Here is a 56,042-nt window from a genome sequence, read left to right as displayed (position 1 = left end):
GCAGGTCGTTCTCGCCCGCGGCCTGCCCGATCTGCTCGGCTAGCTGCCGCTGGGCCAGCGGGTGGTAGTCGGAGACGTTGCCCTGGGAGTCGGCCAGGGCAACAGCAGCGCCCGGACCGATCGCGGTCGCGGACACCTGCCCCGTGTCCAGCACGGAGCTGAGCAGGCCCAGACGGGCGTCATAGCTCTGGTCGGACACCTCGCTGCTGAGGTCGTCCCAGTCCGGGAGTGCTCCGGAGACCGGTTCGGCCACGTCCCGGCAGTCCCCCCGCTCGCCGGCTGCGCGGCTGCCGCTGGACAGTGCCAGCCAGCCGTCGACCGGGCAGGTGACCGGGTGCGCGCTGCGCACCACCAGAGAACCGATCGCGTCGTCGGCCAGGGACGCCAACGCCGGGGTGTCCTCGCCCAGGTCGGACCAGGACAGCCCGGACACACCGATGACCACCAGCGGGGCACCGGGGTCGGTGCCGACCGCACGTTCGGCCGGTGCTGGCCCACCGGTGGTGGCGGATCGGCCGGTGGCTGGTGCAGCCTCCCCGGCGGTCGTGCTCAGCAGCACGAGCAGCAGGGTGAGCACAGCCACGGTCGCGGCCGGGAGCACGAAGGGCGCGCGGGGGCGGGAGATCGGGGACGCTGGCATCTGCACCAGCGTATGGGGCCGGTCGTGGAGAAGCAGTGTGCTACCCGGTGGTGTTCGGTGACAGGACGACCGAGGACCGCGTCACGCTACCGGGTACGTACCCGCAGCCCGCTGTGCTGGACCCGTGCGGTGAGCTGGGTCGCCTGGCCGATCAGGTCACCGTCCACCTGCACCTGCTCCGGCTGGGAGCAGCTCACGTGCACCTCCCGGCCGCGCCAGAACTCGATCGAGCTCGGGGCGGGCAGCTGGCGGCGGAAACCCAGACCTTGCAGCACCACCTTGCCGAACAACGACGCCCATCCCACCAGCCCACCGCGGGTGTCCAGCGCTGCCACGTCCAGCCAGCCGTCGTCCAGCTCGGCATCCGGCAGCAGCACGATCCCACCGGGTAGCCGCCCGCAGTTGGCGAACAGCAGGCTGCGCACCTTCAGCGGCCGCACCTCCCCTTCGCCGACCCGCATCTTCAGCCGGGTCTTGCGGCCGTGCAGGTGCCGGGCGCCGGCGAGGAAGTAGGCGAACCAGCCCATCCGTGCCTTCAGCTCGTCGTCGGCGCCGGCCACCATCTGCGCATCGAACCCGATGCCGGCCATCACCAGGAACAGGTGCTCCGCAGGTGCGGGTGCAGGGTCGGCGGCCTCAGCAGGACCAGCGGCCCCGCCGTCGTCGACCGGGGTCGTGGCGACCTGCAACCAGCCGAGGTCGATCGGGTGGTCGGTGCCGCCGAGGGCGGTGTGGATGAGCAGCTCGGTGCTCTCCAGCGGTAGGTCCAGGTTCCGGGCGAGCAGGTTCCCGGTGCCCAGCGGCAGCAGCGCCATCGGCACCCGGGTGCCGGCGAGCACCTCGGCCACAGTGCGCACGGTGCCGTCGCCGCCGGCGGCCACGACCACCGACGCCCCGGCCTCGAGGGCTGCCTGCGTCTGCCCGGCCCCTGGGTCCTCCGCGGTGGTCTCGAACCACAGCGGCGCGGGCAGGCCGAGGTCGGCGGCGATCTCCGCAGCCCGGCGGCGCAGCGCCGCACCGTCGGCGACCTTGACCGGGTTCACCACGAACGCTGCCGGGCCGGCCGGGTCGGGCAGCTCGCCCGCATCCTCCTCCCGGGCGGTCAGCGGCGACACCCGCGCCCCGCGTGCGCGAATCTTGCCCAGGATCACGATCCCCACCACCAGCGCTGCCAGTGCGACCACCAGCGCCAGCACGCTCACCGCCTGCTCCCACGTCATGGCGCAAAGGTAGCGGCCGGCCACCTCTCCCGCACCACCCACCAGCCCCGCCCCGCCGCCACCCCAGCCCCGCCGCCTGTGCCGCTGCCCGGTCGTCTGAGGCATCGATGGGACACCGAGGTGCTCTTTTTCTGCCTCCGTGCCCCAAGAGGACCTCAGTGCAGCGGACAAGGGCGGTGACCCGGTGGGGCGAGCACCCAGATACCCTCGGAGGTGTGATTGATCTGAAGAGCCTGCGTGAGGACCCCGACGTCGCCCGCGCGAGCCAGCGTGCCCGCGGCGCCGACCCCGAGCTGGTGGACCAGGTGCTGGCCGCCGACGAGCAGCGCCGCGCCCTGCTCAGCGCGTTCGAGAACCAGCGCGCCGAGCAGAAGCAGGTCTCCAAGTCGGTGGGCAAGGCCTCCCCGGAAGAGCGCCCGGCGGTGCTCGCCCACGCCAAGGCCCTGGCCGAGCAGGTGAAGGCCGCTGAGGCGGACGCGAACGAGGCGCAGGCCGAGCTGGACCGACTGCTGACCCAGCTGCCCAACCTCGTGCTCGACGGTGTACCCGCCGGCGGGGAGGACGACTACGTGGTGCTGCGCACGGTGGGCACCCCCCGGGACTTCACCGCTGAGGGGTTCACCCCGGCCGACCACCTGGACCTGGGCCAGCGGCTGGGCGCCATCGACACCGACCGCGGTGCCAAGGTCTCCGGTGCCCGGTTCTACTACCTCACCGGCATCGGCGCACGCCTCGAGCTCGCCCTGCTGAACGCGGCGATGGACAAGGCGCTCGCCGCCGGCTTCACCCCGGTGATCACCCCCACCCTGGTGAAGCCGGAGATCATGGCCGGCACCGGCTTCCTCGGCGAGCACGCCGAAGAGGTCTACCACCTGCCCACTGACGACCTGTACCTGGTGGGCACCAGCGAGGTGGCCCTGGCCGGCTACCACGCCAAGGAGATCCTCGACCTGTCCGACGGCCCGAAGCGGTACGCCGGCTGGTCCGCCTGCTACCGGCGCGAGGCCGGCTCCTACGGCAAGGACACCCGCGGCATCATCCGGGTGCACCAGTTCCACAAGGTGGAGATGTTCTCCTACGTGCGCCCCGAGGACGCCACCGCCGAGCACGAGCGGCTGCTGGGCTGGGAGGAGGCGATGCTCGCCCTGGTCGACCTGCCCTACCGGGTGATCGACACCGCTGCCGGTGACCTCGGCACCAGCGCCGCCCGCAAGTTCGACTGCGAGGCCTGGCTCCCCACCCAGGAGCGCTACCTGGAGCTCACCTCCACCTCCAACTGCACCACCTTCCAGGCACGCCGGCTGGGCATCCGGGAGCGCACCGAGGCCGGGAACCGGCCCGTCGCCACGCTGAACGGCACCCTGGCCACCACCCGGTGGATCGTCGCGATCCTGGAGAACCACCAGCTCGCCGACGGGTCGGTGCACGTACCCGAAGGGCTGCGCGGCTATCTCGGCGGGCTGGAGACCCTGGAACCGGTGCGCCCATGAGCATCAGCTTCGAGCCGGTCGCGCTCACAGACATCACCGCGGGTCCCACTTCCCTGGTGGCCCTGGACATCGACGGCACGATCCTGCACCACGACGGCACCATGTCCGAGGCGGTGCGCACGGCGGTGCAGGAGGTGGCCGCCACCGGCACGCACGTGGTGCTCTCCACCGGGCGGTCCACGCACGCCTGCCTCCCGGTGCTCGCCGAGCTCGGCCTGGACAGCGGCTGGGCGGTCTGCTCCAACGGGGCTGTGGTCGCCCGGCTGGACCCGACCATCGAGGGCGGGTACGAGTTCACCGACATCGTCACCTTCGACCCCGGACCCACGTTGCGGCTGCTGCGGGAGCACCTGCCGGAGGGCATCTTCGCCGTGGAGGACCTGGGCCGCGGCTACGCGGTCACCAGCGAGTTCCCGGCTGGCGAGCTCAGCGGTGCGGTGCGGGTGATCGACTTCGAGCAGATGTGCGCCGAACCGGCGGTCCGGGTGACCGTCCGGGCACCCGGGCTGGGCTCGGCGGACTTCCACGACCTCGTCAACCGATCTGGTCTGCACGGGGTGAGCTACGCCGTCGGCTGGACCGCCTGGCTGGACATCGCCCCGGACGGGGTGTCCAAGGCCAGTGCGCTGGAGCTGGTGCGCCAGCGTCTGGACGTGCCACCGGAGGCGACCCTGGCCGCCGGTGACGGGCAGAACGACATCGAGATGCTCGGCTGGGCCGGGGTGAGCGTGGCGATGGGCGGTGCGGACGAGGTCACCCGTGCCGCCGCCCGGTGGCACACCGGCCCGGTGGAGGCCGAGGGCCTCGTCCCAGTCCTCGACGCGGTCCTGCGCTCCCGCCGCGAGTAGGGCACACTGCCTGCCGTGAACGCTGCCATCGACGACGTGGCACGGGCCGCCGGGGTATCCACGGCGACCGTCTCCCGTGCGCTGCGCCACCTACCCGGGGTGAGCGAGGCGACCCGTGCCCGAGTGCTGGAGGCTGCTCGCGGGCTCGGCTACGCCCCGAGCGCATCGGCATCCTCGCTGGCCAGCGGCCGCACGCACACCATCGGCGTGCTCACTCCCTGGATCCGGCGCTGGTTCCACGGCAGCGTGACCGAAGGGATCGAGCGCGCGTTGCGGGCCGAGGGGTTCGATGCGCTGCTGTACTCCTTCGAACGTGCCGACGGTGCCGGGCGCAACCGGCTCGACCCGTTCGTGCTGCGCCGCCGCGTGGACGGTGTGCTCGTGGTTGGTATGCCCCTGGACACCGACGAGCAGGAGGTGCTGGACGGGCTCGGGGTGCCGGTGGTGTTCATCGGTACCGGTCCGCCGGGGCGGGTCACCGTGACCATCGATGACGACGGCGCAGCCCGCCTGGCCATGGCGCACCTCCTTGGTCTGGGGCACCGCAGGATCGCCCTGGTCACCGCGACCGGTGAGGACCAGCCGGACTGGGCCCCGCCGGCGCTGCGCCAGCGCGGGTACGAGGCGGCGCTCGCCGAGGCCGGGGTGGCGTTCGACCCCACGCTGGTCATCCCTGGGGACTACGCCCGTGCCGGCGCCCGGGAGCGGATGGCCGAGCTGCTCCGCACCCGCCCGGAGGTCACCGCGGTGTTCGCGATCTCCGACGACATGGCCTTCGGGGTGCTGCAGGCCGCAAGGGACGCCGGCCGTCGGGTGCCGGAGGACCTGAGCGTGATCGGCATCGACGGGCACGACATGTCCGACCTGGTGAACCTGACCACTGTGGGCCAGGATGCGGCTGAGCAGGGCGCTGCGGCAGCCGCACTGATGCTGGAGATGCTGACCGGTGGGCCGGTGGCCGAGGAGGCGGTGTACCCGGTCGAGCTGCTCGTCCGCGGCACCACCGGACCACCACCCCGTTCCTGACCGCCCCCTCTGCTCGCGAACGCCCGGTTTCGCGGCGCGAGCACGCTCGCGCGCCGCGAAACCGGGCGTTCGGCACTCGGTCTTTTGACGACAACGGCGCAAAAGTAGGATCGGCGTCGTCGTAAGTGTGACCAGATTGTTATCTCGAAGCGCATCGATGCTCTTGCCAAGAGCGAACGTAAGCGCTTGCATAGAGGTCTGGCGTCAGTGGCGACCCATCTGACGCTCGCCCGGCGGAGAGTGAGCGAACGCGAACCGCCTGGACCCACCGACAGCTCAGGAGGACGTCCCAGTGATCTCAACAACTATGCGACGCAGCGGCGTCGCGGCAGCGGGCGGGGTGGCCATCGCTCTCGCGCTGACCGCGTGCGCCGGCGACGATCTCGGCGGTGGTGGCAGCGGAGGCGGCGGCGGAGGCGACACCGACGCCGCGTGCGCCGACTACGAGCAGTACGGCACCTTCGACGGCGAGACCGTGACGATGTCCTCCACCATCTCCGACCAGGAAGCCGACCAGCTCGAGGAGTCGTGGGCGGACTTCGAGGACTGCACCGGCATCACCATCGAGCACAACGGCACCAACGAGTTCGAGTCCCAGATCTTCGTGCAGGTGGAGGGCGGCAACGCCCCCGACCTGGCCGACTTCCCCCAGCCAGGTCTGCTGGAGCGGATGCACGAGGGTGGCTATCTGGTGCCTGCCAGCGATGCGGTGATGGGGGAGGCCAGCGCCAACTACACCGAGGACTGGCTCTCCTACGGCAACATCGACGGTGAGCAGTACGGCATCCCGATCATGGGCTCGGTGAAGTCGTTCGTCTGGTACTCCCCGAGCACGTTCGAGGAGAACGGTTACGAGATCCCGGAGACCTGGGACGACATGATGACCCTCACCGACCAGATCGTCACCGACCACGGCAGCGACGCCGTCAAGCCGTGGTGCTTCGGCATCGAGTCCGGTGGTGCCACGGGCTGGCCAGCAACCGACTTCCTGGAAGACATGGTGCTGCGCGAGGCGGGACCGGACGTCTACGACCAGTGGGTGGACCACGAGATCCCGTTCGACGACCCGCAGATCGTCTCCGCGCTGGAGCGGGCCGGCAGCATCTTGCAGAACCCGGACTACGTCAACGGCGGCATCGGTGACCCCCGCTCGATCGCGACCACCGCATGGTCGGACGCCGGTCTGCAGATCCTCGAGGACAACTGCTTCATGTTCCGGGCGGCCTCGTTCTTCGAGGCGCAGCTGCCCGAGGGCACCGACGTGGGCCCGGACGGCGATATCTACGCCTTCTACCTGCCGGCGGACAGTGCCGACGAGCAGCCGCTGCTGGTCGCCGGTGACTACCTGGCTGCGTTCAACGACAACGACGCGACCATGGCCGTGATGCAGTACATGTCCTCCCCGCAGTGGGCGAACTCCCGGGTGTCCATCGGTGGTGTGGTCAGCCCGAACCAGGGGGTGGACCCGGCGAACGCCTCCTCGGACGTGCTGCGACTCACCCTCGAGCTGATGCAGGACGACTCGGCCGTCGCCCGGTTCGACGCCTCGGACATGATGCCTTCGTCTGTGGGTGCCGGCAGCTTCTGGACCGAGATGACCAAGTGGACCGACGGTCAGGTGGACAGCGAGCAGGCGCTCACCAACGTGGAGAACAGCTGGCCGGACAGCTGAGCCGGAGCCAGGTCGGGACGCTGAGACGGCGTCCCGACCTTGGCCGCTGCCGTCCACGATCCTGACCACTCCGGAGGCGCTGATGGGGTTCTTCCTCTATTCCAAGAACGGCCAGCTGGTCCTCGCCGTCCTGGCGTTCGTCGCCCTGATGGCCGTGCTGCTGCTGGTCGCCCGGCTGGTTGACCGGGCCAAGGGCCGGGGCAACACCCCGGTGATGGTCGCCGTCTTCGGCGGACCGGCGTTGTTGCTGCTCGCCGTGGGCCTCATCTACCCGGCGCTGCGCACCTTCTGGATGTCGGTGATGGACAAGCGCAGCGAGAACTTCGTCGGCATCCAGAACTACGCCTACCTGTGGGAGAACCCGGCCGGGCTGGTGGCGCTGCGCAACACGCTGCTGTGGGTGCTGCTGGTGCCGCTGCTGTCCACCGGGATCGGGCTGGTCTACGCGGTGCTGATCGACAAGTCCCGCCTCGAGAAGGTCGCCAAGTCGCTGCTCTTCCTGCCGATGGCGATCTCCTTCGTGGGCGCCGGCATCATCTGGAAGTTCGTCTACGAGTACCGCGGAGCGGCCCAGGACCAGATCGGGCTGCTGAACGCGATCATCACCGGGCTCGGCTTCGAACCGGTGCGGTTCCTGCAGGACGCGCCGATGAACACGATCTTCCTCATCCTGGTGCTGGTCTGGATCCAGGCCGGATTCTCCATGGTGGTGCTCTCTGCAGCGATCAAGGCGGTGCCGGAGGACATCATCGAAGCGGCCCGGCTGGATGGGGTGAACGGCTGGCAGATGTTCTGGCGGATCACCGTGCCGAGCATCCGCCCCTCGTTGGTGGTGGTGCTGACCACGATCTCGATCGCGACGCTGAAGATCTTCGACATCACCAGGACGATGACCGGCGCAGAGTTCAACACCCAGGTGCTGGCGAACGAGATGTACGACTGGTCCTTCACCTTCGGCGACAACGGGGTCGGTTCGGCGATGGCCGTGGTCATCTTCCTGCTGGTGATCCCGCTGGTGGCCTACAACGTGCGACAGATGGCGAAGAACAGGGCGGTGCGCTGATGGCTGCAGAGACGATCGCTGCGACCGAGAAGGCGGTAGCCAGTGCGCCGCCGCGCACCAGCGCCGGCTCGTTCAAGCGCCTGGTATCGAACCGCATCGGCAGCGCGGCGGCGCTGGTGATCGCGGTGCTGTGGACGGTTCCGACGTTCGGGCTGTTCATCTCCTCGTTGCGCCCGGAGTCGGCGATCAAGTCCTCCGGCTGGTGGACGATCCTGTCCGACCCGCAGTTCACCCTGGACAACTACGAGCGCATCCTGGCCGGGGCCACCTCCACGAACCTGGCGGTCTACTTCCAGAACTCTGTGGTGATCGCGATCCCGGCCACCGTGGCGCCGCTGGTGCTGGCGATCATGGCCTCCTACGCGTTCTCCGTGCTGGAGTGGCGCGGCCGGGACTGGGTGTTCGTGGGCGTGTTCACGTTGCAGATCGTGCCGCTGCAGATGGCGCTGATCCCGCTCCTGCGGATCTTCTCCGGCACCGAGATCTCCAACGTCTTCCCGTTCCTGTCGCTGTGGGTGGCGCACACGATCTTCGGTCTGCCGCTGGCGATCTTCCTGTTGCACAACTTCATGTCCGAGGTGCCTCGCGACCTGATCGAGGCGGCCCGCATCGACGGCGCCGGGCACGTGACCGTGTTCGGGAGGGTGATGCTGCCGCTGATGCTGCCGGCGATCGCCAGCTACGCGATCTTCCAGTTCCTCTGGGTCTGGAACGACCTGCTCGTCGGGCTGACCTTCTCCGGCGGGTCGCGCACGGTGCAGCCGCTGACTGCGGCACTGGCGGCGATGACCGGGGACCGCGGACAGGACTGGCACCTGCTCACCGCGGGCGCGTTCATCTCCATCCTGCTGCCGCTGGTGGTGTTCTTCGCGCTGCAGCGCTACTTCGTGCGCGGGCTGCTCGCCGGGTCGGTGAAGGGCTGACCCGACCTCCCGCCCAGCCCCCACCCACACCGCACCCCCTGCCGCTGAAACGATTCAGGTGATACTTGCTGCGCGGGGTCGTGCTCTGCGGTATCGCCCTGGTGCAGGAGGTATCGCCGGGGTCGCTGGCCGGTTACAGGTACTGGCCCGTGCCGTGGTCCCCGCGCTCGCCCTGCTGGCCCGGCATCCCCATCGGTGGCATGGCCTGCTGCGGGGCGGCCCCCGGCGGCAGTGCCCGGCGCATCTGCACCAGCTGGTTCTGGGCAGCCATCTGCTGGGCCACCAGTGCCGTCTGGATGCCGTGGAACAGGCCCTCGAGCCAGCCGACCAGCTGTGCCTGGGCGATCCGCAGCTCCGCGTCGGAGGGGGAGCGGTCGTCGGTGAACGGCAGCGTGATCCGGTGCAGCTCGTCGATGAGGTCCTCGTTCAGCCCGTCCTCGAGCTCGTGCAGCGACCGCTCGTGGATCTCGGCCAGTCGCTCCCGGGCGGCGTCGTCCAGCGGCGCTGAGCGCACCTCGTCGAGCAGCTGCTTGATCATCGTGCCGATCCGCATCACCTTCGCCGGCTCCTCGACCATGGCCGACGGGTCGGAACCCTCGTCGTCGGCGGCGATGCCGAGCCCGGCGGCCGAGGAGACCACGACCTTGGGCCGCGGGGTGTCCGCGCCCTGCTTCTGCTCGCCGTGCTTCGCGTCGGTCTCCGGTTCCTCGCCGCTGCGCTGGCTCTCGTTCTCGCTCGGAGTGCTCATAGTTCCATCATGCCAAGGTGAGGCCAGATGTGCGGCTGGGCTCCGCCGTCACCGGCGAGGAGGCACTAGCCTTCCGGTATGAACTGGTTGACCAACCCGGCCCATGCCCGCTGGCTCGAGCGAGAGGCTGACGCCCTGCTTGCCTTCGCCGCCGGCTCGTACGTGGAGGAAGGCTTCGGCTACCTCGGCTCGGACGGCCTGGTGCTCCCGGAGCAGGGTTCGCACCTGTGGGTCACCGCCCGGATGGTGCACTCTTTCGCCCTGGGCACGCTGCTCGGCCGGCCCGGTTCGGCGACGATGGTCGACCATGGGCTGCGTGCACTGGGCACCAGCTTCCGCGATCCCGCGAACGGCGGCTGGTACGCCCAGGTGGGGCCGCACGGGCCGATCGACGACAGCAAGGCCGCCTACGCGCACGCGTTCGTGATCCTGGCCGCCTCTTCCGCGGCGGCGGCTGGGCGGCCCGGCGGCAAGGAGCTGCTCGAGGAAGCGCTGACCGTCTCCCTGCAGCGGTTCTGGAGCGAGGACGACGGCATGGTGGTGGAGTCCTGGAACGCAGACTTCACCGTGCTGGAGGACTACCGTGGCGTGAACGCGAACATGCACACGGTGGAGGCCTACCTGGCGGCTGCCGACGTCACCGGGGACGACTCCTGGTTGGAGCGCGCCACCCGGATCACCCGGCGCGTGGTGGACGATTTCGCGCGGTCGCACTCCTGGCGCATCCCGGAGCACTTCAACGCCGCCTGGGAGCCGTTGCTGGAGTACAACATGGAGGCCCCGGCGGACCAGTTCCGCCCGGCCGGGGCGACGATCGGGCACTGGTTCGAGTGGGCCCGGTTGGCGCTGCACGTGCGCGCTGCCTGGGCTGCCCGCGGGGTGGCTGCCGAGGACTGGATGCTCGAGGGCGCCCAGGCGCTGTTCGACATGGGGGTGGCCGAGGGCTGGGACACCGACGGCGCGGACGGCTTCGTCTACACCGTGGACTTCTCCGGCACACCGCTGGTCCGCGAGCGGATGCACTGGGTGGTCACCGAGGCGCTCGGGGCTGCGGCGGCGCTGTTCCGGGTGACCGGGGATGCGAACCTGGCCGCCTGGTACCAGCTGTGGTGGGAGTACGCCGCAGTGCACCTGATCGACGAGGAGCACGGCTCCTGGTTCCACGAGCTGGCCGCCGACAACGGCCCGAGCGCCACGGTGTGGGCGGGCAAGCCGGACATCTACCACGCGCTGCAGGCCACGCTCGTCCCGCGGCTGCCGCTCTCCCCGGTGCTCGCCCCGGCGCTCGCTCAGGGTCTGCTGGACTCCTGAGGACCAGCTCGACGGCGGAGCCGCCGGGGCAGCACAGGCTCGCCCTGGGCAGGGCGAGCCTGCCGTAGGGCGGGTGCGCTGCGCCGTCCGTGCGCGTAGTGGTACACCACGGCGCTGACCACCGTCAGGCCGGCGAGCACGGCGTACATGGTCGCGAAGTCGGTGGCGCCGGCGAGCAGGCCGAGCACGATCGGGCCCAGCCCCACGGCCGTGTCGAGCAGCACGAAGTAGGTGGCGATCACCTTGCCGACGTTCTGGATCGGAGCGCTGGCCACGGCGATGGCCTGACCGGCGGAGAGCACCGTGCCCCAACCCAGGCCGAGCAGCCCGGCGGCGAGCAGCAGCATCGCCGGGGTGCGGGCCACCGCCAGCAGCGCCAGGCTGGCGGCCAGGGCCGCGATCGCGGGGTAGAGCACCGGGTTGTCGCCACGGGAGTCCTGGAACCGTCCGATCGGCAGCCGCAGCGCCAGCACCACCACGCCGTAGACGGCGAAGAACACGGCTGCTGCGGCGCTCAGGTCGAGCTCCTCGGCGTAGGAGTTGAGATACGCCAGCACGCCGGAGTAGGCGATGCCGGTGGTCGCCGCGAACAACGAGATCGGCACCGCACGCGGTTCGAGCAGCGCAGCCAGGTGCAGGGACCTGCGGCGGGCGGTGGCACGCTGGGTCGGCGGTTCCGGCTGCTGCCTGCTGCCGAGCACCAGCGCCCCGAGCAGGGCGAGCAGGCCCCCGGCCACGGCGGTGACGAACAGGCCCGGTCCGCCGTGGTCGCTGAGCAGCAGCACGGCGATGAACGGGCCCACAGCGGTGGCCAGCGTGCTGCTCGCACCGAAGTAGCCGGTGCCCTCTGCACGCCTGCTGGCCGGGATCAGCGACTGGGCGATGGCGCTGATCGAGGTGTGCGCCGTGCCGAAGGACATCCCGTGCACCACCCGCACCGCGATCAACGTGCCCAGGCTGTCGGCTGCGAAGTAGGCGACCGCGGCCAGGGTGAACACCACCAGCGCGATCCGCAGCACCCGGCGCCTACCGAACCGGTCCGAGGCGGCACCGGCCACCAGCCGGGCACCCACCGCGCCGATCACGAACGCCGACGAGGCCAGACCGGCTGCGGCGTCACCTGCGTCGAACTCCTGGGCCGCGTACAGCGCCATGATGGTGATCAGCATGTAGAACACGCAGGAGATGCAGAACCCGACGGCCACAGCCACCAGGAATCCTCTGCTCCACAGCTTCTCCCGCACGACGACCGAACCTCTCCGCCGCGCGGGTGGGCACAGGGCGCCGGACGCTCCGATCGTATCGACCGGTCGCCGGCCAGCCCTCGGGCCGTCAGGTCAGGGCAGCAGCAGCACCTTCCCGAACGCCACCCCGTCGGCGAGCAGTCGGTGGGCGGCCATCGCCTCGGTGAGCGGGAGGCGTTCGTGCACCACCGCCTGCACGGTGCCACGGGTGACCAGCGGCCAGGCGCGGCGGCGGACATCGGCCATGATTGCGGCCTTCTCCGGCTGGGGCCGGGCCCGCAGGGCGGTGCCGTGCAGGCTGAGCCAGCGGTAGAGCATCGGCGCGAGGTTCAGCGTGCCCTTCGTGCCCTTCTGCATGCCGATCACCACCAGGTGGCCGTGGGCGGCGAGCACCGAGATGTTCTTCTCCAGGTAGGCGGCGCCGATCGGGTCGAGCACCACATCCACGCCGCGGCCGTCGGTCAGTTCGCGGACCCGTTCGACGAAGTCCTCGCTGCGGTGGTCGATCGCTGCGACCGCGCCGAGGTCCAGGCACCGGGCGGTGCGCTCCGGCCCGCCGGCGGTGGTCAGCACCCGGGCCCCCAGGGTGGTGCAGAGCTGGATCGCGATCGACCCCACCCCCCCGGAGCCGCCGTGCACCAGGATGGTCCGGCCGGTGGCTGGTGGTTCCTCGCCGGCTGCGCCGATGAGTGCTGCCGGACCGTCCAGGTCCGGGACCGCCGCCAGGTTGGACCAGAGCGTACCGAGCGCCTCCGGGAACGCCGCTGCCTCCACCAGGTCCAGCGCCTCGGGCACCGGCAATAGGTTCTCCGCGCGGGCGAGGGCGAGCTCGGCGTAGCCGCCGCCGTCCAGCAGCGCGGTGACCCGGTCTCCGACCGACCAGCCGGAGACCCCCGGCCCGAGGGAACGGATCGTGCCGGAGGCTTCCAGGCCCGGCCAGGTCGCCGCACCCTCCGGCGGCGGGTGCAGACCCTTGAGCTGGAGCAGGTCGGCGCGGTTCACACCAGCGGCGGCGACCTCGATGAGCACCTCCCCAGCACCGGGGACCGGCTCGGGCAGGTCGTCAGGGGTGAGTGTGCCGTCCTCGGTGATCACCATTGCGCGCATCTGTCCAGGATACGAAGTGCACCCCGGACCGCGCCCAGCGGGCTGGCGCCGGCGGCCCTGGTTCGAGTGAGTTTGGGACCGGTGCTGGCGATAGGGAAGAATGACGGCGCACAGGAGGGTTGACAGAGCGGCCGAATGTGGCGGTCTTGAAAACCGTTGTGCGAAAGCACCAAGGGTTCGAATCCCTTACCCTCCGCCACTGGTGGCCTGGGTCCGGGCGCGGTTCCGGACCACGCCGGGTCAAGACTTCAGGTGGTCCGCGCGGAGGTGGACCCGAAGCCGAGCCAGGTGTGCCGGTTGCGCCACCAGCACCAACCGACCTTCGGGGCGTCCCGGCGCTCGCGGCCGTCTCGACCGGTCCCGTTGCTGATCCAGACGGCGGGAGTGCGGGCGTCGTAGCGCCCGTTCGGCTTGCGCAGCCGGGAACCGATGGTCATGAAGCACCGGTTGCGTTCCAGCGCAGCCGGTTGCTGCAGCACCCAGTGCAGCCCTTCGGTGACCAGCAGGGGTGAGCGTCCGGCCCCGGTGAGCTCAGGGAGGGCTTCCTCCGGGCTCCAGCTGGCCAGGTGATCACCACGGTCGAGGTCGTGCACCAGGTAGAGCGGAGCATCCGGGACATCAGGCACCTGTGGCGTGAACTGGTCCACGTCCGGCATGTCCTCGACCACGAAGCCGGGCTTGTCGCTGCGGCGGAGGAACGGGGTGAGGACCGACGCGGGAGCGTGATCGTGATGGATGACCAGCAGCACGTCCTGTCGGTCGTTGCCGGACTGCGCGGCGAAGCTGCGCAGGGTCGTGGGTGAGAGGCCGGCGGATGCGGCGACGCCGAGGACGACCAGGTTCTCGGCCTGCGCCTGGAGCGGTGGTAGGTCGAGCGGGGACACGGTGGACGGAGTGCGGGGCACAGTTCTCCCGAGGTGGACGATGACCGGGTTAAACTTACAAGGACAGTAAGTTTGCTGTCACGGTATTTATTCCGGAGGGAGCGCAGATGCCAGAGGGGCGAAGGCCGGGGCTGCGGGAGGCCAAGAAGCAGGCGACCCGGCAGCAGATCTCCGACGAGGCGACGCGGCTGTTCCTCGAGCAGGGGTTCGAGCGGACAACGATCGCCGAGATCGCTGCTGCAGCCGGTGTGGCCGCGAAGACGGTGACGAACTACTTCCCGTACAAGGAAGATCTCGCGTTCGACCGGCAGGAGGAGTTCGTGGGCTCGCTGGCTGCGGCTGTGGCCTCCCGGTCCAACGGCGAGACGCCGTTGGCTGCGCTACGGTCCGCCTTCGACGCTGCGATCCAGAACCAGGATCCGGTCCTGGGCTTCTCGGGCCCAGACTTTGCACGGATGATCGTAGAGAGCTCGACACTGACGGCCCAGCTCCGTCGCCTGCACGACCAGCGCGAGCTGGTACTGGCGGAGGCCCTGGCAGAGGCAGGCGGTGGCGACCGAGCAGAGATCGAGGTGCGAACCGCTGCCGCGATGCTCAGCGCCGTGCACCGGGTGCTGTTCCACCGGATCCAGGAGCTCACCCTCGACGGCGTGAGCGGGGACGAGACCGCCCGGATCGTAGGCGCGGAGGCCGAGCAGGCGTTCGGCATGCTTGAACCGGTCCTGGGACAGGTCGCCGTCGCGCCATGACCGGTGCTGCTTGCCCGATCGCCGGCGGTCGAGGCCAGTGGTTCGCATCTGCTCGATCGGGCCGCTATCCTAGAGGCCGTCTAGGAGACGTCGCATAGTCTGGTCTAGTGCGCATCCCTGCTAAGGATGTGAAGGGGCAACCCTTCCGTGGGTTCAAATCCCACCGTCTCCGCCACCAGCCCCGGTTCCGCTCGGAACCGGGGTTTTTCGTTGAAGTCATGCTGTTCGTGAACGGTCTGATCATGCGCCGTCAGGGGGAAGCCGGGGGCTCTCGAGATCGAAGCGGTGCGGGATGACGTCGCCGCCCTGCCGGTAGGGCACGAATCCCATGGCCGAGTAATAGGCCAGAGCGGGCGCGTTGTCAGCTGCGATGCTCGCGTCGATGTGTCGTAGCCCGGCGGCCTTCGCTGCTGACAGCGAGCGGGCAATGAGGCGGCGTCCTATCCCTTGCCGCCCGGCGCTGGGATGGATGTGCGTGCCGATGACGCCCCACCCTTCGGGCACCTCGTATGGGTAGTCGGGCCGTGGACGTATGAGCGACTGGAAACCCAGCACCTGGCCCTCCTCCTCGGCGACGGTGCACGCGACCCGGTAGGTCGCATCGAGGTAACGCTCAAGGACCAGCGCGTCGTCGACGGGGCTGGCTCGAAGCCCGGCCCGGTAGATCGCATTCTGCACCTCGACCATGGCCGGAGCGTCAGTCTGGCGGGCGGGTCGAAGCTCGATCACGCACCGAGCCTCTCACACGACCCGCTGCCGGTGACCGGTGAAGATGGACGGGGCAGCATGGACGTAGGTGTCGCTCGTCAGCGTGTCCAGCATGAATGCTGCGACGTCCGCGCGGGTCACCTGCGGCACGACGCCGGCCGCGGTGATGTCTTCACCGCTCCGGTACCCTCTCGCCGGGCCGTTGGACAACCGGGGTGGCCGCACGATGGTCCAGTCGAGACCGCTTTCGATGAGGAGCTTCTCCTTGGCTTCGTGGTCTGCCACGACTTTGCGGAGCAGCACGGGCGCGATTACCCAGCGGCCGAGCCAGCTCAGGTGCGCGCGCGAGGCGTGCACGCCGGCGAAGGAGAGGTAGACCAGTCGTTGGACACCCAGCCGCTCCATTGCAGAGACGAGCACTCCGACGCCCTCCACCAGCGCAGGGTCGCGTCGCAGCGGGGTCGCGGCGCCGAGTGCGCAGAGCACGGCGTCGCTGCCGGAGAGGGCCTCCTCGAGCCGGTCGACCTCGGTCATGCTCCCACCGATCACGCGGTCGGCTGTCTCCGGCGCAGCAGAGGGTCGTCGGGCGAACGCTGTGACGTGGTGGCCCCGCTGGCTGGCTCCGGACGTCAGCAGGCGGCCCGTGACCCCCGTCGCCCCGAGGACCGCCACGCGAAGCTGATCATTAGAGCCGCCTGCCGGTCTGTGCTCACCCATGCCTTCATGGTGGCGCCGGAGTGGTGCGTTGTCGCCTGGATAATTGCGCCACCGGGCCCCTCACGAGTGCCTCAGCGCTGCCGAGCGCTACGCATCGCCCCGTCATCCACGCAGGAACCCCGGAGCAGTTCTGCTTCCTCGCGACTGACCTACGCTGACGACATGACCAGCTCGCCTGATGTGCCTGCCACGATGCGGGCTGCCTTCCTCGACGGGCCCCAGCACCTGGAGCTGCGCGAGACCGAGACCCCGATGCCCGGCCCCTTCGACGTACTCGTGCGCACCGCCTCGGTCGGGCTGTGCGGTTCGGACGTGCACTTCTGGGAGCACGGCCGGGTCGGTGACCTGGTGGTGCGGGAGCCGCTGATCCTGGGCCACGAGGTGGCCGGAGTGATCGCCGCGGTCGGGGAGGGGGTCGATCCCAGCCGGATCGGCACCCGGGTGGCCGTCGATCCCCAACGCCCCTGCCGACGCTGCGCCTTCTGTCTGGGCGGCCAGTACAACCTGTGCCGGGACGTCGAGTTCCCCTCGGCGCCGCCGGTGCACGGTGCTTTCGCCGAGTACATCGCCGCACCCGCCGACTTCGCCTTCCCGATCCCGCCAGGCATCTCCGACGACGAGGCCGCCCTGCTCGAACCGCTCGGCGTGGGCATCGCCGCCGTGCGAAAAGCCGCAGTCACCGCCGGTTCCTCGGTGCTGGTCGCCGGCGCCGGCCCGATCGGTGTGCTCACCGCGGCCGCGGCCAGCGCCTTCGGTGCCACCACTGTGGTGGTGACCGACCCGCTGCCTACCCGGCGGGAGGCCGCTCTCGCGCACGGAGCCACTACGGCCCTAGATCCCGCGGTCGAGCAACCCGACAAGGAGGCGTTCGACGCGTTCATCGACGCCTCGGGGGTGCAGGCGGCGATCGATGGGGGACTGCGGGCGCTGCGCGCCGGAGGTACCGCCGTGATGGTCGGCATGGCCAGCGAGCGCATCGACCTCGACCTGTTCCTGCTGCAGAGCCGCGAGCTCCACCTCGAGGGCCTGTTCCGCTACACCAACACCTGGCCCACCGCGATCGACCTGGTCGCCACCGGTCGCGTCCGCCTCGATTCCTTGGTCAGCGCGGTCACCGACCTGGAACACCTCGACGAGGCGATGCGCCGCAACGGGGCCGCCGACGTGATGAAGATCGTCGTCCACCCCTGAAGCTCGCCGGTGTGCCGGGCCGCAGCTGACGGCCCATCAGCCGGCCCTCGGGAATGACGCGATCGCGGTCAGCTTGGTCGGGGCTGATGTGGGAACTGCCATCCGGTCACGACCGCACGCACCGCGCTGGCGAACTGCTCGTGGAAGGAAGGAGCCCAACCACGCTGCACGAGCAGGCCCAGGTGCGGTAGCTCAGTCAGGTCTGTGGCCTCTTGCAGGTCGCCCGCGTCCTCGCTGCCACCCGCCGGCGGAGTGTGCTCGCCCAACGCCGAGGCCACGGTGAGCATCACCAGGGTGTTCACCAGATGGCCGAGCTCAGGATGGACCGGTGCACCAGCGTCGATCAGCCGGCCCACGGCCTCGTCTGCGACCGAGAGCGCAGCTGGTGAGGTCATCGGATGGGTGGCGATCACCGGGATCAGGTGCGGATGGCCGGAGAGCCGCTCCCGCACGTCGTTCATCAGGATGACGGCGCAATCTCGCCAGTCTGCTGAACCGTCCAGTGGCGGGAGCACCCAGGTGGCCCAGAATCGGTCCGCCAGCGCTGCCGTGACCGCGCCCTTGGCAGCAAAGTGCCGATAGATGGCCATCGGGTCGACAGACAGGGCGGCACCCAACGACCGCATCGTCAGCCGTTCCAGGCCGCCGTCGTCGATGATGCCCAGCGCAGCCTTCAGCACGTCCTCCCGGGAGATCTTCGCGGGTCGCGGTGACATCAGACCCCCTGGTGGCGTCGACGGAACGCCAGGGCCGCGAGGCTGAGGAACAACGCCACGAATCCGCCCAGCACCCCCGCTGGGGCGAGCACATCCCGGAGTCCCGCGCTGTCCAGACTGAGCGCGGTCACCGCGTCCAGAGCCCAGTAGGCCGGTGACGCTGGAGCCACGGTCTGCATCCAGTCTGGCAGCGCCGCCACCGGTCCGAAGGTGCCGCCGAACCCGGCCATCGCCATCGCCACGATGTTCGACAGGGTCAGCGCCTGGTTCTCGGTGCGGCACACGGCGAAGAGGAACATCCCGAAGCAGACCATAGTGGTGGAGAACAGCACGGCGATCACGAGCAGACCAGGCACCGACCCGTTCGGTCGGTATCCGAACAGCAGGCCACCACCCACCAGGACGACCACGAGCTGTAAGAACTGGGCTGCCAGCGCAGTGAGCGACTTGCCGACCAGCAGCCCGGCGAAGGACACCGGCGCGATCCGCAACCGATGCCACGTGCCCCAGTCGCTCTCCCGGAAGAAGCCGGTGATCACCTGCTGGGCGTTCAGCAGGGAGAAGAGGATCGCCAGGCCAGGCACCGCGTACTCCGCTCCGGTCGCGTGCGGGTGACCCAGGTCGAGCAGCTGAGCGCGGGCCCCTGGCATCAGGAATGGTACGAACAGCAGCGGTACCACGATCATCACCAGCACCGGTGCGGGGTCCCGCCCGACGATGTGTGCGTCCAGCGCCGCCACGGCCAGGCTATTGCGTAGCATCGGCACGCTCCTTCTCGACTGGCACCTGCGCTCCTTGGCCTCCAGGATCCGCAGGTAGGCCTCTTCCAGCGGTGGTCGTTCCACCTGCAGGCCCGTTCGTGCCTGGCCGCTGGCCCGCATCACGTCGCCCGGCGGTAGGTGGCCGCCTCCCCAGGTGTCCAAGACCTCCGTGACGCTGCCGTAGGTGTCGATACGCCCACCGGCGAGCACAGCGACCTGCGCGCCAAGGTCCTCAAGCTCCTGCACGTGGTGCGTGGTGTACAGCACGGCAGCTCCCGCATCAGCCAGCCCGCGGACATGCCGCACGATCTCGTCCCGGGAGGCGATGTCTGCGCCCACAGTGGGCTCGTCCAGGAAGGCCACCGCCGGCTCGTGCACGAGTGCCATCGCGGTGTGCAGCCGCCGGCACTGCCCACCGCTGAGATGTTCCGCCCGGGTACGGGCATGCTCCGCGAGCCCCAACGCATCGATGACCTCAGCGCCACGGGTCCGTGCACGCCGGCTGGACAGGCCCTGCACCCTGCCCATCCCGACCACGTTCTCCCGCACGGAGAGCATCGGGTAGACGCCCAGCTCCTGAGGGGCTGTGCCCAGGTGCAGCGCCGCGGTCCGGCGGTCGCGGGCCATGTCGATGCCCCGGACGAGCACCTGTCCACCATCTGCTGGCAGCGCCCCGGTCGCGATGGCGATGAACGTCGACTTTCCGGCGCCGTTCGCCCCCAGCAGCCCGACGATCTCGCCGGCAGCCACACTTAGGCTCGCTCCGCGAAGCACCTCATGGTCACCGAAGGCCTTGTAGACCCCGGCCGCGATCAGCGGCGCGCCGGTGTCCTCGCCCGGGTCATCTCCAATAGCCATAACTCTACACCGTAGATATATGCGGGTGTTTCAGCAACCTGCTCGAGGAGGTGTCCGATGCGTCCGGTGTGCACGCGGCGATCGATTCAGGACTGCGGGCACTGCGTGCCGGAGGTGCCACGGACCTCGAGCACCGCGGATGCCAGCAGTAGAGAAACCTGACTGACCAGGTGGTGACAGCACCCTGAGCGCCTCCCTCGCGTGATTCCACCGCTCGCTGGTCCGCACCCCCGACCTGCCCAGCCCGTAGGCCTCCGGGAACCCCCTGAGCTGCGGGCACAACGGCGTCCGCCAACAGGATGAGACCGCTCACTCATCGGTCGAACAACGGCTGGCCGCACTTCAGTCGACCGACCGATTCGGCGCGAGGGCGCCCACTCCTAGCGTGGAGACCAGGACCAGCCAGCCCCGCGAGCACAGCGACCAGAAGGATCGACATGATCGAGGCAACGAACCTGACCAAGCGCTACGGCGACAAGACCGCCGTGGACTCCATCAGCTTCACCATCCGTCCCGGCACCGTCACCGGCTTCCTCGGCCCGAACGGTGCCGGCAAGTCCACCACGATGCGGATGATCTTGGGCCTCGACCAGCCCACGTCCGGCACGGTCACGGTCAACGGCAAGCCCTACGCCGAGCACGCGACTCCGCTGCGCGAGGTGGGCGCCCTGCTGGAGGCCAAGGCCGTGCACCCGGGCCGCTCCGCGAAGGCGCACCTGGGCACCATGGCCGCGACCCACCACATCAGGGCGAAGCGGGTGGACGAGGTGATCGAGCTGACCGGTCTAGCCGCCGTTGCGAACAAGCGGGTCGGCGGGTTCTCCCTCGGCATGGGCCAGCGGCTCGGGATCGCCTCCGCCCTGCTCGCCGACCCGGACACGCTCATCCTGGACGAACCTGTCAACGGTCTGGACCCGGACGGTGTGCAGTGGGTGCGCACCCTCGTGCGCGACCTGGCGGCAGAGGGTCGCACAGTGTTCCTCTCCTCCCACCTGATGAGCGAGATGGCCCAGACCGCAGACCAGCTGCTCGTCATCGGGAAGGGCCGGATCATCACCACCGGCCCGGTGCAGGAGGTGATCGACAGCGTCCTGGCCTCCACTGTGCGGGTGCGCTCCCCGCACGCCACCGACCTCGCCTCGCTGCTGGAGGCCGCCGGCGCCACGGTCACCTCGCCCGAGCCCGGCACCCTGGACGTGCGCGGACTCACCGGCGAGACCATCGGCGACACCGCCTATACCCATCACCTCGCCCTGCACGAGTTGGCCACGCAGCAGGCCTCCCTCGAAGCCGCCTACATGGCACTCACCCAGGATGCCGTCGAGTACCGATCCGAGACCACCACACCTGAGCCGATCCCCGCTGGAGCCCCCCGATGACCACCACCGCACCACAGCCCGTCAGCCCGACCACCTCGCCGACCGCCGCGGGGTCCCGGATCCGGCCCGTGATCCCTGCCAAGCTCGACTTCGCCGGCGTGCTCGGTGCCGAGTGGCGCAAGCTCTTCTCGCTCCGCTCCACCTGGTGGACCCTCGGTCTGACGGTCGTGCTGATGACCTTGATGGCCCTCGGCCAGGCAGCAGGTGTCACCGACAGTCTGGACACCCCCGAGGGTGCCGCAACGTTCGTCGGCCTGCACGGGGCCGAGCTCGTCACCGGCGGCTACCAGTTCGGCATGCTCACCATCGCCGTCCTCGGTGCGTTGCTGATCACCGGTGAGTACTCCACCGGCATGATCCGCTCCACGTTCGCCGCCGTGCCCACCCGGCTGCCGGTGCTGGCTGCGAAGGGCATCGTCCTCGCCGCCGTCACCGTGGTCATCACCGCCATCGCCTTCGTGACCAGCTATGCGGCCACGGCGCCCATCCTCACCGACCACGACCTGGTACCCAGCCTCACCGACCCCACCACCTGGCAGATCGCCGGCGGCGTGACGGCGTTCCTCGTCGCGGCGGCGATGTTCGCCCTCGGCATCGGCACGCTCCTTCGCTCCACTGCCGGTTCGGTCACCGTGGTGATCACCACCCTGCTCCTGCTCCCGGGCATCCTGCAGTTCATCACCGTGGACTGGGTACAGGACGCGATGGAGTACCTCCCGCTGCCGGCCGCCACCGCTTTCGTCACGGTCAGCGACGCGTTCGGTGGAGCCGGAGACCTCACCGCGTGGCAGGGGGCCGCAATCGTCGCCGCCTGGGCCATCGTGCCGATCATCGCCGCCGCGATCATGCTCGGGCGCCGGGACGCCTGACCCGCACGACCCGTACCTCCGGCCGGGCGCCCGCGACCCACGCGGGTGCCCGGTCGGTCTGGGTGCCGTCCCTCGAGCCCGTCCCTGACAAGATGATCGAGTGTCCGAGCCCAGATCTCGACGGCGCCGCTTCCGTCTCGTAGCACTCGTCACCGTCGTTGCGGTGCTCCTGGCCGCCGGTGCGGTCACCTGGGCGCGCATCCCGCGCGACGACCTCACCATGCTCGCCTCCGGCGGCCTGCAGGTGGCCGCCGATGTCACCGGAACCACCACTGCCGGCGACCTCACCGTCACCGTCAGCACCGACCCGGCCCCACAGGTCACCGTCGAGACCGCCGACGGCCCGGTCTGGGCCAGCCCGGCCGGGCACGCCTTCCTCGGCGCCGGCCGCGGCGAGCTGCAGACCGAGGAGCACCGCGGCTACTTCTGGTTGCAGACCAGCCACAACCAGACCTGGACCGCGCAACGGATCGACTCCGTGACCACGGTGAGTGACGCCGTCGTACTCGAGGGCAGTCTCCTGGACGAGAACGGCGAGGAGGGCCCCACCTGGCGGGCCGAGCTGACTGCCACCGACCACGGTGCCGTGCTGGACGCCACCCTCGGCGCCGCCGGGGACCCCACCTCGCTGGGCTTCTTCAGCGGCCGCAGCGACCACGCCGGGGTGCACGGCTTCGGCGAGCAGTTCACCGACTTCGACCTGGACGGCCGCCTGGTGCCGATCATCGTCCGGGAGCAGGGCGTGGGCCGCGGGGAGCAACCGCTCACCCTGTTAGCTGACGTGACCAACCACGGCGCCGGCGGCACCGAGGCGATGACCTATGCCGCCTGGGCGTCCTGGGTGACCGAGGACCTGCGCGGTGTGCGCCTGGACCCTGACCTGCCCGAGTCGCACGCGCTCGCCGTCGCCGATACCCGCACCGCCGACCAGGTCGGGCTGGAGATCCAGGCCACCCGGCTGCGCGCCGAGCTGGTCGCCGCCGACACCCCGGCCGAGCTGGTCACCCGCCAGCAGGCCGACACCGGCCGGCCCGAGCTCGCAGCCTGGACCGGGCAGGGCACGATCGTCGGCATCCAGGGCGGCACCGAGGAGGTCCGCTCCACCGTCACCGAGCTGCAGCAGGCCGGCACCCAGGTCGCCGGCGTCTGGCTGCAGGACTGGACCGGCCAGCGCACCACCTCCTTCGGCGACCGGCTGTGGTGGACCTGGCAGCTGGACACCGAGCGCTACCCGGACTGGGCCCACCTGGTCGCCGACCTGGACGCCGAGGGCATCACCGTCACCACCTACGTGAACCCGTTCCTGGTGGACCCCGCCGATAAGGACCACCCACCGGAGCGCAACCTGTACGCCGAGGCCGCCGAGCACGGCTACCTGGTCACCGACACCACCGGCCGGCCCTACCCCCTGGACCAGGGCGGCTTCGACGCCTACCTCGTGGACCTCACCAACGATGCCGCCCGGGACTGGTTCGCCGACGTGATCGCCACCGAGGTACTCGCCCACGGGGTGCGCGGCTTCATGGCCGACTTCGCCGAAGGGCTGCCGTTGGATGCAGTGCTCGCCGACGGCGACCCCCAACTGCTGCACAACCGCTGGCCCGGCCTGTGGGCCGAGACGGTCCACGAGGCGTGCGAGCGCGCCGACCAGCCGGACTGCGTCACCTGGTTCCGCTCCGGGTCCCTCGGCATGGCCGAGAGCAGCCCGCTGTTCTGGACCGGTGACCAACTGGTCACCTTCGGTGCGGAGGACGGGCTGGCCTCCGCGCTGCTCGGCACGTTCTCCGCCGGCGTGGCCGGGTGGCCGCTGGTGCACTCTGACGTCGGGGGCTACACCTCGATCGACGCCAAGATCAAGGACTACACCCGCTCGGCGGAGCTGCTGGCGCGCTGGGCAGAGCTGTCCGCGTTCGGGGTGGTGATGCGCGGCCACGAGGGCAACCGGCCCGCGGAGAACACTCAGGTGGCCGACACCGCCGAAACCCGCACTGCGTTCGCCCGCGCCACCCAGATCTTCGCCGCGCTCTCCGACTACCGCAGCGAGGTGGTCGCGACCGCCACCGAGACCGGCGTCCCAGCGATCCGGCACGGCTGGTTGGTCGCGCCCGGGACGGCTGCCGCCGAGGTGGACACGCAGTTCTTCTTCGGCCCGTCGGTGCTGGTCGCCCCGGTGCTCACCGAGGGCGCGACCGCGGTGGAGGTCACCTTCCCGCCGGGTCGGTGGCGGCACCTGCTCACGGGGGAGGAGTACGACGGCGGAGCTCGCCAGACCGTACCGGCTCCTGTGGGCACCCCGGCCGCCTTCGTGCGGGTCTCCGACCCGTGGGCGGACCGGCTCACCGAGGCGCTCGCCGACCTCTAGCAGGCGCGCTGGTGGTCGACGCCACCGGAGGCGGTGCGTACCATCACCCGATGGATACGACGATGACCTGCGCACGCTGTGGCTCCGTCGGACTCGAAGAGGGGTTCATCGACGATGGAGCCTATGGCCGGGTGGCCTGGTTCCAGGGGGAACGCAAGGTGGGAATGTTCGGTACGCCGAAGCGGTCCGGGCCGCAGCGGCCGGTGCTTGCCTACCAGTGCCCCCAGTGCTCGCACCTGGAGCTGTTCACCGGCCCGTCGGACTGGTTGGACGAGCACTGACCCAGCCAGCCACGGTCAGCGCCGGACGGGATCGCGGTAGTAGATGGTGCACAGCCGGTCCGCGTCAGCGCTCTCGTGCGCGCTGGTGGCGAACCCGGCGTAGAGCCGCACCTGCGGGCGTCCCCGGCCGTGCCCGCGCTCGGTGACTGCCACGTGCAACCCTTCCGGCTCCCGCCGGTGGTGGTCCACGCCAGTGGTGTCCAGCACGTGTTTCTCCACCTCTCCGGTCTGCCACCGCACCCGCGTCAGGTGCGCGTTCCCGGTGCCCTCGGGCGGGGGCGGGTTGTCCTCGTTGTACTTGGTGCCGTCCCACAGGTACAGGTAGTCCCCGAGCGAGGCGTACCCCTGGAACACGTTGCTCGCCATCACCTCGGGAGTGCCGATGTCGTAGATGGGCTCATAGCTGGACTTCTCCTGCTTGACCTCGTCCAGGTGGTACAGGGCGAAGCGGAACTCGTCCCCGGTCCAGTAGCGCAGGGTCAGCAGGTCGTTCACCGGGTCGATGTTGCAGGTGTTCTGCGTGGACCCGGGGATCAGCTCCCGGCGCCACAGGCCCTCGTCGTGCTCAGCATCCAGCAGAGCGCCGTCCTCGAACTGGAACCGGGTCAGCCGGGAGCCACGACCCTGACCGTCGGACTCCTTGGGGACGGAGTCGATCTCCGTCCAGAACCACAGGTCGTCGCCGTCGCGCTCCAGGCCCATCGAGACCCCGTGCCCGAAGAACTTCAGGATCATCTTGCCCAGGCGGTTGCCGTTCAGGTCCATCTTGGTCAGGGTCAGGTCCCCGCGGACCACCCGCCGGGTGTAGCTCTCGTCGCCCTCCTCGTCCCCGGGCAACGGGGTGCCCGCCTGCACGATCTGGAGCACGTAGATGTGGTCCTTGCGGGTGTCGATCACGAACGACTGCATCGCCGTGCGCACCCAGGTGAGGTACTTATTGGCCAGCAGCTCCCGACCCTGCTGTGCCGGGTCGAAGACGGGCTCGTGCCGTCCCGGTCGACGCGACGGCGCCGCGCCGGCCCCCGCCTGGCCCACCCCCAGTGCTGCCACTGAGAGCGGTACGGCGCTGCCTGCCTGCAGGAACCGCCTGCGGCTCACGCTCCCTGGTCGTCGACTGCCACTCATCACTGCTCCTCGTCGTCGCGGATAGCTGTCGCAGCACCCTATCGTGACCGAATCGTCATCTTCCGACGTCAGTGGGTCCCGGCGTGGTGCTGCCAGCCGCTGGTCCCGGACGACGGCGGAGGAGGTCTTCGATGATCGTTCCCTCGGCGTCCGGCAGGTCGATGCCCAGCACGGCCGCGAACGTGGGGGCCTCGTCCAGCATGCTGCGCCGGCCCAGGTCCAGGCCCGGCGTGAACGAGGGGCCGGTGGCGATGAGCACCGGCTGCCCGCCGTGCCGTGGGGCGTGCCCGTGCGCACCCACCGGGCCGGGGTAGTCGGCATCCCCGCGCAGCACCACCGGTCGGCGCCCGGTGACCATGCCGACGACCACGCCGGGCTCGGACTCCACCACCCACTCGAACGGCCCGTCCAGACCATAGACACGGCGGGCCTCGGCGGCGGGCCAGATCTTCTCGATCCGGTAGACCGGGTCCGCCTCCAGCTCCGCAAGCAGTGCTTCCACCTGCGTGCGCCGCTCGGGGCTGATGCCCTCGGCGAGGAACAGCTGTCCGGACAGGCCCGCACCCAGGCAGAGCACGTCCCAGTCCACCAGCCCGCCCTCCTCGTCCAGCCGGAGGAACCCGCGCTCGGCGAAGATCGTGTTCAGGTTGGTGTGCTGCTCGGTGTCCACGTGCCCGTGGTCGGAGACCACCGCGATGTTCGTGCGATCCAGGTCCCCGGTGGCGGCGAGCGCCTCCAGGTAGCTGCCCAGGGTGGCGTCCACCTCGCGCAGCGCCTGGTGCACGTGCTCGCCACAGGCACCGTAGGCGTGCCGGGCAGTGTCCACCTCCACCAGGTGCACGAACATCACGTCTGGCCGCTCGGCGCGCAGGATCTCCGCGGACACGTGGTTCACGAAGTCGAAGTACCTGCCCTTGCGCCGGTCGCTGTGCACCAGGTGCAGGTTCGGCAGGATGTACCGGTGCAGGGTCGCGGCGTCCGTGGTCTGCCGGTACTGGTCCTCCAGGCCGTCGAACACCTGCGGGCTGGCGATCTCCGGAACCAGGTGGTCCACGTGCTGCTCGTTCGCAGTTACCGGCCACTGCACCGCCGCGGTGCTCAGCCCAGCGGCCTTGGCAGCGGCGAAGATCGTCGGCACTCGGATCGCGCGGGCGTCCCAGAACCACTCCGAGGTATCACCTCGCCCGGGCTGGAACTGCAGGTTGTTGAAGATACCGCTGGTCGCCGGCGGGCAGCCGGTGGTCTGCGCAGTGTGGTTCGGGTACGTCACCGACGGGTACACGCCCTCGATCTCCGCGACCGAGGCACGCTGGAGGATCTGGGCGAACGCCGGCAGCGTGCGGGCGAACGGGATGTCGTCGGTGTGCATCGCGTCGACGGACACCACGAGCAGCTTCACCGGAGCGCTCATGAGATCCCCAGCGCCTCGAGGTCGTCCCGGTTGTCGGCGATCACGTCCTCGTACTCCCCGCGGAGGGTGTCGATCGCAGCCTGGACGTCACCATCGTCACCGGTGATGGCCGAGAGCGCCTGCTCCAGCGCACTGACCCCGGACTGGAACCAGTTCACCGGTGCCACTGTGCGGGCGTTCTCCAGCTGCTCGATCGCCACGGTGAAGTTCGGGTCCTCCTCGTGCAGCGCCACCACCTCCGGCTCCTCCCGGGCGGCCTCGACGATCGGCACGTACCCGGAGTGGATGTGCCACCAGCCGGACATCTCCGGACTGCCGAGGAACTTCAGCAGCTCGGCGGTGGCGTCCTGACGTTCCTGCGACTCCGTGCGCACCAGGGAGAACCCGGACCCACCGGTGGGCACCAGCGGCGGCTGGTTCACCTCCCCGGGCATGTAGGCGGCACCGAGCTCGAAGTCCACCGCCTCGGTCAGCCCGCGCATCGAGGCGGTCGACCCGTGCACCGCTGCGACCAGCCCGGTCTGGAAGTCGGTGTGCGCGGCCTGGGCCATGTACGCCGTGCCGTCCACGTGCACCCACTCGTTGGCGAACGTCATCAGCTCGTGGATCGGCGCCTCGTCCGGCATCACCGTGAGCCCGTCGGACCACTCACCGTCGAACGCCCACAGCCAGGATGAGGCGTACCAGCCGTCCGCGCCGGAGTAGGCGAACGTCTTCACCGGCTGCCCGGAGGACTGCACCGTGGCGATCTCGCTGCCCAGCTCGCGCAGCTGCGACCAGGTGTACTGGGTGTCCACCGGCAGGCCCAGGTCGGAGAACAAGGTCTTGTTGTAGTAGAACAGCGGCGTGGACCGGGCGAACGGCACCACGTAGGTCTCCTCACCGGCCTTGCCCTCACCCACGTAGTTCTGCAGGTAGGCGTCCAGGTTCCAGTCGTCGTCGAAGTGCTCATCCAGCGGGGTGAGCGCCCCGGCGAAGTAGAACTGCAGCCACTGCAGCTCTGGGAAGCAGACGAGGTCCGGCACGGTCTTCGCCTGCAGCGCCGCGGTGAACGCCGTGTTCAGGTCGGCGTAGCCACCGACGGACTCGATGGCGGCGTAGATGTCGGACTGCGAGTCGTTGAACATGGTGAACAGCTCGGACACCGCCTCGAAGAGGCCACCCGTCCACGGTGCCCAGAACAGGATGTTGGTGCGATCTGCGTACTTGCTCGGGATGTCCCCGAGCGCAGCCTGGCGCATCTCCGGGCGCAGGTTGGAGGTGCTGTCGGCCGCGTTCTGGTCGGCGGACACCGGCCCGGTGCAGGCGGCCAGGGCGGCGCCCCCGGCGCCCAGCCCGAGGGCGGAGAGCAGGTGGCGGCGGGTCAGGGAAAGGTCGTGCACGACGGCGCTCCTTCAGTTTCTCTGTGGTGTTGCGGTGGTCAGGGGTCGAGGTGGGCGGAGGCGCCCACCGGTGCCTCAGCCCTTCAGCGCCCCGGCGGTCAGACCGCCGATGATGCGCCGCTGGGCGAGGAAGAAGACGGCCAGCATCGGCAGGGCGACGATCACCGTGCCGGCCATCACCGGGCCCCAGGAGTCGTAGCCCTCCTGGCTGCGCAGGAACATCAGCCCGATCGGCAGGGTGCGCATGTCCGCAGTGGAGGTGACGATCAGCGGCCACACGAAGTCGTTCCACTTGGCGATCAGCACGATCAGGGTGGCGGTGAGGATCATCGGCCTGCAGATGGGCAGGACCACGGTGACCATCCGGCGCAGGTGACCTGCGCCGTCGACCATCGCCGCATCCACCAGCTCGGTCGGGACCTGCCGCATCTGCTGGTACAGCAGGAACATGGCGAACGCCGAGCCGATCCCGGGCAGGATGAGCCCCTGGTAGGTGTTCAGCCAGCCCAGGTTGGACACGGTGATGTAGTTGACCAGCAGGGTGATGTGCCCGGGCAGCATCAGCGAGCCGACCATCACCGCGAACACCAGCATCTTGCCGCGGAACTTCACGAACGCGAACGCATACGCGGACAGGATCGCCACCCCGATCTCCAGGGCGGTTCCGACGGCAGTGGTGATCACCGAGTTCTTCAGGAACGCGCCGAACGGGGCAGAGGTCCAGGCATCGGTGAAGTTCGACCAGGCCAGCTCGCTGGGCACCCAGGTGAGCGGGAACGTGTAGATCTCCTGCTCCGGCTTCACCGCCGAGCTGAACAGCCAGTACACCGGCACTGCGAACACGGCGAAGGTGAACGCCACGAGCACGTACAGCGCGATCGTGGCCGGCAGCGGTCGGCGCGGGCCGGTGCTCCGTCGCCGGGAGCGGCCGGACCTGCTCCGTGGTGCTCCGGTGCCGGGGCTGGTGGGCGCGGGCCGGTCGGCGCGGGGCGCAGCGGGGGTCGCGGGCCTGGGGGTGGTGAGCGTCATGAGTAGTGCACCTGCTTGTTCGCGAGCCTTGTCTGGACGAGGGTGACGATGAGGAGCAGCACGAACATCACCGTGGCGGTGGCGGCGGAGGTGCCGATGTTGAAGTCGACGAACGCCTGGTCGTAGATCATCCACGGCAGCGTGGTGCTCGAGGTGCCCGGGCCGCCGCCGGTCAGGGTGGCGATGATGTCGAAGGTCTGTGCTGCGGCGATGATGCCGGTGACCACGAGGAAGAACGTCACCGGGGACAGCAGCGGCACGGTGAGGTACCGGAACAGCTGCCAGCCGCGGGCGCCGTCCAGGGCGGCGGCCTCGTACACGTCCTTCGGCAGGTCCAGGATCGCGGTGTAGTAGATGATCGCCACGAACCCGAGCCGCTGCCAGGCGTAGGCGATGATGATCGCCCACAGGGAGAAGTCCGAGGTGGTGGTCCAGTGCGGGGAGTCCATCCCGAGCAGGCCGAACAGCCAGCGGCTGAGCCCGTAGTTCGGGTCGAACATGAACAGCCAGAGCACACCGATCGCTGCACCGGGGAGCATGTGCGGGGCGAACGCCATGGTGCGCACCAGGCCGGTGAAAGGCAGCCGCTGTGCGAGCAGCATGCCGATCGCCAGGCCGCCCACCAGGGTGCCGACCACTGCCACCAGCACGAACAGAGCGGTGTTGCTCAGCGCTTCCATCAGCATGGACCCGGGCTGGAACAGCTCGAGGTAGTTCTCCAGGCCCACGAGCACCGGTGCCGGCTGCACGAAGTCCCACTCGGTGAAGCTGAGCACGAAGTTGTACAGCGTGGGGTAGTAGCCGAACACCACGATCGCGGTCAGGTTCGGGGCGATCAACGCCCAGAACAACAGTCCTTCGCGCAGAGTGCGCCGGGTGCGCTGGGCGGACCGGCGCCGGGGGACCTTGCCGGCAGTGGCCCGGGTGGTGGCCCGTGGTCGGCGCACCGCCGGGAGGAGCACGGCCATGAGACCTCGCTTCTGTCGGTTCGGGGCGGGAACCCTGCCAGGCGGGGCGGGTTCTTCGTGCGATCTGGCCCGGCCCGGAGGATGGGTCCCTCGTTCGTCACCCAGTGAAGCGGGGCCGGGTGAGCCGTCTGCGAGCGAGGCGTGACCGGACGGCGACCGGGCGGTGAACGTTGACCACCGCCGCGCCCATTACCCTGGCGGGATGCTCCAGAAGGTGCGCCGGGTGGGCCGGCGATGAGGCGGGTGCGCACCTGGTTCGACCCGTTCGTGGTGCTGATCCTGCTGGCGCTGGTGCTCGGTCTGGTGCTGCCGCTGCCGGCGCCGGCGATCGACGGTGTGCAGACCGTCGGCGATGTGGCGATCTTCCTGCTGTTCTTGGTCTACGGGTTGCGGCTGTCCACCCGGGAGGTGCTCGGCGGGCTGCGCAACTGGCGGCTGCAGGGCAGCATCTTCGCCGCCACCTACGTGCTCTTCCCGCTGCTCGGGCTGCTCATCGCTGCCGTGGCCCAGCCGCTGCTCGGTGCGGCACTGGCCGCCGGCATGCTCTACCTGACGTTGCTGCCCTCCACGGTGCAGTCCTCGGTGGCGTTCGTGTCCGTGGCCCGCGGCAACGTGGCCGGCGCGATCTGCGCGGCGACCCTCTCCAACGTGGTGGGCATGGTGCTCACGCCGCTGCTGGTGCTGTGGCTGATGGGCGCCACCGGCGGTCAGGGGATGGGTGGCATCCAGGCGGTGCTGGTGCACCTGCTGCTGCCGTTCGTCATCGGCCAGCTGCTGCAACCGTTCCTGGGCGACTGGGTGCGGGCGCACCGGCCGATCACCAAGGTGCTCGACCAGGGCACAGTGGTGCTGCTGGTGCTCGGTGCCGTGCTGTCCGCGACCGCTGACGGGGTCTGGCAGCAGGTCTCCGCCTGGATGCTGGTGGCGTTGCTGGTGCTCTGCGGGGTGCTGCTGGCGGCGATGCTGCTGGTGACCTGGTATGGCGGGCGAGGTCTGGGTCTGGACCGTGGGGACCGGATCGCGCTGCTGATGTGCGGGTCGAAGAAGTCCCTGGCCACCGGCCTGCCGATGGCGTTGGTGATCTTCACCCCCGCTACGGCGGCCACGATCGCGGTGCCGGTGATCGTGTTCCACCAGCTGCAGCTCGTGGTCTGTGCGGCGCTGGCCCGCCGCCTCGCCCGCAGCTGACCCAACCGTCTCGCGAACGCAACGTTGCGCGGCACACGGGCCGTGGCGGGCCGCGCAACGTTGCGTTCGCGAGGGGGGTGGTGGACGGTGCTAGGCGAGCACCATCCGCACCACCCTGCGGGAGGCGACCGAGCCGAGCAGCACCAGGGCGCAGGCGCCGAGCACACTGAGCGCGAACTGCCCGAGCACCGCCGGTGAGGTGACTACCGTCATCCCGAGGGCCGGCAGCAGGAACACCAGCGCACCCCCGGTCGCGAGCGCTACCGCCGCCACCAACGGCACCGCGGTCTCCCGCAGCCGGGCCCGGTCCAGCACCCGCAGGTCGGTACCGGCCAGGTGCAGCGCCCGGTACTCGGTGCGCCGGTCGATCACCCCACCGGCCTGCATCACCCCGGTGGACACGGCAGCCACCACCCCGGCGATCGCCAGGGTGAGGAGCCCGCCGGTGGCCATGTCACCGAACAGCTGCTCCTGCTCCGCATCGCCCGTGGCCGTGCTGAACAGCGCGACGGCGGAGGTCATCCCGGCGATGAACGTCGCCAGCGCCACCCCGCCCACTGAGCGCCAGGCGGTCTTCGGGGCGTCCAGGATCCGCCGGGCGGCCACCAGCTGGGCGGCGGTGCGGGCCCGCTTCGCGGCCATCCGACCCACCAGGGACATCACCAGCGGCCCGATCGCGTTCAGCATCGCGAACCCACCGGCCACCACGAGTGCGAGCGTGAGGAGACCGGCCATACCGGTGTTCCACAGCACGGCGAACAGCGCCGCGAACGCGACGATCGGCACCACACGGGACCAGTGCAGCGGGTTCGGGCTGGTGCGAGCGGCCACTCCCAGCGGGGTGATGGCCACCTTGCGCAGGCTGGCGCCGGCCGAGACCAGCGCGATCGCCGTCACGGCACCGATGGTGGCCAGGTACACCCACCACGGTGGCAGCAGCTCGCCGTAGCTGAACGCCCGGTCCTGGAACTCGATCGGCAGCACCAGCGGCACCAGCGCGAACATCCCGGCCGCACCGATCACCGCCCCGGTGAGCGCCTGCACGGTCGCATCCAGGATGGTGATGGCCGAGACTTGGGCAGTGGTGGCCCCGGCCAGCCGCAGGGCAGCGAGCCGAGCATCCCGGCGGGCCACCGCGAGCCGGGCGGCCGCACCACCGAGGGTGACCAGCGGGACGAGCAGCAGCAGCGAGGCGGTGCCGGCGAACAGCACGTACATGCCGTCGTCCGGGGCAGCGCCAGGGGCGGCAGCTCGCGCGGTGAAGGCGAGGTAGCCACCGATCACCACCAGCACCACAGCGGTGGTGACCGCGAACGCCAGGACCGCCAGTGTGCCGGTGAGTCGGTGCGGGTCAGCGGACGAGGTCGTGCGTCGCCGCAGCAGCAGCCACAGGTCCAGGGCCGCCTTCATCGGGGCACCACCGGGGTGTGCATCGGCGCGGTCCAGGACGGCGTGGCCTGGGCAGGCCAGCTGCCCTCGCCCTGGGTGGGCCCTCCCGCGGGAGCGTTCGACGGCGGTTCCTGGGGTGGCGTAGACACCCCGCCTGGGTGCGGAACACCCGGGGGAGCGGCCAGACCGGCCGGTGCTGCGCCGTCGGCGGTATCAGCGACGACCCGACCATCGCGCATGTGCACTGTGCGCGAGCACCACGCGGCCACCTGCGGATCGTGGGTGACGATCACCAGTGCCGCACCGGTGGCCCGCGTGGCCTCGGTCAGTACCTGCAGCACCTCATAACCGGTCTGCTGGTCCAGTGCGCCAGTGGGCTCGTCGGCGAACACCACCCCAGGGGAACCGACCAGGGCGCGCGCGATCGCCACCCGCTGGGCCTGCCCACCGGAGAGCTCGCCGGGGCGGCGGCCCTCCATCCCGGCCAGGCCCAGGTAGGCGAGCCAGCGGCGGGCGATGTCGGTGGCCTCGGCGCGACCCACCCCGGCCAGCATCAGCGGCAGGGCGGCGTTCTCGTCGGCGGGCAGCTCCGGCAGCAGCTGACCGGACTGGAACACGAAGCCGAAGTCGGTGCGGCGCAGCCCGGTGCGGGCCGTCTCGGAGAGGGCGGTGAGGTCCTGCCCGGCCCAGAGCACCTGCCCGCTGATGGGCGCGAGCACCCCGGCCAGGCAGTGCAGCAACGTGGTCTTGCCGGAGCCGGAGGGGCCCATCACAGCGAGTGACCCGCCGGGCCCGACGGTGAGGCTGACGCCGGCCAGGGCGGGGGTGAGCACTCCGGCGGTGCCGTAGGTCTTCACCAGGTTGTGGGCGGTGAGCGCGGATCGTGTGGTCATGGCACCCAGCCTGCTCGGCGGCGCTGCGGGCGTCGTCGTGCCACGGACTGGACCTGGTCGCCAGCGGCTCCGCCGACGGGCGGGGGTGGGGTCCACCTGTGGTCGTAGCGGCGGCCGCTGCTCGGTGCGATCCGGCCCACACTTGTCGGTCCCGGAGCCTTCTGATTGGTCAGCGCCACCCGGGAGCGGGTACAGTGGTCCGCGGTCCAACACCGGCGCCCGTAGCTTAATGGATAGAGCATCTGACTACGGATCAGAAGGTTGGGGGTTCGAGTCCCTCCGGGCGCGCCAGCTGTGAAAGGGTCGGAATCGTCGAGGTTCCGGCCCTTTCCTCGTTCTCAGCGCAGGCCCCACCGGCCAGGGCGCGTCAGTGCCGACTACTGGCCACCGCGGGTGGGGGAGCACCCTCAGTCGAGCGGGTCGGCCTCCCGCTCCAGCCGTTCCCGGTCCAGCACAGCGGTCCAGCGGCGGCCGGTGTGCACCAGGCCCTCCTTCTTCCACCGGCTCATCACCCGGGAGACCGACTCCGGGGTGGAACGGGCCAGGCCGGCCAGGTCGGCGCGGGAGAGGGGCACCTCGAGCATGATGCCCTCGCGGCCACGGTCCTCACCGAGCTTGTCCGCCAGCCGCAGCAGGGCCCGGGCGACGCGCTGGGAAACCGTCTGCGTGGCCTGACCGCCGATGTCCGTCTGCGCCCGGGCCAGGCGAGCGGCAACATCATCGAGCACCCGCAACGCCACCTGCGGCTGCTCGGTCAGCACCTGCCGGAACTGCTGCTGGTCGATCCGCAGCGCGCAGCTGCCGACCAGCGCTGAGGCGGACTGCAGGTGGTAGGGCTCACCCAGGGCTCCCATCGCACCGAACAGCTCACCGGGCACCAGCACATCGGTCACTGTCTGCGTGCCGTCAGCGGTGACCTGGCTGAGCTTCACCCGCCCCTCGGCCACCACGTACAGCGCATCTGCAGGGGCCCCGGCGTGGTAGATGTGCTCCCCGGCCGCGAACGCACGGGTCCGCATCCGGGCGTCGATCCCAGCAAGGGCATCCTCGCTCAGACCAGCGAAGTACGGCGCCCGGGCCAGCACGTACATCCGCACCGGCGGTGGGCACTCGTGCGGCAGCGTGATCTCCCGCAACGGGATCGTGCGGCGCGCCCCCGGCGACGGTGGCTCGAGCAGGTCCGTGCTCTGGGACCCCATGCGCTCCTCCGATCCGGCTCGGGAGGCGAAGCCGCTCCCCACAGGCAGGAACCAGCCCGCCACGCCCGATATTCCAGCGGTCATGCAGCACCGCGCGAGGTGGTGCGCGGTTGATTGACGGCCGTCATGTGACCGGCGGACGAACGCTCCTACGGTCAGAGCACATCGAGGCCAGAGCCCCGAGAACCAGCACGAGAGAAAGGTCTGTCATGACCGTCCAACCCAGCGCCGTCACCCGCTCCGTCTTCCGCGCGGAGGGCTTCAGCTGCCCATCCTGCGTCGGCAAGATCGAGAAGCAGGTCGGCCGCCTGCCCGGGGTGCAGCACGTCACGGTGAAGTTCGCCTCCGGCCGCGTCGAGGTCAGCTACGACAGCGGGCTCACCTCCACGGACGAGATCGTCGCCGCGATCGCCAAGGCGGGATACACCGCCACCCTCTCCGCCTTCTGATCCCCAACGTCGGGCGGCCGCCGAGGCCGCCCGACGTGACCACCTGCGCGTTCCCACCACACCCGAAAGGCACGATCACCATGAGTTCCCTGACCCGCCGGTGGCGCGGTCCCTGGGCCATCCCGGCTGTCTCCGGCCTGCTCATCGTCGCCGCGGCCGCCCTCGCGCTGGCCGTCGGCGTGAACCCCTTCGCCGGCGGACACAGCACCGCCGGTGCGGCCAGCACTCCGCTGCTGCTGCCCGAGCTGGCCATGGTCGCCGCAGCAGTGGTCGCCGGCGTGCCGATCCTGCTGGCCGCGGTGCGAGCGCTCCGCGTGCGGACGGTCGGCATCGACCTCCTGGTGACCATCGCAGCCGCCGGTGCGCTGATCATCGGCGAGTACTGGGAGGCAGCGGCGGTCACGTTCCTGTTCGCCGTCGGTCACGCCCTCGAGGCGGGCACGATGAACCGGACCCGTTCCGCCCTGGCCGAGCTGGTTGCCGTGGCACCCGAGGTCGCCGTGGTGCTCCGCGGCGGCGGTCAGGTCGAGATCCCAGCCACTGAGGTGCAGATGGACGAGACGGTGCTGGTGAAGAACGGTGCCAAGGTCCCGGTCGACGGTGTGGTCATCGGCGGCAGCGGTGTCGTGGACGAAGCGTCGATCACCGGCGAGTCGATCCCGGTGGAGAAGACGCTGGAGGATGCCGTGTTCGCCGGAACGATCTCGGTGGGCGGGTTCCTCCAGGTGCGCGCCACCGGCATCGGTGCCGACACCACCCTGGCCCGGATCATCCACCGCGTCGAGGAGGCCCAGGACGCCAAGGCCCGCACCCAGACGTTCCTGGAGCGGTTCTCCGCCTGGTACACCCCCGGCATCATCGTGCTGGCCCTGGTTGCTGGCCTGGTCACCGGCGACGTCGTCCTCGCGCTCACCCTGCTGGTGATCGGGTGCCCCGGTGCCCTGGTCATCTCCATCCCGGTCGCGATCGTCGCCGGCATCGGCCGTGGCGCCAGGCGGGGCATCCTCATCAAGGGTGGCGAGTACCTGGAGACCAGCGCCCGGATCGATGCCGTCGCGCTGGACAAGACCGGCACCCTCACCGAGGGCCGCCCCCAGCTGACGGACGTGACCGCACTGGACGCTGCCTTCGACAGCACCGAGGTGCTCCGCTGGGCCGCCCGAGCAGAAGCCGGCTCGGAGCACCCGCTGGCGCGGCCGATCCTCGAGGCCGCCGCAGCCGCGGACCTTCTGACCGACGGTCTGCCGGAGCACACCGAACCGGTCCCCGGGAAGGGGATCATCGCCACGGTGCAGGGCCGACGGGTGGTCGTCGGCAACCTGCCGTTGCTGAACAGCGAGGGCGTGCCGGCCAGCACAGCAGCAGAAGCAGAGGTGCACCGGCTCGCCGGGCTGGGCCGCACGCCGATGGTCGTGGCTCTCGACAGCCTGGTCATCGGTGTCCTCGGGGTCGCCGACCAGTTGCGCCCCGAAGCACAGGCCATGGTCGCCGACCTGCACCGCACCGGCGTGCAGCGCGTCGTCATGCTCACCGGTGACGCCCGGGGTGTCGCCGCGGCGATCGCTGCCGAGGTCGGGGTGGACGAGGTTCGCGCCCAGCTGCTGCCCGAGGACAAGCTAGCCGCCGTGCAGCAGCTGCAGGCGGAGGGCTACACAGTGGCGATGGTCGGTGACGGGGTGAACGACGCCCCCGCCCTGGCGATCGCCGACATCGGCGTGGCCATGGGTGTGGCCGGGACCGGCGTCGCTGTGGAGACCGCCGACATCGCGCTGATGACCGACGACCTGCCCAGGCTGCCGGAGGCCATCGCGCTCGCCCGCCGGACGGTGGCCATCATGCGGCAGAACATCTGGATCGCCCTGGTCACTGTGGCCGCGCTGCTGGCCGGGGTGTTCGCCGGTGGCGTCACCATGGCGATCGGGATGCTGGTGCACGAGCTGTCCGTGCTGCTGGTGATCGTCAACGCGATGAGACTGCTGCGCCGGCCTCGCCGGCGCCAGGACGGAGGGGGAGCCGGTCGTAGGCCGCGGCCACGGAGCCGCCGCACCGGGAAGCAGCCCGCATTTCCCTGAAATGTGACTGAATTCACTCTAGATTGGCGTCATGATCACGAACCTGACCGGTCGTACAGAGTGTGGCAGATGTGGAATATGTACGCACCGCCGATGACGCGGTCCAGCTGAGCGACCTGCTCTGCTCCGGCACCGACGGACGGTCCGTCGTGGTCGCGAGCGTCGCACGAGCGACCGGACGGGCCTACGTCGACGAGGTCCGGCTCGAGCGCGCCCTCGGTGAGGCCGTGGACGTCTACGTGGTCAGCCCCGAGGCCGGGCGGGTGCTGCGCCGGAACGTTCCGGCGACCCGGCACGTGTTCGGCGGCGCAGCCCAGGCCTATGCGCCGGTGTGTGGCGGGCGACCGGTGGTCAGCGGTCCGCTCCGGGTCGCCTTCGGCGTCGCCGACGTGGACCGGATGACCACTGAGCTCATCCGCGACGTGACCACCCTGGTCGCGGGCCCCACGGCCAGCCCGGACGAGTCGGTCGGGGTGCCTGCCCGAGGCTCGGTCGCACAGTTCGAGGACGAGCTCGAGGACGAGGTCGACGACTAGGCAGGCGTAGGGTACGAGTGGCCGCAGGTCAGTGCGATGAGTTGACCATCCGCTGCGGCCAGCCCCGCCCGTACGACCAGCGATGAACGAGGACCCGTATGCCCGGAGCAGCCAGCTCCGGACCAGTCAACCGAAACGTCGTCCTGGCCGTCCTGCTGTCCGGCGGCTTCATCGCGATCCTGAACCAGACGCTCCTGGCCACGGCCCTGCCGGCGTTCATGCGGGACCTGGACATCACTGCGAACACCGCGCAGTGGCTGACCACCATCTTCATGCTCGTCAACGGGGTGATGATCCCGGTGACAGCGTTCCTGATCCAGAAGTTCACCACCAGGTCGCTGTTCCTGACCGCGATGGGCCTGTTCACCGCCGGCACGGTCATCTGCATGCTCGCGCCGACGTTCCCGGTGCTGCTGGTTGGCCGCATCGTCCAGGCCTCCGGCGCCGGCATCATCATGCCGCTGATGCAGACGATCCTGTTCGCCATCTACCCGGTGCACAAGCGGGGCACGGTGATGGGCACCTTGGGTCTGGTGATCGCCTTCGCTCCGGCGATCGGTCCCAGCCTGTCCGGTTGGATCGTGGACCACTACCCGTGGCCCACCCTGTTCCAGATGATCCTGCCGTTCGCCATCGCCGACATGATCGTGGCCTACTTCATCCTGCGGAACGTCACCGAACGCACCTTCCCGAAGCTCGACATCGCCTCGATCATCATGTCCTCGTTCGGCTTCGGCGGACTCCTCTACGGGTTCAGCATCGCCGGCAGTGCGGGCTGGTCGGACCCCGCAGTGCTGGCCTCCCTCCTTGGTGGGGCGCTCGTGCTCGTGCTGTTCATCCGGCGCCAGCTCCGGTTGAAGCAGCCGATCCTGGAGTTCCGGGTGTTCCGCTACACCATGTTCAGCCTGAACACTGCGATCGGGATGGTCGTGTTCATCGTGATGATCGGCGGCACCACCGTGCTGCCGCTGTACATGCAGAACATGCGCGGGCTGCCAGCGGTCGAGTCCGGGCTTGTGCTGCTGCCCGGCGCCGTCGTGATGGGCCTCAGCTCACCGGTCACTGGCCGGGTCTTCGACGCCTTCGGTGCGAAGTGGCTCGCCCTGATCGGCACCACGATCGTGGTGGTGACCACGTTCATGTATGCCCGCCTGACCGTGGACACCTCGTTCGCCTACCTCGCCATCGTCAACGCGGTGCGCATGTTCGGCACCGCGATGGTGATGATGCCGGTGACCACCGCTGCCCTCAACGAACTCCCGCGCTCCCTCATCCCGCACGGCACGGCGATGAACAACACGATGCGCCAGATCGCCGCCTCGATCGGCACCGCCGTGCTGGTGACCGTAATGACCTCCGCCGCGATCGACACCGACGGGCCCGAGGGGCTGGTGCACGGGGCCAACGTCGCCTTCATCGTTGCCGGTTGCGTCGGGGCACTCGGTGTGCTGCTCTCCCTGTTCATCCGCAAGCTTGACGAGGCGCCGAGCGAGCCGGCCTGACCGTCGAAACGCTCGAAGTACCCCCTACGCACCGCAACGATCGAAACGATTCGTGCGCTCCGCCGTCGAGATCGATACAGTGAACAGGCACGGCACCCGACCACTCGCTGAGGAGCTTCATTCATGACCGGAGCCGAGATCTCCGTCCAGCTGTACTCCATCCGAGACGCGATCGCCGAGGACCTGTCCGGCGCGGTCCGCCGCATCGCCGACCTGGGCTACACCAACGTCGAGCCGTGGGGGTTCGTCGACAAGGTCGAAGCCTTCGGCCAGGCCCTGACGCAGAACTCGCTGAGCGCACCGTCCGCCCATGCCGGGCTGGTCGCGGCCACCGATGTGCGGCCGGTGTTCGAGGCCGCCCGCGTGCTGGGCGTGCAGACCCTGATCGACCCGATGGTGCCCGCCGAGCGGTGGACCAGCCGCGCCGAGGTGCAGGCCACTGCCGACCGGCTCGCCGGGATCGCCACCGAGGCCGCCGACCACGGGCTGACCATCGGCTACCACAACCACTGGTGGGAGCTCGCCCAGCAGATCGAGGGCCGCCCGGCGCTGGAGGTCTTCGCCGACCTGCTCGACGAGCGGATCGTGCTCGAGGTGGACACCTACTGGGCCGCGGTCGGTGGGGTGGATGCCCCCGACCTGCTCCGGCGCCTGGGGGAGCGGGTGAAGTTCCTGCACGTCAAGGACGGGCCGGTGACCGAGGACCCGAAGGCCCAGCTGCCCGCCGGCGAAGGCGCGATGGACATACCGGCCGTGCTCGCCGCAGCACCGACCGCGCTGCGCGTCGTGGAGTTCGATGCCTACGCCGGTGACGTGTTCGACGGCCTGGCCGCCAGCCTCGCCTACCTGGAGGGTCAGTCTTGAGCGGGAAGGTCGGCGTCGGCATCATCGGCGCCGGGGTGATCAGCAGCCAGTACCTGACCAACCTCACCACGTTCGCCGACGTCAAGGTGCTGTTCATCGCCGACCTGGACACCGAACGCGCCCGGGAGCGGGCCGAGGAGTTCGGCATACCCGGGCACGGCACGGTGGAGCAGCTGCTCGCGACGGCGGAGGTCGAGATCGTCGTCAACCTCACCGTGCCCTCAGCGCACGTGGCGGTGGGAGAGACTATCATCTCCGCAGGCAAGCACGTGTGGAGCGAGAAGCCGCTCGCGCTCGACCGGTCCGGTGGGCAGGCGCTGCTCGAGGCCGCCGAGTCCGCGGGGGTGCGGGTGGCGTGCGCACCGGACACGATGCTCGGGGCCTCGTTCCAGACTGCGCTGCGCACGGTGCGCGCCGGGCGGATCGGGGACGTGCTGAACGGGCTTGTGCTGCTGCAGAGCCCCGGCCCGGAGTCCTGGCACCCCAGCCCGGAGTTCCTCTTCGACGTCGGTGGCGGGCCGCTGCTGGACATCGGCCCGTACTACCTGACGGCGCTGGTGCACCTGCTCGGCCCGGTCACCCGGGTCAGCGCCACCTCCTCGATTGCCCGTCCCACCCGCGTGATCGGGTCGGGGCCGAAGGCGGGTACATCCTTCCCGGTGAACGTGCCCACCCACCACGGTGCGCTGATCGAGTTCGCCGGCGGGGCGGCGGTGCAGGCGGTGTTCAGCTTCGAGTCCGCGATCCGGCGCACCCTGCTGGAGCTCACCGGTACGGCCGGGTCGATGGCGGTGCCGGACCCGAACGGTTTCGACAAGCCGACCGAGGTCTGGGAGCTGGATGCGCAGGAGCCGGCAGTGATCGACGCGGTCGGGTCGACCGCCACCCGCGGTGTGGGTGTGGTCGAGCTGGCTCGGGCGATCCGGGCCGGTGAGCCCGAGCGGGCCTCCGGCGAGCTGGCCTACCACGTGCTGGACGTGATGATCTCGATCGCCGAGGCTGCCGAGTCCGGTGAAGCAGTCCAGATCGCCAGCACGGCCACAGTGCCCCCGCTGCTCCCCGAGGACTGGGACCCGGCCGCCGCCACCCTCTGACCGGCGGCCCCATCCCCACACACCGCGAGGGTGACCTTATGGTTGCAAAATGGCCGAATCGCAACCATAAGGTCACCCGCGTACAGCCATCAGTGCACCCTTGTGAGTACGGGACCGCCGGGCGTCGTCCAGATGGTGGACGTTCTCGGGTGGTCGCGGCGAAGGGACCCTGGAACGGGCCAGCATTGACGACGCCCATGGCCGCTGCCCGCACCTAGGTGCGGTGGCCGACCCGCGTCAGAAAGGCCCACCGTGTCCACCGACACGCCCACCAAGCGCAAGCTGCGCTTCCCGTCATTCAGCGTGCAGATCGTCCTCGGCCTGGTGCTCGGCGTCGCGCTCGGCTACGTGGCGCTCCGCATCGGCAAGGTCGATGCCGAGACCGAGAACGCCCTGACCGTCACCCTGGACACCATCGGCTCCTCGTTCGTCGGCCTGCTCAAGGCGATCGTGCCGCCGTTGGTGTTCACCGCGATCGTCGCCTCCATCGCGAACCTGCGCAAGGTCACCAATGCTGCCCGGCTCGCCGGCCAGACACTGCTCTGGTTCGCGATCACCGCGGCCATCGCCGTGGCCATCGGTATCGGTCTGGGGCTGATCACCAAACCGGGGCTGAACACCTCGATCAGTGCCGAGCACGCTGAAGCGCCCGGCCGGTCCGGCAGCTGGGTGGACTTCCTCACCGGACTGCTGCCCGCGAACTTCCTCGGGATCGAGGCCTCCGCGCGCGGAGACAGCGTGTCGCTGGGCTTCAACGTGTTGCAGATCGTGGTCATCTCGCTGGTGATCGGCATCGCCGCACTCAAGGCAGGCCGCTCCGCGGAGCCGTTCCTCGCCTTCAACGCCTCCGCGCTGTCGATCATCCAGAAGGTGCTGTGGTGGGTCATCCGGCTGGCCCCGATCGGCACCCTGGGTCTGATCGGCAACGCCGTGGCCAGCTACGGCTCGGAGCTGTTCGCACCCCTGGCGACCTACGCCGTCGCGATCTACATCGGGCTGGTGCTCGTGCTGTTCGTGGTCTACCCGATCCTGCTGCGCACCCACGGGTTGTCCGTGCGGCAGTACTTCCGTGGCGCGTGGCCGGCGATCCAGCTCGGGTTCGTCTCCCGCTCCTCGATCGGCACCCTGCCGGTGACCGAGCGGGTGGCCGAGCGCAACCTGGGCGTGCCTCGGGGCTACGCGTCGTTCGCCGTACCGTTGGGCGCCACCACCAAGATGGACGGCTGCGCTGCGATCTACCCGGCGATCTCCGCGATCTTCGTGGCTCAGTTCTTCGGTATCGACCTGCAGATCACCGACTACCTGCTGATCGCGTTCGTCTCCGTGGTCGGTTCGGCCGCGACGGCGGGGATGACCGGTGCCGTGGTGATGCTCACCCTGACTCTCTCCACGCTGGGTCTGCCCCTGGAAGGTGTCGGTCTGCTGCTGGCGATCGACCCGATCCTGGACATGGGCCGCACTGCGGTGAACGTCGCCGGGCAGGCACTCGTCCCCACGATCGTGGCCAAGCGGGAGGGCATCCTGGACCTCGAACGCTACGACTCCGGCAACGCCGAGCACCTGTTCGACGATACCGAGGCCACCGGCACGGACGAGGCCGGCGCACCTGCCGATCCAGGGCTGGCGGCAGCCCGCTGACCTGCCAGCCGTTCCGAGGGGTCTCGATGTCCAGCCCACGCCAGATCTCGGCAGCGAGGCCACCCTCGTGTCGTCAGGGGGTGAGGCTACTGGCAGCCGCGGGGAACTTTTTCGGGGCCCGTGGCGTTGGGCAGGGTGTGAGCATGATCGACGAAGACCTGGCAGAAAAGTACGCCGTCGTCTCAGCAGGGGCGCACCGCTTCGACGGTGCAGACGTGCGCGATGCCGTACCCACCACCGCTGTGGGGGAGATCCTCGCGCTCGCCGACGAGCTCACCCGGATCGGCTCCGCGGGTACCGAGCTCGCCCGCCGGATCGAGTCCGTGACCGGGCTGCGCGCCGGAGAGGTGCAGGTGCTCGCCGCCGTGGACGCAGGCTCGGTGCACCCGCGGGGGATCGCCGAGGTGATCGGACAGGTGGTCGAGGCCGCGGAGGCCACGGTCGGCGCCCTGGTGGAACGTGGGCTGCTCGGTCGGCACGCGCACGCCTCGGACCCGGCCGGAGAGCTCGCGCTGGTGCACCTGACCCCGCCGGGACGGGCAGTCCTGGAGCAGGTCGAGGCTGTGCAGATCCGGCTCGCCGACGCACTGGCCAGCACGCTCGGTGCCGAGCGGACCCGTTCCCTGCGCAGCACGCTGGCCACCCTCGCGGACGTGCTGGACCGTCCCGCGCTGCCCACGGACTGAGAGCACACGCCGCGGCGGTAGTGCGCGACCGCTGCGCAGGCAGACCGGTCGACCTGGCGCGCAGGTCGCCGTGCTAGCGACCGCAGCCCTGGCGTTCGTTACTCTGAATCCATTCAGAATGCCCCTGCATGGGGCATGGGACACGGACGTAGGAGAGTACGGAGCTGATGACGATACACCTGGCCGGAGACTCCACTGTGGCCCCCGGACCGCTGGACGGTTCCGGTGTGATCGGGTGGGGTGGCGTGTTCCACGAGTTCGTCTCCGACGAGGTGGCGAACCGGGCGATCGGTGGCGCCACCACCGACTCGTTCGTGGCCGAGGGCCGCTGGCAGGCCACCCTGGATGCGATCGCGCCGGGGGAGCATGTGCTCATCCAGTTCGGGCACAACGACCAGAAGCGGGATGAGCTGGCCGCCGACGGCCGGTACACCGAGAACCTCGCCACCTTCGTGGCGCAGGTGCGCGAGCGCGGTGGGCAGCCGGTGCTGGCCACCTCCGTGGAGCGCAGGTTGTTCGCCGACGACGGCGCGCTGCGGGTCTCGCACGGACCGTACCCTCGCGCTGTGCGCAGGTTGGGCCACCGGCTGGACGTGCCGGTCATCGACCTCACCGCGTTCACGCGGTGGTTGTACGTGTGGCTCGGCGAGGAGGCCTCCGCCGACCTGTTCCCGCACGCCAAACCAGACCAGGAGCTCCCCGAGGGTCGCGACAACACCCACTTCGGGCTGGCCGGGGCGCGGGCCGTGGCAGGGTTCGTGGCGCAGAGCCTGCGCGCGATCCGGGGCCAGGACGACGACCACGAGCCGCTTGGGGCCTGGGTGGTCCAGCCCTGACCCGAGGAGGGTGGGGTGTGGCAGACTGGCTGGGTCGAACTGAAGTTCGCGCACTCCGGGGTCGGTGCAATTCCGAACCGGCGGTAACAGTCCGCGACCCGACCGCAGCCAGCGGCCGGTTGACCAGGTGGAACTCCTGGACCGACGGTGAAAGTCCGGATGGGAGGTAGTGCGCGCACGGCGGTCGTCGCCCGGGTGGCAGGTCTGCTGCGGGCGTGCGGGTCGTCGTCGCCGACCCCGGGACTGCGCCCGAGCGCAAGGAGTACCCGGTGGCGATTCCGGACGGCGGAGCAGCTGTTGCTCCTGCCCGTGATCTGGCTCAGGTGGTCGCGGCGCTGCGCCGTGCCCTGGCGCTGAGCCGGCGCGGACTGGGCCGGGTCAGCCCGAACCCGGCGGTCGGGTGTGTGCTGCTGGACCGTGCCGGCACCGTCGCGGGGGAGGGGTGGCACGTCCGCGCGGGCGGAGCGCATGCGGAGGTGCTCGCACTGCAGGACGCTGCGGCACGGGCTGCCGGCCGACCGGCAGCCGGCTCGGGACCGACCCATGCGTCAGCCGGGGCCGGCGTGCTCGGCGGTACAGCGGTCGTCACCCTGGAACCCTGCGCGCACACCGGCCGAACGGGTCCCTGCACCACAGCGCTGCTGGCCGCGGGAATCAGCCGGGTGGTCTACGCCGCCGCGGACCCGGTGCACTGCGGCGGTGCAGAGGCGCTGCGCCGCGCGGGGGTGCGGGTGCACGGCCCGGGCAGTCTCCTGGTGCCCGAACATCTCGCCGCGGAGGCTGCCGCCGTGAACGAGGCGTGGAGCACGGCGCAGCGGACCGGTCGTCCGCACCTCACGTGGAAGTTCGCCGCCACGCTGGACGGCCGCTCGGCGGCCGCGGACGGCACCAGCCGCTGGATCACCGGCAGTGCGGCACGTGCGGACGCGCACCAGTGGCGGGACCGGGCCGATGCCGTGCTGGTGGGGGCCGGCACGCAGCGTGCGGACGACCCGGCGCTGACCGTGCGCCCGGCGCCCGCTGATGGCCGTCAACCACTGCGGGTGGTGCTCGACCCACGCGGTCGCACACGGCCCGGTGCCCGCGTGCTCGACCAGCGCGCACCGACGATGCTGGTGCTCGCTGATGGGGTGCGCGCCCCGGAGCTCCCTGCGCACGTGCAGGTCGCCCGCGTCCGGCTGGATCCGGGACAGGCGGGCCCGCCGCCGAACGGCGGGCCGCACGACCGGGCGACCTTGCTCGACCCGGCCGCCGTTCTCGAGCTGCTGTACCGGCGCGGCCTGCGTTCCGTGCTGCTCGAGGGTGGCCCCAGGCTGGCCGGCTCCTTCCTGGCCGCGGGGCTGGTGGACCGCGTGATCGGCTACCTGGCCCCCGCGTTGCTCGGTGCCGGCCCGGCCGCGCTGGACGACGCTGGTGTGCTGAGCATCGCCGGGACGCACCGGCTCGGACCACCGGAGGTGCGCATGCTCGGCACGGACCTGCGGCTGACCGCCCGCGTGCTGCCCAGAGCCCAGGAGACCGCGACGAGAGGGCACGACTGATGGACCAGGTGAGCCAGGCGATCGCGGAGATCGCGGCCGGGCGGATGGTGATCGTCACCGACGACCCCCGCCGGGAGGACGAGGGCGACCTGGTCGCCGCCGCCGACGCAGTCGCACCCGAGACGGTGGCGTTCATGGCCACCCACGGCCGCGGCCTGGTGTGCGCGCCGATCAGCTCCGAGCGCGCCACCCGGCTGGACCTGCCGCCGATGACCGCGCAGAACACCGAGTCGCACGGCACCGCGTTCACCGTCTCGGTGGATGCGGCGACGGGCATCACCACCGGGATCAGCGCCGCCGACCGGGCCCGCACGGTCCGGCTGCTCACCGACCCCGAGGCCGGGCCGGACGATCTCGCGCGCCCCGGGCACGTGTTTCCGCTGGTGGCCCATCCCGCTGGGGTGCTCGGCCGGGCCGGGCACACCGAGGCGGGCGTCGACCTGGCCCGGCTCGCCGGGCGCACCCCGGCCGCCGTGATCTGCGAGATGCTCACGCCCGACGGCGTCCCGTACCGGGGCGAGCAGCTCCGCGCCCTGGCCAGGATGCACGGTCTGGTCAGGGTCAGCATCGCCGAGCTGATCCAGTACCGGAAGGTGAGCGCCGGGGAGAGAGGTGTTCCGCCGTCGAGCACTGCCCGGACCGCGCAGGTGCTGGCCAGGGCCGCACGGGTGCGGCGTGGAGCAGCCGCCACGCTGCCCACCACCACCGGGCTGTTCCGCGTGCTCCCCTTCACCGACGAGGACGGCACCGAGCACCTCGCGCTGTGCACCGGGCTGGGCGCGGACGAGCGGTTCGCCGGCGAGCAGGACGTGCTGGTGCGGGTGCACTCGGAGTGCCTCACCGGCGACGTGCTCGGTTCGCAGCGGTGCGACTGCGGCCAGCAGCTGACCGGCGCGCAGGCCGCCGTGGCCGAGCACGGGCGCGGAGTGGTGCTGTACCTGCGCGGGCACGAGGGCCGGGGCATCGGTCTGGCCGCCAAGATCCACGCCTACGCGCTCCAGGAGCAGGGCCGGGACACTGTGCAGGCGAACCTGGACCAGGGGCTTCCCGTCGATGCCCGGGAGTACGACACTGCCGCTGCGATCCTGCACGACCTCGGTGCCGACCGGGTCCGCTTGATCTCGAACAATCCCGCCAAGGCGCACGCCCTCACCAGCGCCGGCCTGACCGTACAAGCACTGGTTCCGGCGCCGGCTCCGGTCGGCCCGGAGAACCTGGCCTACCTGCGTACCAAGGCCGACCGGTTGGGGCACCTGCTGCCCTGGCTGCCGGCACCATCCGCACCACCCGTCCCGGAGGAGGGGCCCCGATGAGCACCGATCCGACAACCAACCAGCCGCCGCACACCGGCCCAGGACTCGCAGCGCCGTACCTGCCGCTCGTGCGCGTGGCCGTCGTGGCCGCCCGCTGGCACGAGGAGATCACCACCGGTCTGCTCCACGGAGCGTTGCGGGCGCTCGCGGACGCGGGTATCGAGGAGCCCCAGGTGGTGCGCGTGCCCGGGAGCTTCGAGCTGCCGGTCGCCGCGGCCCGGCTCGCCCGCGGCGGGTTCGACGCCGTCGTTGCCCTCGGCATGGTGCTGCAGGGCACCACTGCACACTTCGAGTACGTCTGCCAGGGTGTGACCACCGGGCTCACCCAGGTGGCCACCAGCACCGGTGTGCCGGTCGGCTTCGGTGTGCTCACCTGCTCCGACCTGGCCCAGGCGCGGGACCGTGCGGGTCTGCCCGGGGCGCGGCAGGACACCGGGTACGAGGCGACCGTGGCCGCGCTGACCACCGCTGCAGCCCTGGCCGCCGCCCGCGTCTGACCCCACCCCTCCCACTGCCCGGGTGGTCATGCTGGGCGTGCGCTGTGGTGCACGCCTGGCAGGACGACCCGGGCAGTGGGGTCAGGGTTGGGCGGCGAGCCAGCCGCGCAGACGGTCGGGACGGTCGGTGATGATCCCGTCCACACCGGCGGCCACGAGTGCCGCCCAGTCCGCAGGTTCGTTCGCGGTCCAGGGGAACGTCTGCAGACCTGCCTGGTGGATCCGGTGCACGGAGGCCGGGTCTTCGATCACGCTGCGGTAGTGCGGGTTGCAGGCCATCAGACCCAGGTCGGTGCAGATCGCGATCGTCTCCGCATCACCGGACCGGGCCAGCCCCGCACACCGGACGGTGGGGGCCAGGGCACGCAGCACGCGGACCGTGTCGATGTCGAAGCTCTGCACGATGGTGCGGTCGGCCACGTCGGAAGCGGTCAGCGCGTCCATCAGGTCGGTGGCGGGGCCCTCGGCCCAGGTGCCCTTGAACTCCAGCAGCAGCCCGAGGTCCGGGAACCGGCCGAGCACCTCGAGCACCTGGGCGAACATCGGCACCACCGCGCCCGAGTAGGCCGGATCCTTCCAGGAGCCGGCATCCAGGCGCGCCACTTCGGCAGTGTCCAGCACGTTCACCGGGCCGGAGGCGTCCGTGGTGCGGTCCACCGAGTCGTCGTGGATCACCACACCGGCACCGTCACGGCCCACCTGCACGTCGATCTCGATCAGGTCCGCACCCGCGAACCCGGCCGACGCCAGCGCAGGCAGGGTGTTCTCCGGCGCCACCGAAGAGTTCCCGCGGTGGGCGATCACGAGCGTCATCTGTCTCGACCCTTCATCTGGAGTACGTGCTCCAGGCTAGCCCGCCCGGTCCGGAGGGACACCGTCGCTCTCGGGTAGGCACACAGCGTTCAGCCACTGTTCACCGCAGCCGGCAGGTGCTGGAGGGGTTCAGGCGCTCTTCCGGCGCCGTGGCAGGATTCGGCGGAACGAGGGCCGGGGCGGCTTCCACCCGATCCCGGCCGGCAGCACCCAGTCCCGGTAGCGGGCGAGCAGGCAGAACCCGGCGCCCACCGCCGTCCCAGCGAAGCTGCCGATCGTGGTCAGCCCGAGGACGGTGAACAGCACCGCCACCCCGGCCGCCGCCAGCGCGCAGGTGGCGTACGGCGTGCTGCCGCCGAGGATCGTCGGCACCCGGCGTACCACCATGTCCCGCACGAAACCGCCACCCACCGCGGTCGCCAGGCCCAGGATGATCGCCGCGATCGGGCCTAGCCCCACCCCGAGCGTCTTCTGCGCGCCGACCACTGCCCACACGCCCAGGGCGAGGGCGTCGATCGGCGGGAACGCCCGGTCCCACACCCGGCCCTCCAGGCGGATGGCGACCGCGACGGCAGCACCCACCAGGGCCATGAGCACATAGCTGTTGTCCACCAGCGCGACCTGCGGCCCGGCCTGCAGCAGCGTGTCCCGGATGATGCCGTCGGCAAGAAGCCCCCGACCAGCCGAACAGACCAGACCAAGCCGAGGACCGCCGTCGTGGCGACGTGCTCAGCGCAGCTGGGCGAACCGGTCCATCACGCCGTTCCACCTCTGCACGTAGGCTTCCACCTCGTCGCGGCGCAGCACTTCGTGGGTCACGGTGACGTGCACACCGTCCTCACGCCGGACCAACCGCACCTCGACCAGGTCGTCATCACCCTCGGCGTCCTCGACCCCCCAGCGCCAGGACATCCGCAGCAGCTGCGGTCGTTCGAGGGCCAGCAGCGTGCCACGTACCGCGATCTGCGCCGAGGGGCAGCTGATCGCGTACCGGCCACCTACCCGGGGCTCCACGTGGTAGGTGGTGTCGCTCAGGTGCGGCCACCACCAGCGGCGCAACCCGTCCGGTGAGGTCCAGCAGTCCCAGGCGTAGTCCAGCGACACTGGTACCCAGCAGCTGAGCGAGATCGTCGTGCTCATGGTCTCCCACGTGACCTGTGCCCCTGCCGGACCGGCCCTCGGCCCTGGATCCGAGTATCGATCGGGGCCCGATCCTTGGCAACACGGCCCGGGAAGAGCACGCTAGGTGAGATGAGCACCGACGCCATGATCGGCTCCTACCGGATCGTGCCGGCCAACCTCGCGCCCTGGCGGGACCTGTCGGAGCTGCTGGGCACCTGTGCCGCCGCCTCCCGCTGCCAGTGCCAGCGGTACAAGCTCGCCCGCGGGGAGTCCTTCGCCCGGCTCGGCGGCGAGGAGCTCGCGCACCGGCTGCGCACCCAGACCGAGCCAGAACATCCCGACGCGCAGTCCACCACCGGTCTGCTCGCCTACTCCGGGGCCCGACCGGTGGGGTGGTGCGCGGTCCAGCCCCGCACCGCCTACGCCGGGCTGCTGCGGGTCGCGAAGGTCCCGTGGCAGGGCCGTTCGCAAGACAAGGCCGACGACGGCGTGTGGGCGGTGACCTGTTTCGTCACCCGGGCAGGATTCCGCCGACGCGGGGTGGCCACCGCTCTCGCCCGAGCGGCGGTCGGGCACGCCCGCCACGCCGGCGCCCACGCCATCGAGGCCTATCCGATCACCACATCCGCTGCGATCAGCGAGGAATGGCACGTGGGAATGGTCGGAATGTTCGAGAACGCCGGATTTCGTCAGGTGAGCGCACCCACGTCCCGGCGGGTGGTGATGCGCCTCGACTTCGCCGAAGAATGATCGGTGGTGAGAGCTGAATTGCACCACCAGCGGGAACTTTCAATCCATGCTGCCCGCTGGTGGAGCAGCGAATGCCGCAGCACCTCAGCTGTCGCAGGTTGTCACCTGCTGCAGAGCGTCAGTTCCCGGCGGCACGATACTCGTCGATGATCCGGTCCGGGATACGGCCCCGGGCCGGCACGTGCACGCCGTTCACCCGCGCCCACTCCCGCACCGCTCGCGCATCGACGGGGGTCTCGGCACCGACAGAGACGGACCCGGCGCCGCGCACGCGTCGCGCGGCGGCGGCGAACGGTGCCATCGCGGCCACCAGCTTGTCGCGATTCGTCGAGTTGAGGTCGATCTCGTACACCGAGTCCTCGAGTGCGAATCGAACGGTGTGCTGAGCCGGACCGCCATCGAGATCATCGCGAAGCTCGACAATTGTCTTGGTTGCCAACGGGGCTCCCTCATCGTTGTTCGGTGGATCTATTCTAGGCAGAGGTCGGCCCATTGGTCGTATCGGGTGAGTACGCTGCTGCAACGATGACAGCCTGTGCCGGAGGAACGCAGTGACGAGCAGTCCCGCACCAGCCCTCGCCAGCGGTGTGCGTGCGGCAGCGTGGGCCCTGGTGCGCACGTGGCCCCGGCGGGTGGCGCTCTCCGTGCTGGTGCTCGTCCCGGCACTGGTGGCCGGACTCGGCGGGTTCCGCACCGTGGAGCTGCCCCCACCGCCGCAGGTCCCGGCCGGGGAGCCGTTCGACCTGGGACCCGCGGCGGTGCGGGTGGAGTCCTTCTTCGTCTCCGACCAGGTGCTCACCGGCATGCTGCCCGAGGACGCCCAGGGCTGGGTGGGGGTGCTGGTGGAGCTGAGCGTGCACGCGGACGACGAGTGGTCCCTGCCCGACGAGGTGGTCGCGGTCCCCGACCTGCCCGGTGGTGAGGAGGTCGCCTACGGGGTGATCACCCAGGACGACTCGATCCTCACCCGGCTGGGACCGGACCTGCCGCAACGGGTGGCGTTGCTGTACCCGGTGGCGGACCTGGGCGCGGTCGGCGGCCAGCTGCAGGTGGACCTGCGCACCCTGACCGAGGAACGGTCGTTCTTCGAGGGCACGATGCGCTGGTACCCCGGCGAGGTGGGCGCGACCGTACAGGTGTCCCGCACCGAGCAGATCCCACCGGCGATGATCGACGAGCAGTGACCATGCCCACGCCCCGCTACCCCGACCCGCATGAGCTGCACACCGGGTCGGTGGCCGTCGCCGACCTGCCGGTGGAGCAGCCGACGGCCACACCGCGCCGCCCCCGGTCGGGCTCGTGGCTGGCGGCGGCGATGCTCGCCGTGCTGCTCGCCGTGGGTGTGGTGGTGGACAGCGTTACCGCGGAGAACAACCCGCACCCCGGTGCCGCGGTGTCGTTCGCGGTCGGGGAGGACGTCACGCTGCAGAACTTCCGGGTGCACGTCAACGGCGCCCGGGTGGCCGAGACGATCCTGGACGGCGAGCGGCAGCTGGAGACCGCCGGTCTCTGGCTCCTGGTGGATCTCTCCTACGCCAACGTCCGCCGGCCGGACCTGCTCAACGACCTGGGCGTGCGTGACCACCAGGGCCGTACCTACAGCGTGACCGATCGGCACTCCCGCGGCACCTGGAGGGCCGCTCCGGACACCTGGTTCCGCGGAGAGGTGGTCTTCGAGGTGCCCGCCTCAGCGCTCGCCGAAGGTGAGGTCGAGCTTCTGGTCTGGCCCTCCGGCAGGTCGCAGGCCGAGATGGTTCCGATGCGCTACGGCAGCACCCGGCTACCGGTGGACCCGGCGGCGGTGGCGACCGAGCCGGTCGAGGTGGCCGCGGTCGAGCTGCTGCCGGCGGGGCAGCGATGAGCGGGCGGCTCGGCACTGCGGCGCTGCTGGTCGCCGGGGTCCTCGCGTTGGCGGCGTTGGGCTGGCAGACCTCGGAGTATGCCCGCCAGTCGTGGTGGTCCAGCCAGCCGCACGCAGCCCTGGAGGCCGGGGCGGACCTGCAGGGGATCACCGCGACCAGCGCCGAGGTGGCCCGGCTGGACGCGGTGCAGACCTGGGAGGGACAGTGGCGGGCGCCGGAGGGCTTTCAGCTGTGGTCGGTAAGCCTGGCGGTGCAGACCCAGCAGTCGGAGATCTATGCGGTGGACGTGTACCTGGAGGACACCCAGGGCAGGGTGTTCGAGGCTGCTTCGAACGTCCCGTGGAGCGTGGACGGGTACGAGGACCGGCTCCAGGTGGCCGTGCCCGAGGCCGGGGAGGACCCGCTGCCGCCGGTGCAGCAGCTGCTCGTGCTCACCCCCGCGGACGCGGAGCCGGAGGCGGTGCGGATCGAGGGCGGCTACCTGCTGAACCCGGAGTTCCTCCGGATCGCGGTGCAGGGCTGACCCTCTGGCGGACCAGCCGTAGCCCCGGAGGTGCGCCGAACCGTTGCAGCAGCCGGTCTGCGGCCGCCGCCAGCAACGTCGAGCTCAGCAGCAGGGTGCCCACCTCCGCGAGCGATTCGATCGTGTCCCCCCAGGACTGCCACGCGGCCAGGTCGAACATCGGCAGCAACGCTCGGGCCACCGCCCACACCAGGTAGGGCACCAGTGTGATCAGCACGTACAGCAGGCAGTACACGCTGATCAGCGCCCACCCGGCCCGGGTCAGCATCCCCACCGCCCCGACCAGCACACCGAACCGTCCCTTCGGCTCGCTGATCCGCCGCCAGGACCGCTGGATCCGCGGATCTGCGGTCTGTGCCGCGAAACCGGCGACGATGCGTCTCCGGGAGGAGGTCAGCTGGTCCAGGGAGATCACCTCGCTCACCCGGATGCCGTAGACCAGCACCCCGACCAGCAACCAGGCGAGGGGGACGAGCAGCACCGTACCGGCGGCGGCGACGAGCGCCTCCACCCCGCCGACCAGCCAGTCCACGGCGCCGGTGAACGACGGCAGCTCCCCGGACAGGTCGGACCACCAGGTTCCCACCGCGTGCACCACTGCGCGGGTGCGCCACCATCCGGCGAGGCTGCCCAGTGCGTAGGTGACCACGAAGGCACCGAGCACGATCCAGACCAGCTCGCAGTAGCCCGCGAGGATCCGCAACGTCACTCGCCGCGCATCTTCCTCGTCCCGCCACAACCGGTCGTTCTCCGCCACCCGTTCGGTCACCGCACGGGCCAGGACCGCGACCGTCACGATGCCCAGCACCGTCAGCGACGTGGCCTCCGGGATCCGCGGGGTGCCGGCGACCCCCTCCAACCCGAGGCGGTTCAGGTCGTCGAAGAAGCCGTTGCGCATGTGGTGGCGCATGTCATCGGTCAGCCGGCCGCCGCTCTGGTAGACCACCAGGAACGGCAGCAGCACCGCCCCGATCGCGGCGACCAGGTCCCGGGCCACGGTGCGCGAGCCCACCCGCCGGCGCAGCACCAGCAACATGCCGACCAGGGCAAGCAGCGTGGAGAACGGCACCAGCGCCAGTGCGAGCAGACCTGGTACCGCGCCCAGCCGGCCGAGCACGATCGCCAGCTGGCGCAGGTAGCCGTGCGCGGCGACCCCGGCGATCGCGATCACCAGCAGCGGCAGCCAGTGCACCTGCAGCAGCCGGACCATGGTGGTCAGCAGGCTGCGCAGCTCCTGCCACAGCGTGGAGAGCCTCACCGGCCGGTCCTCACTGGTCCCAGCCGCCGCCGCAGCCAGCCGAAGATCGCGTCCTCGTAAGCACCTCGCGCCTGAGGTGAGGACAGCGCGAGATCGTGCCGACCGCCGTCGATCGTGACCATCGTGACATCGGCACCGAGCAGCGGTCCGCGAGCGTGCATGTGCGCCACGTCCAGCACGCAGTCCGCCGCGGCGAGGTCCCGCTCGGTCGGCCGGTCCGGGTGCCCGGAACGGCCCGAGGTGCACACCAGCACCGGAACGAGCAGGTCCAGACCGCGGGCGACGCGGGCGTGCCCGCGGCGGATCGCGCGCAACCACGCCGCGTACACCGGCACGTCATAGATCGGCTTCCACGCCAGGTCGTAGTCCCAGTCGCCGCCGGTGGAGGTGTGCAGGCTGCGGCCGTAGCCCTCCCCGAGGGTGCTCACCCGCAGCCGCGGTACGCGCAGCGCCACAGCGTCCAGCACCCGGGTGGTGATCACCCGGTTCACCCAGCCCGAGTTCAGGTCCAGCCACGGGCTGTTCAGCACCAGCGCGTCCGCTGCGCCCGGGTGACGGTCCAGGTACAGCGGCGTGATCAGCCCGCCGGTGGAGTGGGCGAGCAGCACCACCTGGTCGTAGTGGTGCTCCCGGACGGCGGTCAGGGCAGCGTCCAGGTCCTGGTCGTAGGTGGCCAGGTCGGTCACCCAGCCGGGGGTGCGGCCCGGGCGGATCGAGCGGCCGTAGTCTCGCAGGTCGACGGCGTAGAAGTCGTAGCCCTCGGCCGTCCAGCGCCGAGCATGCTCGGTCTGGAAGAAGTAGTCGGTGAACCCGTGCACGTACAGTACGGCGCGTCTGCCGGCGCCCGCGTCGGTGCGGTGCACGAGTGTGGCCACCGGGTCCGGGGCGTCGGCGGTGGTGCGGGCGTGCATGGGTCCGACACCGTCGGGGGGCAACGGCAGGGTGCGGGCGACCCAGTCCGGCCCGAGCACATCCTCGGTCATGCCCCGAACCTTAGAGATCGCGCGGGTAGGTGTGGGGTGTGGCGTTGCGGGGGTGCAGGCACGAGGGCTGTTAAACACGGTTTCGATCAAGATTCCGATGTTTGCCAGGAGTCCTCGTGCCTGCCGTGCCATCATCCATCATCGAGCCCTTGTGGGCCCAGTTCAGCGTCCTTATCCCGCCCGTGGTCGATACTCACCCGTTGGGCTGCCACCGGCCCCGGGTCGCTGACCGGATCGTCTTCGACAAGCTCATCGGGGTTCTGGTGCTGGGTGCCTCCTACGCCAAGATCGCCGACGGGACGTGCTCGGCTACCACGATCCGCACCCGCCGCGATGAGTGGATCAGCGCTGG

General features: G+C 70.4%; 54 protein-coding genes, 3 tRNA genes, 1 pseudogene and 1 riboswitch (1 of these 59 running past the window's edge). Of the genes and pseudogenes, 34 read left to right on the top strand and 24 right to left on the bottom strand.

Going from position 1 to position 56,042, the window contains the following annotated elements:
• Both K338_RS0114555 and K338_RS0114550 read right to left on the bottom strand, forming a co-directional pair.
• Positions 1-640: the start of a hypothetical protein gene (locus K338_RS0114555; protein ID WP_022918898.1), read on the bottom strand. 1,754 nt of this gene lie to the left of the window's left edge; only the first 640 of its 2,394 coding nucleotides appear in the window; the start codon lies at positions 638-640; the stop codon falls past the left edge of the window.
• Positions 641-726: 86 nt separating this feature from the next.
• Positions 727-1,860: a diacylglycerol/lipid kinase family protein gene (locus K338_RS0114550; protein WP_022918897.1), complete on the bottom strand. Its 1,134-nt coding sequence runs from the start codon at positions 1,858-1,860 to the stop codon at positions 727-729.
• 215 nt (positions 1,861-2,075) lie between these two features.
• On the opposite strand from K338_RS0114550, the gene serS reads away from it, so the two are divergent.
• The 6 genes from serS (at position 2,076) to K338_RS0114520 (ending at position 8,882) form a co-directional block, all read left to right on the top strand.
• Complete coding sequence (gene serS / locus K338_RS0114545) at positions 2,076-3,350, top strand: serine--tRNA ligase (RefSeq protein WP_027286865.1); 1,275 nt, start codon at positions 2,076-2,078, stop codon at positions 3,348-3,350.
• Complete coding sequence (locus K338_RS22950) at positions 3,347-4,198, top strand: HAD family hydrolase (RefSeq protein ID WP_022918895.1); 852 nt, start codon at positions 3,347-3,349, stop codon at positions 4,196-4,198. The genes serS and K338_RS22950 overlap by 4 nt, the downstream gene beginning before the upstream one ends.
• Positions 4,199-4,213: 15 nt before the next feature.
• Complete coding sequence (locus K338_RS0114535; RefSeq protein WP_022918894.1) at positions 4,214-5,224, top strand: LacI family DNA-binding transcriptional regulator; 1,011 nt, start codon at positions 4,214-4,216, stop codon at positions 5,222-5,224.
• Between the two features lie 292 nt (positions 5,225-5,516).
• Positions 5,517-6,896, top strand: a complete 1,380-nt coding sequence (locus K338_RS0114530; protein WP_245542974.1) for an ABC transporter substrate-binding protein — start codon at positions 5,517-5,519, stop codon at positions 6,894-6,896.
• Between the two features lie 82 nt (positions 6,897-6,978).
• Complete coding sequence (locus tag K338_RS0114525) at positions 6,979-7,959, top strand: carbohydrate ABC transporter permease (RefSeq protein WP_022918892.1); 981 nt, start codon at positions 6,979-6,981, stop codon at positions 7,957-7,959.
• A complete protein-coding gene (locus K338_RS0114520) occupies positions 7,959-8,882 on the top strand; it encodes a carbohydrate ABC transporter permease (RefSeq protein ID WP_022918891.1) in 924 nt (307 codons plus the stop codon). The genes K338_RS0114525 and K338_RS0114520 overlap by 1 nt, the downstream gene beginning before the upstream one ends.
• Before the next feature lie 133 nt (positions 8,883-9,015).
• Here the strand turns inward: K338_RS0114520 and K338_RS0114515 are convergent, their stop codons facing one another.
• Positions 9,016-9,630: a bacterial proteasome activator family protein gene (locus K338_RS0114515; protein ID WP_022918890.1), complete on the bottom strand. Its 615-nt coding sequence runs from the start codon at positions 9,628-9,630 to the stop codon at positions 9,016-9,018.
• A 78-nt stretch (positions 9,631-9,708) separates the two neighbouring features.
• Here K338_RS0114515 and K338_RS0114510 point away from each other — a divergent pair, with 78 nt between their 5' ends.
• Positions 9,709-10,941, top strand: a complete 1,233-nt coding sequence (locus K338_RS0114510) for an AGE family epimerase/isomerase (RefSeq protein WP_022918889.1) — start codon at positions 9,709-9,711, stop codon at positions 10,939-10,941.
• On the opposite strand, the gene K338_RS22945 is transcribed toward K338_RS0114510, so the two are convergent.
• The gene (locus tag K338_RS22945) at positions 10,920-12,185 is read right to left on the bottom strand and encodes an MFS transporter (RefSeq protein ID WP_157612490.1); all 1,266 of its coding nucleotides are present in this window, start codon (positions 12,183-12,185) and stop codon (positions 10,920-10,922) included. The genes K338_RS0114510 and K338_RS22945 overlap by 22 nt on opposite strands.
• Positions 12,186-12,278: 93 nt before the next feature.
• Positions 12,279-13,292, bottom strand: a complete 1,014-nt coding sequence (locus tag K338_RS0114500; RefSeq protein ID WP_022918887.1) for an NAD(P)H-quinone oxidoreductase — start codon at positions 13,290-13,292, stop codon at positions 12,279-12,281.
• Positions 13,293-13,405: 113 nt separating this feature from the next.
• Here K338_RS0114500 and K338_RS0114495 point away from each other — a divergent pair.
• Positions 13,406-13,491: transfer RNA gene (locus K338_RS0114495), tRNA-Ser, on the top strand.
• Between the two features lie 49 nt (positions 13,492-13,540).
• Here the strand turns inward: K338_RS0114495 and K338_RS0114490 are convergent.
• Positions 13,541-14,197 (bottom strand): DUF5701 family protein, encoded by a 657-nt coding sequence (locus K338_RS0114490; protein WP_022918886.1) that lies wholly within the window; start codon positions 14,195-14,197, stop codon positions 13,541-13,543.
• An 86-nt stretch (positions 14,198-14,283) separates the two neighbouring features.
• Here K338_RS0114490 and K338_RS26450 point away from each other — a divergent pair, with 86 nt between their 5' ends.
• Both K338_RS26450 and K338_RS0114480 read left to right on the top strand, forming a co-directional pair.
• On the top strand, positions 14,284-14,925 hold the full coding sequence (locus tag K338_RS26450; protein WP_022918885.1) for a TetR/AcrR family transcriptional regulator: 642 nt from the start codon (positions 14,284-14,286) through the stop codon (positions 14,923-14,925).
• Positions 14,926-15,008: 83 nt separating this feature from the next.
• Positions 15,009-15,100: transfer RNA gene (locus tag K338_RS0114480), tRNA-Ser, on the top strand.
• A 65-nt stretch (positions 15,101-15,165) separates the two neighbouring features.
• Here the strand turns inward: K338_RS0114480 and K338_RS0114475 are convergent.
• Together K338_RS0114475 and K338_RS0114470 are read right to left on the bottom strand one after the other, a co-directional pair.
• The gene (locus tag K338_RS0114475) at positions 15,166-15,654 is read right to left on the bottom strand and encodes a GNAT family N-acetyltransferase (RefSeq protein WP_022918884.1); all 489 of its coding nucleotides are present in this window, start codon (positions 15,652-15,654) and stop codon (positions 15,166-15,168) included.
• Positions 15,655-15,666: 12 nt separating this feature from the next.
• Positions 15,667-16,350: an NAD(P)-dependent oxidoreductase gene (locus K338_RS0114470; protein WP_084481231.1), complete on the bottom strand. Its 684-nt coding sequence runs from the start codon at positions 16,348-16,350 to the stop codon at positions 15,667-15,669.
• 162 nt (positions 16,351-16,512) lie between these two features.
• On the opposite strand from K338_RS0114470, the gene K338_RS0114465 reads away from it, so the two are divergent.
• Positions 16,513-17,541, top strand: coding sequence for an NAD(P)-dependent alcohol dehydrogenase (locus K338_RS0114465; protein WP_022918882.1), 1,029 nt, complete (start codon positions 16,513-16,515; stop codon positions 17,539-17,541).
• A gap of 68 nt (positions 17,542-17,609) precedes the next feature.
• Here the strand turns inward: K338_RS0114465 and K338_RS0114460 are convergent, their stop codons facing one another.
• Together K338_RS0114460 and K338_RS24650 are read right to left on the bottom strand one after the other, a co-directional pair.
• Positions 17,610-18,257 carry a TetR/AcrR family transcriptional regulator gene (locus K338_RS0114460; RefSeq protein WP_022918881.1) on the bottom strand — a complete coding sequence of 216 codons (648 nt, stop codon included), beginning with the start codon at positions 18,255-18,257 and terminating at the stop codon, positions 17,610-17,612.
• Positions 18,257-19,876, bottom strand: coding sequence for an ABC transporter ATP-binding protein/permease (locus K338_RS24650; RefSeq protein WP_051154849.1), 1,620 nt, complete (start codon positions 19,874-19,876; stop codon positions 18,257-18,259). The genes K338_RS0114460 and K338_RS24650 overlap by 1 nt, the downstream gene beginning before the upstream one ends.
• Before the next feature lie 437 nt (positions 19,877-20,313).
• Here K338_RS24650 and K338_RS0114445 point away from each other — a divergent pair, with 437 nt between their 5' ends.
• The 4 genes from K338_RS0114445 (at position 20,314) to K338_RS0114430 (ending at position 24,767) form a co-directional block, all read left to right on the top strand.
• Complete coding sequence (locus tag K338_RS0114445) at positions 20,314-21,255, top strand: ABC transporter ATP-binding protein (RefSeq protein ID WP_022918880.1); 942 nt, start codon at positions 20,314-20,316, stop codon at positions 21,253-21,255.
• Entirely contained in the window at positions 21,252-22,124 is an 873-nt protein-coding gene (locus K338_RS0114440; protein ID WP_022918879.1) for an ABC transporter permease subunit, read from the top strand. Before K338_RS0114445 ends, K338_RS0114440 begins: the two co-directional genes overlap by 4 nt.
• 100 nt (positions 22,125-22,224) lie before the next feature.
• Positions 22,225-24,486 carry an alpha-glucosidase gene (locus K338_RS22935; protein ID WP_157612488.1) on the top strand — a complete coding sequence of 754 codons (2,262 nt, stop codon included), beginning with the start codon at positions 22,225-22,227 and terminating at the stop codon, positions 24,484-24,486.
• A 50-nt stretch (positions 24,487-24,536) separates the two neighbouring features.
• Complete coding sequence (locus tag K338_RS0114430; RefSeq protein WP_027286863.1) at positions 24,537-24,767, top strand: hypothetical protein; 231 nt, start codon at positions 24,537-24,539, stop codon at positions 24,765-24,767.
• Positions 24,768-24,782: 15 nt separating this feature from the next.
• Here K338_RS0114430 and K338_RS24645 read toward each other — a convergent pair whose 3' ends face one another.
• The 5 genes from K338_RS24645 to K338_RS0114405 form a co-directional block, all read right to left on the bottom strand.
• On the bottom strand, positions 24,783-25,892 hold the full coding sequence (locus K338_RS24645) for a phage baseplate protein (RefSeq protein WP_157612486.1): 1,110 nt from the start codon (positions 25,890-25,892) through the stop codon (positions 24,783-24,785).
• Positions 25,893-25,947: 55 nt separating this feature from the next.
• Positions 25,948-27,303, bottom strand: a complete 1,356-nt coding sequence (locus tag K338_RS0114420; protein WP_022918875.1) for an alkaline phosphatase family protein — start codon at positions 27,301-27,303, stop codon at positions 25,948-25,950.
• The gene (locus K338_RS0114415) at positions 27,300-28,685 is read right to left on the bottom strand and encodes an extracellular solute-binding protein (RefSeq protein WP_022918874.1); all 1,386 of its coding nucleotides are present in this window, start codon (positions 28,683-28,685) and stop codon (positions 27,300-27,302) included. The genes K338_RS0114420 and K338_RS0114415 overlap by 4 nt, the downstream gene beginning before the upstream one ends.
• A gap of 75 nt (positions 28,686-28,760) precedes the next feature.
• The gene (locus K338_RS0114410) at positions 28,761-29,714 is read right to left on the bottom strand and encodes a carbohydrate ABC transporter permease (protein WP_022918873.1); all 954 of its coding nucleotides are present in this window, start codon (positions 29,712-29,714) and stop codon (positions 28,761-28,763) included.
• Positions 29,711-30,682, bottom strand: coding sequence for a carbohydrate ABC transporter permease (locus K338_RS0114405; RefSeq protein WP_022918872.1), 972 nt, complete (start codon positions 30,680-30,682; stop codon positions 29,711-29,713). Before K338_RS0114405 ends, K338_RS0114410 begins: the two co-directional genes overlap by 4 nt.
• Positions 30,683-30,916: 234 nt before the next feature.
• Here K338_RS0114405 and K338_RS0114400 point away from each other — a divergent pair, with 234 nt between their 5' ends.
• A complete protein-coding gene (locus K338_RS0114400; RefSeq protein WP_022918871.1) occupies positions 30,917-31,870 on the top strand; it encodes a bile acid:sodium symporter family protein in 954 nt (317 codons plus the stop codon).
• A gap of 90 nt (positions 31,871-31,960) precedes the next feature.
• Here the strand turns inward: K338_RS0114400 and K338_RS0114395 are convergent, their stop codons facing one another.
• Together K338_RS0114395 and K338_RS22925 are read right to left on the bottom strand one after the other, a co-directional pair.
• Positions 31,961-33,280 (bottom strand): FtsX-like permease family protein, encoded by a 1,320-nt coding sequence (locus tag K338_RS0114395; protein ID WP_022918870.1) that lies wholly within the window; start codon positions 33,278-33,280, stop codon positions 31,961-31,963.
• Entirely contained in the window at positions 33,277-34,152 is an 876-nt protein-coding gene (locus K338_RS22925; protein WP_022918869.1) for an ABC transporter ATP-binding protein, read from the bottom strand. The genes K338_RS0114395 and K338_RS22925 overlap by 4 nt, the downstream gene beginning before the upstream one ends.
• Positions 34,153-34,367: 215 nt before the next feature.
• Between K338_RS22925 and K338_RS0114385 the strand changes: the two genes are divergently transcribed.
• Positions 34,368-34,443: transfer RNA gene (locus K338_RS0114385), tRNA-Arg, on the top strand.
• Between the two features lie 116 nt (positions 34,444-34,559).
• Here K338_RS0114385 and K338_RS0114380 read toward each other — a convergent pair.
• Positions 34,560-35,351, bottom strand: a complete 792-nt coding sequence (locus tag K338_RS0114380; protein WP_022918868.1) for a Crp/Fnr family transcriptional regulator — start codon at positions 35,349-35,351, stop codon at positions 34,560-34,562.
• A gap of 209 nt (positions 35,352-35,560) precedes the next feature.
• On the opposite strand from K338_RS0114380, the gene K338_RS0114375 reads away from it, so the two are divergent.
• The 12 genes from K338_RS0114375 to ribH all read left to right on the top strand — a co-directional run bounded on the left by K338_RS0114375 (position 35,561) and on the right by ribH (position 48,379).
• Entirely contained in the window at positions 35,561-35,800 is a 240-nt protein-coding gene (locus K338_RS0114375) for a heavy-metal-associated domain-containing protein (RefSeq protein ID WP_022918867.1), read from the top strand.
• Positions 35,801-35,880: 80 nt separating this feature from the next.
• Positions 35,881-37,872: a heavy metal translocating P-type ATPase gene (locus K338_RS0114370; RefSeq protein WP_022918866.1), complete on the top strand. Its 1,992-nt coding sequence runs from the start codon at positions 35,881-35,883 to the stop codon at positions 37,870-37,872.
• A 71-nt stretch (positions 37,873-37,943) separates the two neighbouring features.
• Positions 37,944-38,408: a hypothetical protein gene (locus K338_RS0114365; RefSeq protein WP_169579560.1), complete on the top strand. Its 465-nt coding sequence runs from the start codon at positions 37,944-37,946 to the stop codon at positions 38,406-38,408.
• 98 nt (positions 38,409-38,506) lie between these two features.
• The gene (locus tag K338_RS0114360) at positions 38,507-39,910 is read left to right on the top strand and encodes an MDR family MFS transporter (protein ID WP_022918864.1); all 1,404 of its coding nucleotides are present in this window, start codon (positions 38,507-38,509) and stop codon (positions 39,908-39,910) included.
• Positions 39,911-40,033: 123 nt separating this feature from the next.
• Entirely contained in the window at positions 40,034-40,774 is a 741-nt protein-coding gene (locus K338_RS0114355) for a sugar phosphate isomerase/epimerase family protein (protein WP_022918863.1), read from the top strand.
• A complete protein-coding gene (locus K338_RS0114350) occupies positions 40,771-41,868 on the top strand; it encodes a Gfo/Idh/MocA family protein (RefSeq protein ID WP_022918862.1) in 1,098 nt (365 codons plus the stop codon). The genes K338_RS0114355 and K338_RS0114350 overlap by 4 nt, the downstream gene beginning before the upstream one ends.
• Positions 41,869-42,120: 252 nt before the next feature.
• Positions 42,121-43,506 (top strand): dicarboxylate/amino acid:cation symporter, encoded by a 1,386-nt coding sequence (locus tag K338_RS22920; RefSeq protein ID WP_022918861.1) that lies wholly within the window; start codon positions 42,121-42,123, stop codon positions 43,504-43,506.
• Positions 43,507-43,649: 143 nt separating this feature from the next.
• Positions 43,650-44,192 carry a helix-turn-helix domain-containing protein gene (locus K338_RS24640; RefSeq protein ID WP_022918860.1) on the top strand — a complete coding sequence of 181 codons (543 nt, stop codon included), beginning with the start codon at positions 43,650-43,652 and terminating at the stop codon, positions 44,190-44,192.
• A 167-nt stretch (positions 44,193-44,359) separates the two neighbouring features.
• A complete protein-coding gene (locus K338_RS0114335) occupies positions 44,360-45,028 on the top strand; it encodes a rhamnogalacturonan acetylesterase (RefSeq protein ID WP_022918859.1) in 669 nt (222 codons plus the stop codon).
• Positions 45,029-45,074: 46 nt separating this feature from the next.
• A riboswitch (FMN riboswitch) is annotated at positions 45,075-45,205 on the top strand.
• Between the two features lie 38 nt (positions 45,206-45,243).
• Positions 45,244-46,569 carry a bifunctional diaminohydroxyphosphoribosylaminopyrimidine deaminase/5-amino-6-(5-phosphoribosylamino)uracil reductase RibD gene (ribD, locus tag K338_RS0114330; RefSeq protein ID WP_022918858.1) on the top strand — a complete coding sequence of 442 codons (1,326 nt, stop codon included), beginning with the start codon at positions 45,244-45,246 and terminating at the stop codon, positions 46,567-46,569.
• Entirely contained in the window at positions 46,569-47,882 is a 1,314-nt protein-coding gene (gene ribB / locus K338_RS22910) for a 3,4-dihydroxy-2-butanone-4-phosphate synthase (RefSeq protein ID WP_022918857.1), read from the top strand. The genes ribD and ribB overlap by 1 nt, the downstream gene beginning before the upstream one ends.
• Positions 47,879-48,379 carry a 6,7-dimethyl-8-ribityllumazine synthase gene (ribH, locus tag K338_RS22905; RefSeq protein WP_022918856.1) on the top strand — a complete coding sequence of 167 codons (501 nt, stop codon included), beginning with the start codon at positions 47,879-47,881 and terminating at the stop codon, positions 48,377-48,379. Before ribB ends, ribH begins: the two co-directional genes overlap by 4 nt.
• An 81-nt stretch (positions 48,380-48,460) precedes the next feature.
• On the opposite strand, the gene K338_RS0114315 is transcribed toward ribH, so the two are convergent.
• The 3 genes from K338_RS0114315 to K338_RS0114305 form a co-directional block, all read right to left on the bottom strand.
• Entirely contained in the window at positions 48,461-49,192 is a 732-nt protein-coding gene (locus K338_RS0114315) for a glycerophosphodiester phosphodiesterase (protein ID WP_022918855.1), read from the bottom strand.
• A gap of 129 nt (positions 49,193-49,321) precedes the next feature.
• Positions 49,322-49,804, bottom strand: a complete 483-nt coding sequence (locus K338_RS22900) for a trimeric intracellular cation channel family protein (protein WP_022918854.1) — start codon at positions 49,802-49,804, stop codon at positions 49,322-49,324.
• Positions 49,805-49,921: 117 nt separating this feature from the next.
• Positions 49,922-50,332, bottom strand: a complete 411-nt coding sequence (locus K338_RS0114305) for an SRPBCC family protein (RefSeq protein ID WP_022918853.1) — start codon at positions 50,330-50,332, stop codon at positions 49,922-49,924.
• A gap of 111 nt (positions 50,333-50,443) precedes the next feature.
• Here K338_RS0114305 and K338_RS0114300 point away from each other — a divergent pair, with 111 nt between their 5' ends.
• Positions 50,444-51,064 carry a GNAT family N-acetyltransferase gene (locus K338_RS0114300; RefSeq protein WP_022918852.1) on the top strand — a complete coding sequence of 207 codons (621 nt, stop codon included), beginning with the start codon at positions 50,444-50,446 and terminating at the stop codon, positions 51,062-51,064.
• 118 nt (positions 51,065-51,182) lie between these two features.
• Here K338_RS0114300 and K338_RS0114295 read toward each other — a convergent pair whose 3' ends face one another.
• On the bottom strand, positions 51,183-51,503 hold the full coding sequence (locus tag K338_RS0114295; protein ID WP_022918851.1) for a histone-like nucleoid-structuring protein Lsr2: 321 nt from the start codon (positions 51,501-51,503) through the stop codon (positions 51,183-51,185).
• Positions 51,504-51,615: 112 nt separating this feature from the next.
• Between K338_RS0114295 and K338_RS0114290 the strand changes: the two genes are divergently transcribed.
• From K338_RS0114290 to K338_RS0114280, 3 genes are read left to right on the top strand one after another with little or no spacing between them, the layout of a single operon-like run.
• Positions 51,616-52,248: a hypothetical protein gene (locus tag K338_RS0114290; protein ID WP_157612484.1), complete on the top strand. Its 633-nt coding sequence runs from the start codon at positions 51,616-51,618 to the stop codon at positions 52,246-52,248.
• A 2-nt stretch (positions 52,249-52,250) separates the two neighbouring features.
• Complete coding sequence (locus tag K338_RS0114285; RefSeq protein WP_040654006.1) at positions 52,251-52,925, top strand: hypothetical protein; 675 nt, start codon at positions 52,251-52,253, stop codon at positions 52,923-52,925.
• On the top strand, positions 52,922-53,449 hold the full coding sequence (locus K338_RS0114280) for a hypothetical protein (protein ID WP_022918848.1): 528 nt from the start codon (positions 52,922-52,924) through the stop codon (positions 53,447-53,449). Before K338_RS0114285 ends, K338_RS0114280 begins: the two co-directional genes overlap by 4 nt.
• On the opposite strand, the gene K338_RS0114275 is transcribed toward K338_RS0114280, so the two are convergent.
• Positions 53,358-54,707, bottom strand: coding sequence for a hypothetical protein (locus tag K338_RS0114275; RefSeq protein ID WP_022918847.1), 1,350 nt, complete (start codon positions 54,705-54,707; stop codon positions 53,358-53,360). The genes K338_RS0114280 and K338_RS0114275 overlap by 92 nt on opposite strands.
• On the bottom strand, positions 54,704-55,690 hold the full coding sequence (locus K338_RS0114270; protein ID WP_022918846.1) for an alpha/beta hydrolase: 987 nt from the start codon (positions 55,688-55,690) through the stop codon (positions 54,704-54,706). The genes K338_RS0114275 and K338_RS0114270 overlap by 4 nt, the downstream gene beginning before the upstream one ends.
• A 116-nt stretch (positions 55,691-55,806) precedes the next feature.
• Here K338_RS0114270 and K338_RS22895 point away from each other — a divergent pair.
• Positions 55,807-56,042 (top strand): annotated as a pseudogene (locus tag K338_RS22895) (IS5/IS1182 family transposase); the annotation flags it as partial.

Origin of the sequence: Ruania albidiflava DSM 18029, from assembly GCF_000421225.1 — a bacterium.
GTDB lineage: Bacteria > Actinomycetota > Actinomycetes > Actinomycetales > Beutenbergiaceae > Ruania > Ruania albidiflava.
This window is presented reverse-complemented; position numbering and strand designations above follow the sequence as displayed.

Excerpts from the sequence above, each read along its gene's own strand:
- K338_RS0114550 (WP_022918897.1), bottom strand. The coding sequence starts at position 1,860 with ATGACGTGGGAGCAGGCGGTGAGCGTGCTGGCGCTGGTGGTCGCACTG.
- K338_RS22950 (WP_022918895.1), top strand. The coding sequence starts at position 3,347 with ATGAGCATCAGCTTCGAGCCGGTCGCGCTCACAGACATCACCGCGGGT.
- K338_RS0114525 (WP_022918892.1), top strand. The coding sequence starts at position 6,979 with ATGGGGTTCTTCCTCTATTCCAAGAACGGCCAGCTGGTCCTCGCCGTC.
- K338_RS0114520 (WP_022918891.1), top strand. The coding sequence starts at position 7,959 with ATGGCTGCAGAGACGATCGCTGCGACCGAGAAGGCGGTAGCCAGTGCG.
- K338_RS0114515 (WP_022918890.1), bottom strand. The coding sequence starts at position 9,630 with ATGAGCACTCCGAGCGAGAACGAGAGCCAGCGCAGCGGCGAGGAACCG.
- K338_RS0114510 (WP_022918889.1), top strand. The coding sequence starts at position 9,709 with ATGAACTGGTTGACCAACCCGGCCCATGCCCGCTGGCTCGAGCGAGAG.
- K338_RS0114500 (WP_022918887.1), bottom strand. The coding sequence starts at position 13,292 with ATGCGCGCAATGGTGATCACCGAGGACGGCACACTCACCCCTGACGAC.
- K338_RS26450 (WP_022918885.1), top strand. The coding sequence starts at position 14,284 with ATGCCAGAGGGGCGAAGGCCGGGGCTGCGGGAGGCCAAGAAGCAGGCG.
- K338_RS0114470 (WP_084481231.1), bottom strand. The coding sequence starts at position 16,350 with ATGGGTGAGCACAGACCGGCAGGCGGCTCTAATGATCAGCTTCGCGTG.
- K338_RS0114465 (WP_022918882.1), top strand. The coding sequence starts at position 16,513 with ATGACCAGCTCGCCTGATGTGCCTGCCACGATGCGGGCTGCCTTCCTC.
- K338_RS0114460 (WP_022918881.1), bottom strand. The coding sequence starts at position 18,257 with ATGTCACCGCGACCCGCGAAGATCTCCCGGGAGGACGTGCTGAAGGCT.
- K338_RS24650 (WP_051154849.1), bottom strand. The coding sequence starts at position 19,876 with ATGGCTATTGGAGATGACCCGGGCGAGGACACCGGCGCGCCGCTGATC.
- K338_RS0114445 (WP_022918880.1), top strand. The coding sequence starts at position 20,314 with ATGATCGAGGCAACGAACCTGACCAAGCGCTACGGCGACAAGACCGCC.
- K338_RS0114440 (WP_022918879.1), top strand. The coding sequence starts at position 21,252 with ATGACCACCACCGCACCACAGCCCGTCAGCCCGACCACCTCGCCGACC.
- K338_RS0114430 (WP_027286863.1), top strand. The coding sequence starts at position 24,537 with ATGGATACGACGATGACCTGCGCACGCTGTGGCTCCGTCGGACTCGAA.
- K338_RS24645 (WP_157612486.1), bottom strand. The coding sequence starts at position 25,892 with ATGAGTGGCAGTCGACGACCAGGGAGCGTGAGCCGCAGGCGGTTCCTG.
- K338_RS0114420 (WP_022918875.1), bottom strand. The coding sequence starts at position 27,303 with ATGAGCGCTCCGGTGAAGCTGCTCGTGGTGTCCGTCGACGCGATGCAC.
- K338_RS0114410 (WP_022918873.1), bottom strand. The coding sequence starts at position 29,714 with ATGACGCTCACCACCCCCAGGCCCGCGACCCCCGCTGCGCCCCGCGCC.
- K338_RS0114405 (WP_022918872.1), bottom strand. The coding sequence starts at position 30,682 with ATGGCCGTGCTCCTCCCGGCGGTGCGCCGACCACGGGCCACCACCCGG.
- K338_RS0114400 (WP_022918871.1), top strand. The coding sequence starts at position 30,917 with ATGAGGCGGGTGCGCACCTGGTTCGACCCGTTCGTGGTGCTGATCCTG.
- K338_RS0114395 (WP_022918870.1), bottom strand. The coding sequence starts at position 33,280 with ATGAAGGCGGCCCTGGACCTGTGGCTGCTGCTGCGGCGACGCACGACC.
- K338_RS22925 (WP_022918869.1), bottom strand. The coding sequence starts at position 34,152 with ATGACCACACGATCCGCGCTCACCGCCCACAACCTGGTGAAGACCTAC.
- K338_RS0114380 (WP_022918868.1), bottom strand. The coding sequence starts at position 35,351 with ATGGGGTCCCAGAGCACGGACCTGCTCGAGCCACCGTCGCCGGGGGCG.
- K338_RS0114375 (WP_022918867.1), top strand. The coding sequence starts at position 35,561 with ATGACCGTCCAACCCAGCGCCGTCACCCGCTCCGTCTTCCGCGCGGAG.
- K338_RS0114370 (WP_022918866.1), top strand. The coding sequence starts at position 35,881 with ATGAGTTCCCTGACCCGCCGGTGGCGCGGTCCCTGGGCCATCCCGGCT.
- K338_RS0114360 (WP_022918864.1), top strand. The coding sequence starts at position 38,507 with ATGCCCGGAGCAGCCAGCTCCGGACCAGTCAACCGAAACGTCGTCCTG.
- K338_RS0114355 (WP_022918863.1), top strand. The coding sequence starts at position 40,034 with ATGACCGGAGCCGAGATCTCCGTCCAGCTGTACTCCATCCGAGACGCG.
- K338_RS24640 (WP_022918860.1), top strand. The coding sequence starts at position 43,650 with ATGATCGACGAAGACCTGGCAGAAAAGTACGCCGTCGTCTCAGCAGGG.
- K338_RS0114335 (WP_022918859.1), top strand. The coding sequence starts at position 44,360 with ATGACGATACACCTGGCCGGAGACTCCACTGTGGCCCCCGGACCGCTG.
- ribB (WP_022918857.1), top strand. The coding sequence starts at position 46,569 with ATGGACCAGGTGAGCCAGGCGATCGCGGAGATCGCGGCCGGGCGGATG.
- ribH (WP_022918856.1), top strand. The coding sequence starts at position 47,879 with ATGAGCACCGATCCGACAACCAACCAGCCGCCGCACACCGGCCCAGGA.
- K338_RS0114315 (WP_022918855.1), bottom strand. The coding sequence starts at position 49,192 with ATGACGCTCGTGATCGCCCACCGCGGGAACTCTTCGGTGGCGCCGGAG.
- K338_RS0114305 (WP_022918853.1), bottom strand. The coding sequence starts at position 50,332 with ATGAGCACGACGATCTCGCTCAGCTGCTGGGTACCAGTGTCGCTGGAC.
- K338_RS0114300 (WP_022918852.1), top strand. The coding sequence starts at position 50,444 with ATGAGCACCGACGCCATGATCGGCTCCTACCGGATCGTGCCGGCCAAC.
- K338_RS0114285 (WP_040654006.1), top strand. The coding sequence starts at position 52,251 with ATGCCCACGCCCCGCTACCCCGACCCGCATGAGCTGCACACCGGGTCG.
- K338_RS0114280 (WP_022918848.1), top strand. The coding sequence starts at position 52,922 with ATGAGCGGGCGGCTCGGCACTGCGGCGCTGCTGGTCGCCGGGGTCCTC.
- K338_RS0114270 (WP_022918846.1), bottom strand. The coding sequence starts at position 55,690 with ATGACCGAGGATGTGCTCGGGCCGGACTGGGTCGCCCGCACCCTGCCG.